General features: G+C 35.3%; 51 protein-coding genes and 2 pseudogenes (2 of these 53 running past the window's edge). 41 read left to right on the forward strand and 12 right to left on the reverse strand.

The genetic code is table 11. The annotated features are described in order from the left end of the window. Nucleotides 1-837 carry the 3' portion of an alpha,alpha-phosphotrehalase gene (gene treC / locus M1D73_RS03265; RefSeq protein WP_000656141.1) on the forward strand. It extends 825 nt beyond the left edge of the window, so the window shows 837 of its 1,662 coding nt (coding positions 826-1,662); its start codon lies off the left edge, out of view; its stop codon occupies nucleotides 835-837. A 32-nt stretch (nucleotides 838-869) separates the two neighbouring features. Here the strand turns inward: treC and gerKC are convergent, their stop codons facing one another. Genes gerKC through gerKA form a run of 3 tightly spaced genes read right to left on the reverse strand, consistent with a single transcriptional unit; the run spans nucleotide 870 to nucleotide 4,564 of the window. Further along, a complete protein-coding gene (gene gerKC / locus M1D73_RS03270) occupies nucleotides 870-1,994 on the reverse strand; it encodes a spore germination protein GerKC (RefSeq protein ID WP_000474042.1) in 1,125 nt (374 codons plus the stop codon). Further along, nucleotides 1,975-3,081 carry a GerAB/ArcD/ProY family transporter gene (locus tag M1D73_RS03275; RefSeq protein WP_000185798.1) on the reverse strand — a complete coding sequence of 369 codons (1,107 nt, stop codon included), beginning with the start codon at nucleotides 3,079-3,081 and terminating at the stop codon, nucleotides 1,975-1,977. The genes gerKC and M1D73_RS03275 overlap by 20 nt, the downstream gene beginning before the upstream one ends. After that, a complete protein-coding gene (gene gerKA / locus M1D73_RS03280) occupies nucleotides 3,062-4,564 on the reverse strand; it encodes a spore germination protein GerKA (protein ID WP_000139277.1) in 1,503 nt (500 codons plus the stop codon). Before gerKA ends, M1D73_RS03275 begins: the two co-directional genes overlap by 20 nt. Before the next feature lie 352 nt (nucleotides 4,565-4,916). On the opposite strand from gerKA, the gene M1D73_RS03285 reads away from it, so the two are divergent. The 15 genes and pseudogenes from M1D73_RS03285 to M1D73_RS03355 all read left to right on the forward strand — a co-directional run bounded on the left by M1D73_RS03285 (nucleotide 4,917) and on the right by M1D73_RS03355 (nucleotide 23,335). Next, complete coding sequence (locus tag M1D73_RS03285; RefSeq protein WP_002182443.1) at nucleotides 4,917-6,749, forward strand: GAF domain-containing sensor histidine kinase; 1,833 nt, start codon at nucleotides 4,917-4,919, stop codon at nucleotides 6,747-6,749. A 1-nt stretch (nucleotide 6,750) separates the two neighbouring features. Next, complete coding sequence (locus M1D73_RS03290) at nucleotides 6,751-7,392, forward strand: response regulator (protein WP_000590668.1); 642 nt, start codon at nucleotides 6,751-6,753, stop codon at nucleotides 7,390-7,392. 403 nt (nucleotides 7,393-7,795) lie between these two features. Then, nucleotides 7,796-12,037: a S8 family serine peptidase gene (locus tag M1D73_RS03295; RefSeq protein ID WP_000820243.1), complete on the forward strand. Its 4,242-nt coding sequence runs from the start codon at nucleotides 7,796-7,798 to the stop codon at nucleotides 12,035-12,037. Between the two features lie 254 nt (nucleotides 12,038-12,291). Then, entirely contained in the window at nucleotides 12,292-12,891 is a 600-nt protein-coding gene (locus tag M1D73_RS03300) for a TasA family protein (RefSeq protein WP_000023366.1), read from the forward strand. A gap of 164 nt (nucleotides 12,892-13,055) precedes the next feature. Further along, complete coding sequence (locus tag M1D73_RS03305; RefSeq protein WP_000401644.1) at nucleotides 13,056-14,027, forward strand: phosphotransferase enzyme family protein; 972 nt, start codon at nucleotides 13,056-13,058, stop codon at nucleotides 14,025-14,027. A gap of 158 nt (nucleotides 14,028-14,185) precedes the next feature. Beyond that, nucleotides 14,186-15,646, forward strand: coding sequence for an alanine/glycine:cation symporter family protein (locus M1D73_RS03310; RefSeq protein ID WP_000387160.1), 1,461 nt, complete (start codon nucleotides 14,186-14,188; stop codon nucleotides 15,644-15,646). Between the two features lie 131 nt (nucleotides 15,647-15,777). Then, complete coding sequence (locus tag M1D73_RS03315; RefSeq protein WP_006917993.1) at nucleotides 15,778-16,509, forward strand: amino acid ABC transporter ATP-binding protein; 732 nt, start codon at nucleotides 15,778-15,780, stop codon at nucleotides 16,507-16,509. A gap of 12 nt (nucleotides 16,510-16,521) precedes the next feature. Further along, nucleotides 16,522-17,352, forward strand: coding sequence for a glutamine ABC transporter substrate-binding protein GlnH (glnH, locus tag M1D73_RS03320; RefSeq protein WP_000916491.1), 831 nt, complete (start codon nucleotides 16,522-16,524; stop codon nucleotides 17,350-17,352). 62 nt (nucleotides 17,353-17,414) lie between these two features. Continuing rightward, nucleotides 17,415-18,071, forward strand: coding sequence for an amino acid ABC transporter permease (locus M1D73_RS03325; protein WP_001112667.1), 657 nt, complete (start codon nucleotides 17,415-17,417; stop codon nucleotides 18,069-18,071). Continuing rightward, nucleotides 18,072-18,717, forward strand: a pseudogene (locus M1D73_RS03330) (amino acid ABC transporter permease). A gap of 203 nt (nucleotides 18,718-18,920) precedes the next feature. Beyond that, nucleotides 18,921-20,348, forward strand: a complete 1,428-nt coding sequence (locus M1D73_RS03335; RefSeq protein ID WP_001187097.1) for an amino acid permease — start codon at nucleotides 18,921-18,923, stop codon at nucleotides 20,346-20,348. Further along, the gene (locus M1D73_RS03340) at nucleotides 20,323-20,700 is read left to right on the forward strand and encodes an OsmC family protein (RefSeq protein WP_000778843.1); all 378 of its coding nucleotides are present in this window, start codon (nucleotides 20,323-20,325) and stop codon (nucleotides 20,698-20,700) included. Before M1D73_RS03335 ends, M1D73_RS03340 begins: the two co-directional genes overlap by 26 nt. A gap of 60 nt (nucleotides 20,701-20,760) precedes the next feature. Next, nucleotides 20,761-21,198, forward strand: a complete 438-nt coding sequence (locus M1D73_RS03345; protein ID WP_225989760.1) for an HIT family protein — start codon at nucleotides 20,761-20,763, stop codon at nucleotides 21,196-21,198. 180 nt (nucleotides 21,199-21,378) lie between these two features. Then, nucleotides 21,379-21,936 (forward strand): RNA polymerase sigma factor, encoded by a 558-nt coding sequence (locus M1D73_RS03350; protein WP_000869258.1) that lies wholly within the window; start codon nucleotides 21,379-21,381, stop codon nucleotides 21,934-21,936. After that, nucleotides 21,902-23,335 (forward strand): ECF-type sigma factor negative effector, encoded by a 1,434-nt coding sequence (locus M1D73_RS03355; protein WP_000185128.1) that lies wholly within the window; start codon nucleotides 21,902-21,904, stop codon nucleotides 23,333-23,335. The genes M1D73_RS03350 and M1D73_RS03355 overlap by 35 nt, the downstream gene beginning before the upstream one ends. 32 nt (nucleotides 23,336-23,367) lie before the next feature. Here the strand turns inward: M1D73_RS03355 and M1D73_RS03360 are convergent, their stop codons facing one another. Then, the gene (locus M1D73_RS03360; protein ID WP_481157992.1) at nucleotides 23,368-24,321 is read right to left on the reverse strand and encodes a helix-turn-helix transcriptional regulator; all 954 of its coding nucleotides are present in this window, start codon (nucleotides 24,319-24,321) and stop codon (nucleotides 23,368-23,370) included. Between the two features lie 104 nt (nucleotides 24,322-24,425). On the opposite strand from M1D73_RS03360, the gene M1D73_RS03365 reads away from it, so the two are divergent. Further along, on the forward strand, nucleotides 24,426-24,947 hold the full coding sequence (locus M1D73_RS03365; protein WP_000085779.1) for a dihydrofolate reductase family protein: 522 nt from the start codon (nucleotides 24,426-24,428) through the stop codon (nucleotides 24,945-24,947). Nucleotides 24,948-25,113: 166 nt separating this feature from the next. Here the strand turns inward: M1D73_RS03365 and M1D73_RS03370 are convergent, their stop codons facing one another. Both M1D73_RS03370 and M1D73_RS03375 read right to left on the reverse strand, forming a co-directional pair. After that, nucleotides 25,114-26,505, reverse strand: coding sequence for a sensor histidine kinase (locus tag M1D73_RS03370; protein ID WP_000822528.1), 1,392 nt, complete (start codon nucleotides 26,503-26,505; stop codon nucleotides 25,114-25,116). 11 nt (nucleotides 26,506-26,516) lie between these two features. Then, nucleotides 26,517-27,194 (reverse strand): response regulator transcription factor, encoded by a 678-nt coding sequence (locus M1D73_RS03375; protein WP_000565476.1) that lies wholly within the window; start codon nucleotides 27,192-27,194, stop codon nucleotides 26,517-26,519. 175 nt (nucleotides 27,195-27,369) lie between these two features. Between M1D73_RS03375 and M1D73_RS03380 the strand changes: the two genes are divergently transcribed. The 6 genes from M1D73_RS03380 to M1D73_RS03405 all read left to right on the forward strand — a co-directional run bounded on the left by M1D73_RS03380 (nucleotide 27,370) and on the right by M1D73_RS03405 (nucleotide 32,286). Next, entirely contained in the window at nucleotides 27,370-28,617 is a 1,248-nt protein-coding gene (locus M1D73_RS03380) for a cell wall-binding repeat-containing protein (protein WP_000738875.1), read from the forward strand. Nucleotides 28,618-28,750: 133 nt separating this feature from the next. Next, the gene (locus M1D73_RS03385; protein ID WP_000277063.1) at nucleotides 28,751-29,281 is read left to right on the forward strand and encodes a DUF4352 domain-containing protein; all 531 of its coding nucleotides are present in this window, start codon (nucleotides 28,751-28,753) and stop codon (nucleotides 29,279-29,281) included. 12 nt (nucleotides 29,282-29,293) lie between these two features. After that, on the forward strand, nucleotides 29,294-29,638 hold the full coding sequence (locus M1D73_RS03390; protein ID WP_000831286.1) for a DUF4064 domain-containing protein: 345 nt from the start codon (nucleotides 29,294-29,296) through the stop codon (nucleotides 29,636-29,638). 388 nt (nucleotides 29,639-30,026) lie between these two features. Continuing rightward, nucleotides 30,027-31,478: a SulP family inorganic anion transporter gene (locus tag M1D73_RS03395; RefSeq protein ID WP_000487893.1), complete on the forward strand. Its 1,452-nt coding sequence runs from the start codon at nucleotides 30,027-30,029 to the stop codon at nucleotides 31,476-31,478. Between the two features lie 65 nt (nucleotides 31,479-31,543). Beyond that, the gene (locus tag M1D73_RS03400; RefSeq protein ID WP_000277999.1) at nucleotides 31,544-31,966 is read left to right on the forward strand and encodes a universal stress protein; all 423 of its coding nucleotides are present in this window, start codon (nucleotides 31,544-31,546) and stop codon (nucleotides 31,964-31,966) included. A gap of 203 nt (nucleotides 31,967-32,169) precedes the next feature. Next, nucleotides 32,170-32,286, forward strand: a complete 117-nt coding sequence (locus tag M1D73_RS03405) for a DUF4027 family protein (protein WP_000834733.1) — start codon at nucleotides 32,170-32,172, stop codon at nucleotides 32,284-32,286. Between the two features lie 118 nt (nucleotides 32,287-32,404). On the opposite strand, the gene glpT is transcribed toward M1D73_RS03405, so the two are convergent. Continuing rightward, on the reverse strand, nucleotides 32,405-33,754 hold the full coding sequence (glpT, locus tag M1D73_RS03410) for a glycerol-3-phosphate transporter (RefSeq protein ID WP_481157993.1): 1,350 nt from the start codon (nucleotides 33,752-33,754) through the stop codon (nucleotides 32,405-32,407). Nucleotides 33,755-34,023: 269 nt separating this feature from the next. Here glpT and M1D73_RS03415 point away from each other — a divergent pair, with 269 nt between their 5' ends. From M1D73_RS03415 to M1D73_RS03465, 11 genes and pseudogenes are all read left to right on the forward strand, one after another. Further along, entirely contained in the window at nucleotides 34,024-34,482 is a 459-nt protein-coding gene (locus tag M1D73_RS03415) for a MarR family winged helix-turn-helix transcriptional regulator (RefSeq protein WP_001132365.1), read from the forward strand. Nucleotides 34,483-34,501: 19 nt separating this feature from the next. Then, nucleotides 34,502-36,115, forward strand: a complete 1,614-nt coding sequence (locus M1D73_RS03420) for an MDR family MFS transporter (protein WP_000437647.1) — start codon at nucleotides 34,502-34,504, stop codon at nucleotides 36,113-36,115. 137 nt (nucleotides 36,116-36,252) lie between these two features. Beyond that, nucleotides 36,253-37,224, forward strand: coding sequence for a ribose operon transcriptional repressor RbsR (gene rbsR, locus M1D73_RS03425; protein ID WP_481157994.1), 972 nt, complete (start codon nucleotides 36,253-36,255; stop codon nucleotides 37,222-37,224). Nucleotides 37,225-37,237: 13 nt separating this feature from the next. Further along, complete coding sequence (rbsK, locus tag M1D73_RS03430) at nucleotides 37,238-38,134, forward strand: ribokinase (protein ID WP_001132865.1); 897 nt, start codon at nucleotides 37,238-37,240, stop codon at nucleotides 38,132-38,134. Further along, nucleotides 38,131-38,526: a D-ribose pyranase gene (rbsD, locus tag M1D73_RS03435; RefSeq protein ID WP_000716151.1), complete on the forward strand. Its 396-nt coding sequence runs from the start codon at nucleotides 38,131-38,133 to the stop codon at nucleotides 38,524-38,526. The genes rbsK and rbsD overlap by 4 nt, the downstream gene beginning before the upstream one ends. A gap of 18 nt (nucleotides 38,527-38,544) precedes the next feature. Then, complete coding sequence (rbsA, locus tag M1D73_RS03440) at nucleotides 38,545-40,029, forward strand: ribose ABC transporter ATP-binding protein RbsA (RefSeq protein ID WP_000546779.1); 1,485 nt, start codon at nucleotides 38,545-38,547, stop codon at nucleotides 40,027-40,029. A gap of 2 nt (nucleotides 40,030-40,031) precedes the next feature. After that, entirely contained in the window at nucleotides 40,032-40,967 is a 936-nt protein-coding gene (locus tag M1D73_RS03445; protein ID WP_001074646.1) for an ABC transporter permease subunit, read from the forward strand. A 14-nt stretch (nucleotides 40,968-40,981) separates the two neighbouring features. Beyond that, nucleotides 40,982-41,908: a ribose ABC transporter substrate-binding protein RbsB gene (gene rbsB, locus M1D73_RS03450; RefSeq protein ID WP_000758976.1), complete on the forward strand. Its 927-nt coding sequence runs from the start codon at nucleotides 40,982-40,984 to the stop codon at nucleotides 41,906-41,908. Nucleotides 41,909-41,942: 34 nt separating this feature from the next. Next, the gene (fsa, locus tag M1D73_RS03455; protein WP_000667670.1) at nucleotides 41,943-42,590 is read left to right on the forward strand and encodes a fructose-6-phosphate aldolase; all 648 of its coding nucleotides are present in this window, start codon (nucleotides 41,943-41,945) and stop codon (nucleotides 42,588-42,590) included. Nucleotides 42,591-42,971: 381 nt separating this feature from the next. Further along, complete coding sequence (gene inhA2, locus M1D73_RS03460) at nucleotides 42,972-45,371, forward strand: M6 family metalloprotease immune inhibitor InhA2 (RefSeq protein WP_121868424.1); 2,400 nt, start codon at nucleotides 42,972-42,974, stop codon at nucleotides 45,369-45,371. 429 nt (nucleotides 45,372-45,800) lie between these two features. Beyond that, nucleotides 45,801-46,109: pseudogene (locus M1D73_RS03465) on the forward strand (hypothetical protein); the annotation flags it as partial. On the opposite strand, the gene M1D73_RS03470 reads toward M1D73_RS03465, so the two are convergent. Then, nucleotides 46,030-47,184 (reverse strand): MFS transporter, encoded by a 1,155-nt coding sequence (locus M1D73_RS03470; RefSeq protein WP_000873272.1) that lies wholly within the window; start codon nucleotides 47,182-47,184, stop codon nucleotides 46,030-46,032. The pseudogene M1D73_RS03465 and the gene M1D73_RS03470 sit on opposite strands and share 80 nt — an antisense overlap. Nucleotides 47,185-47,409: 225 nt before the next feature. Here M1D73_RS03470 and bdhA point away from each other — a divergent pair, with 225 nt between their 5' ends. The 6 genes from bdhA (at nucleotide 47,410) to M1D73_RS03500 (ending at nucleotide 53,693) form a co-directional block, all read left to right on the forward strand. Beyond that, entirely contained in the window at nucleotides 47,410-48,462 is a 1,053-nt protein-coding gene (gene bdhA, locus M1D73_RS03475) for a (R,R)-butanediol dehydrogenase (RefSeq protein WP_000645827.1), read from the forward strand. A gap of 119 nt (nucleotides 48,463-48,581) precedes the next feature. Continuing rightward, entirely contained in the window at nucleotides 48,582-48,926 is a 345-nt protein-coding gene (locus M1D73_RS03480) for a potassium channel family protein (RefSeq protein WP_000948210.1), read from the forward strand. A gap of 253 nt (nucleotides 48,927-49,179) precedes the next feature. Then, nucleotides 49,180-50,031: a phospholipase CerA gene (cerA, locus tag M1D73_RS03485; RefSeq protein WP_000730997.1), complete on the forward strand. Its 852-nt coding sequence runs from the start codon at nucleotides 49,180-49,182 to the stop codon at nucleotides 50,029-50,031. A gap of 76 nt (nucleotides 50,032-50,107) precedes the next feature. Further along, nucleotides 50,108-51,109 (forward strand): sphingomyelinase C, encoded by a 1,002-nt coding sequence (gene sph, locus M1D73_RS03490; RefSeq protein ID WP_017673720.1) that lies wholly within the window; start codon nucleotides 50,108-50,110, stop codon nucleotides 51,107-51,109. A gap of 107 nt (nucleotides 51,110-51,216) precedes the next feature. Beyond that, a complete protein-coding gene (locus M1D73_RS03495) occupies nucleotides 51,217-52,389 on the forward strand; it encodes an amino acid deaminase/aldolase (protein ID WP_000373754.1) in 1,173 nt (390 codons plus the stop codon). Beyond that, the gene (locus M1D73_RS03500) at nucleotides 52,377-53,693 is read left to right on the forward strand and encodes a D-arabinono-1,4-lactone oxidase (protein ID WP_000948912.1); all 1,317 of its coding nucleotides are present in this window, start codon (nucleotides 52,377-52,379) and stop codon (nucleotides 53,691-53,693) included. The genes M1D73_RS03495 and M1D73_RS03500 overlap by 13 nt, the downstream gene beginning before the upstream one ends. Nucleotides 53,694-53,746: 53 nt before the next feature. On the opposite strand, the gene M1D73_RS03505 is transcribed toward M1D73_RS03500, so the two are convergent. Next, nucleotides 53,747-54,898: a VanZ family protein gene (locus tag M1D73_RS03505; protein WP_000128017.1), complete on the reverse strand. Its 1,152-nt coding sequence runs from the start codon at nucleotides 54,896-54,898 to the stop codon at nucleotides 53,747-53,749. A gap of 170 nt (nucleotides 54,899-55,068) precedes the next feature. Between M1D73_RS03505 and M1D73_RS03510 the strand changes: the two genes are divergently transcribed. Then, a complete protein-coding gene (locus M1D73_RS03510) occupies nucleotides 55,069-55,272 on the forward strand; it encodes a hypothetical protein (protein WP_001268332.1) in 204 nt (67 codons plus the stop codon). 130 nt (nucleotides 55,273-55,402) lie between these two features. Here M1D73_RS03510 and M1D73_RS03515 read toward each other — a convergent pair whose 3' ends face one another. The 3 genes from M1D73_RS03515 to M1D73_RS03525 form a co-directional block, all read right to left on the reverse strand. After that, nucleotides 55,403-55,690 carry a hypothetical protein gene (locus tag M1D73_RS03515; RefSeq protein ID WP_000471238.1) on the reverse strand — a complete coding sequence of 96 codons (288 nt, stop codon included), beginning with the start codon at nucleotides 55,688-55,690 and terminating at the stop codon, nucleotides 55,403-55,405. A gap of 179 nt (nucleotides 55,691-55,869) precedes the next feature. Then, nucleotides 55,870-56,682, reverse strand: coding sequence for an undecaprenyl-diphosphate phosphatase (locus M1D73_RS03520; RefSeq protein WP_000434794.1), 813 nt, complete (start codon nucleotides 56,680-56,682; stop codon nucleotides 55,870-55,872). Nucleotides 56,683-56,818: 136 nt separating this feature from the next. After that, on the reverse strand, nucleotides 56,819-57,671 hold the 3' portion of the coding sequence (locus M1D73_RS03525) for a methyl-accepting chemotaxis protein (RefSeq protein WP_000495039.1). It continues 89 nt past the right edge of the window; 853 of the gene's 942 nt are visible here — the last part of the coding sequence; the start codon falls outside the window, past its right edge — the gene reads right to left on this strand; the stop codon is at nucleotides 56,819-56,821.

Genomic DNA, 57,671 nt, shown 5'->3' on the forward strand with positions numbered 1-57,671 from the left:
TTAAAAGTAGATTATCCGAATGGTGATAAGTGGACGAAGGCTGATTTTGATTTTATTAAATTAAAAGAGATTATGTCTAGCTGGCAAATTGAAATGCAAAAGGGCGGAGGATGGAATGCGTTATTTTGGTGTAATCATGACCAGCCTCGCATCGTGTCACGCTTTGGTGATGATGGAAAGTACCGAAACGAATCTGCAAAAATGTTAGCGACAGCCATGCACATGCTGCAAGGAACGCCTTATATTTATCAAGGGGAAGAAATCGGTATGACGAATCCTAAATTTGAGTCCATCGAGCAATATCGTGATGTGGAATCGTTAAATATATACGATATAAAGCTAAAAGAAGGGCTATCAAAAGAAGAGATTATCGGGATTTTAAAGCAAAAATCTCGTGACAACTCTCGCACTCCGATGCAGTGGAATGAAGAGATGAACAGTGGTTTTACAACAAGTACACCTTGGATTTCAGCGGCTGAAAACTTTAAAGAAATAAACGTAGAGAAGGCATTAGAAGATAAAGAGTCCGTATTTTATCATTATAAAAAGTTAATAGAACTTAGGAAAACGTATGATGTAATTACAGAAGGAGAATATGCTATTTTGGATAAAAATGATCCTAAGATTTGGGCATATACTCGTACTACAGAAAGTGAAGTGCTGCTTGTTATAAATAACTTCTATGGAGAAGAAATAACGTACTCTGTACCAGCGCACGTTCAATTAGATGGAATGAAACAAGAAATACTACTGTCGAATTATAAAGATGCTAGCAAGGATATTACAAAACTTAGCTTAAGACCATATGAATCAATTGTGTATCGATATACGAAATAAAAAGGTTGTATGCCCATGCGGCATACAACCTTTTATTTTAGGACACCACTGTACAAAATGTTTACCTCTACCTCAGGTTTGAATTTTACTTTTGCATAATCTTTATTCCAATTTTTCTTCTTCCATAAGTCAGGGTGGTAGGCGATAAGGTGTCTGCCGATACCGAAAGCATCACAGTTTGCTTTTTGTAACTTTTTCGTTATCTTTTTAGCTTCTTTCGTAAGTTGTTTAGACAATTCTTTATTTAGTTTTTTTCTTTCATCCATTTTGTAAAGATTATCTCTCGGAGCTTCAAGCGCTATAACTTTTAGTTGGAGCTTAATGTGAGCATAAACATTTCCTTTTTTATCTGTTGTTATTTTTAAGTCTCGTTTTAACTTTCGGTTGCTAATTTCCATTGTTAAATAATCAGATGTTTTCTCTGATTCATCGCTAGTAAGCTTCTGGGTTATACGGGCACTTGTTCCCATTTTTCCGGTTAATAATACGAATAAAACAGATTGTTTCAAAGGTAAATGCCCAGTTAATTTATCATTGTTAAATAAAGCTAGACCGTTTGTAATTACTTCTTTTCCTTTTATTTTTATAGAAGGGAGGGTAAAGTCTTTACCGGGATCTAACATTTTTGTAGCAGCTGTCTCTAAAGTTTCTTTTGGAAATACACTCATATCTTCTAAGCTTTTCACTTTTTTCTTTAGAAAATCTCCAATTAGTAAATTTCCTACTTTCTTTTTTTCTAGTATCTCGGATGTTTCACCATCTACTGCAATAAGTTTTACTAAAGCAGTTGGGTTTGTTGGGTCCCGAAAGCTGACATCTAAAAAAGGTAATATACCTTTTTTTAGGATTTTGGTTCCTAGTAATTGAACACCATATTTAAAATAACGAATATTCCCAGTAACATTTTTTTTTAGGGCATCGCTTGTATCCCTTATGTTATGCCCCGTTGCTGAATGTATTTCATTTTCGAATGAAGATTGCTCTCCGCTTGAACTTTTTACGAGCTCGATTGTTTGCTGGAGTTGATTCTCTTCCGTAATATCAGATCCAATACTATAAGCTAACCTTGCCTCCCTTAATGGTTCTTGATCCCAGCATCCAGAAAGGAGGGAACTAGTACATAATACAAAAAGTAATTTAACTCTTTTTTTGAACATACTGTTCTCCTTTCTTATTTCGTATCACAGAATAAAGTAGAAATAAAAGAGGAAGGACAACTATGAAAATATAGGTGAACTTATCAGTGAAAGTTGAGATTACTTTTAATTCTTCAGGTGTATCTATAAATAAGGCTACACTAAAAGCAATAATACCAATGATTGGAACAGCTTTTTTATGATTAGCAAGATTGAATATATGTCCTATTCCGATTGAAGCAGCGCAATAATAACTAGCGATAGAAGCTGCAACAGTTATCATCCAAATTGGTATAAATAGTAAATCAGTTCGGTCTATAATTCCGATATGTAAGGAGCGTAATAAGTAAGCAACTGGTTCTGGAATAAGCTCAATTTGTTTTGGACTAAATACGATAAAGCAAATCCAAACAGTAAAAGTATAAAAAAGTGTTACAAATCCATTAGCGATAGAAATGGCCTTCAGTTTTGCGACAGAACTGCCATTTACTTTTGGAAAAGCGATAAGAATGATTTCAAAACCATACATGGCTGTAATTGTTTCCTTGGATGCTTGAATTATATTCCACCAGCCGGCTTCTGTAATGGGAAAAATATAAGAGAAATCAGCTCGGGAAAGCCCTAGGGCAATTAAAAGGGCCATTGGAATAATGAGGATAGAGGCCATGACATAAAATCGTACGATGACTTTAAATGTATTATAGGCTATATAGCAGCAAGCTATCGTAAATAGCATGAGAATGGCAGACCAAGGAGTAGCTTGTAATATCCATACTTTAATGACATTACAAGCATTCAACATAACCGTCATACCAATAAGCGTAAAATAAAAAACATAAGCAAAACCTAATAGTTTTCCAAACTTATTACCAAATAGCATACAAACGCTTTCATACATATCTGCATCAGGAAATCGCTTTAAGAAAAGCCACATAAGTAAAATAATAAGTTGAATTGCAAGCCCAGCGACGAGAGCGGAAATCCATCCACCTCCTTTTGCTATTGGGTGAAGACGGTTAGGTAGAGAAAGGATACCAACTCCGATTTGGCATTGAATAACGAAAAAGGTAAATTGAACGAGCGAAATTTTACTTTGCGTGTTTGTCACCGTCCTCATCCTCTCTCGTTACATGTTGTCGTTGCATTTTTTTCGGTTTTGGATCATGTGGTCGTTCCCAAAACGACCAAATTGGAAGTCTTACGAAAGAATCTTTCATATCTTTTATCCGCATCGGGGCAACAGGAGAAAGATATGGCGTATGAAATGAATGTAATTGACATAAATGAACGAAAGTTATAATTAGACCGAATGATATTCCGACGTATCCGAATATAGCAGCAAGAATCATTAATGGAAAACGAAGAATTCGAACTGCTGAACTCATATCGTTTGATGGAACGAGAAAAGATGAGATGGCAGTTAAAGCTACAACAATAATCATCGTATAAGAAACAAGTCCAGCTTTTACAATTGCATCACCAATTACTAAACCACCTACAATACCGATTGTTTGTCCAACTCGGCTTGGTAAGCGAATACCAGCTTCCCGTAATAATTCAAAGATTAATTCCATTAAGAGAGCTTCAAAAATAGGAGGAAGTGGTACTTTCTCTAATGAAGCTTTAATTGTATACACAAGTTCGAGCGGCAATACATCAGGATGAAAGGCTACGGTTGCGATATATATAGCTGGTAAGAGAAAAGCAATCAAGAAACTCACTAAGCGAATCATTCGGACGAAAGAACCGACAATCCAGCGGTTATTATAATCGTCTGGTGATTGATAGAAAGCAAATAACGTAACAGGAACGATAAGCGCTGTGGGATCTCCATCAGATAAAATAGCAACTCGTCCTTCCATTAAATTTGCAGCGGTCCTATCTGGACGCTCTGTATTTAATTGCTGCGGAAATGGTGAGAAAGACGTATCCTCTATAAATTCTTGTATATATCCTGGAGGCATAAGTGCATCTGTCTTAATCGTTTCTAACCTTCTTTTTACTTCTGTAACTAAATCGTCATTCGCTATGTTTTGCATATAAGCAATTGCCACTTTCGTATGCATTTCTTCACCAAGTGTGAAATATTTAACGACGATATTTGGACTTTTTATGAGCTTACGAATCGAAGCTAAATTAGTTGCTAGATCCTCTACAAAACCAGTATGTGGACCGCGCACAATCCCTTCATTATCAGGCTCTGCTATATCTCGCTTTAAAGATAAAGCTGTTTCGAAAATAAAAAAACTGTCGACGTGTTCATGAAAATATAAGGATTTACCTTGTAATAAAAGCTGCACACCATAATTTAAATTCGTTTCTTTTTTCATATTTAATGTGGCAAAAGCTTTATCTAAAGCCAAATCCGACCGAGTTAATAAAGGCTCAAGAGCTAATTGGTGAATCAAATTTGGGTCTGCTAAAGATTCGATATATAAGATTGTTCCTTTTCCGTTTTGAAATGGGACATCTAATTTTTTTATATCATCTGAGTGACATAGCTTATTTTCAATGTAATTAATATTTTCCGGAAGTGATGGAAACATATGCTTTTTGTTATTATCTTGTTGTGAGTGCTTCTGTTCGGTCATACTTTCCATCTCCTTTACATTGAAATTACTTCTGTTAATTTTTGTTTTTTGTGAGAAAATTATGCTTGGATTTTTTAGAAAAGTAGGGAAATGGAAAGAACGTATATATTTGCGATATTAATATATATCTTTTGTACTATAGGAGAGTAAATCTAGCGGGATGCATAATTACATCATTTGATGAATAGGAAATTTAAGAAAAGCGATTTATAATACTAGTATTGTGTCTTGCCTTTTTAGGTACAGTACACAGCCGGTGATTGGCTAGTGGATGTTCTTCCATTTTGCCAGTGCCGGTTTTTTATTGGATAATAGGGAAAATGAAGTTTTTATAAAGAAAGAAGGGGTTGTTTTGAAGGATGTAAATTCTATCTTTATGAGAGAAAAGATTGCTAGTTCTTATCTTTATTTTATTTCTTTTCTTGGTTTGGTTACTATAACTATATCTTTACTTGAAATTAAAATCCCTTCTCATTCAACAATACTAATAATGTTGTTACTATTTATGGGGATTGCAGAGTATTTTCCTGTAAGATTTTGGAGAGGAACTAGCTCGCTTACTTTTCCGATAATCTATGCTATGAGTTGGCAGTTTGGAATCCATATAACTATTACTGCTATTGTACTCGTAACGCTAATTATTCACCTGCATCGTCGTTCACCGATACAAAGAATGTTATTTAATAGTACTCAGCATGCACTTAGTTTGATTTTGGCCGAATGGTTTTCAAACAAATGTATGTCCTTATTACTTAATAAGATAGTTATGTCAGTTCTATATGAAAATTTAATATCTTTGTTATTATTTTGCGTGTTTTTTTGTTTTTTCAACAATCGTTTTTACGATTTGTTGATGATACTTCTTCCACAGCCATATTCAATATATCAGTGGTATAAAAAAACTGTAACGGTATTTCTTTGCGAAACTTTTGGTTTCTCTTATGCGGCCCTGATGCATGTATTAATTAGTATATATAGTGTGGAAATAAACGAGATTACAGTACTGTTTTTCTTTTTTCCACTTGTAGCAGCTTCAGTTATTAGTTCTTTTTCTGTACGGATAAGGATGGAGAAGGAACGATTATATGAGTTATTTCTTATTACGACCGAAATTAGTCGAGGATTAACTGGAGGAAATTTGAAACATATTAAACAAGCACTTAAAGGTTTTTTTGGCATACAAGCATATGTAATATGGACAAAAGATGATGGGAACTGGAGTATTCTATTAAAAGATGGGAAAGTGCGCTCTCATATTTCTGATGATTCAGAAATATTAAGGGCGTTTGAGAAACTTTCTAAAAATCTTGTATTTAATGATTGGAAAATTGGTACGGCTCCTGGAGATGAAATATTTGATAGTGTTATACGCTCACTTGTATATTTTCCTCTTATAGTAAATGATGAATTAGTCGGAATGTTTGTTGCAGGGAAAAGTAGAAATGCGGGTTTCTTTCCAGAAGATGTACAGTCGTTAGCTACATTTTCTAACCAATTAGCTAACGTTGTTAAAACAAGGATATTGATTTCTGAACAGAAAAAAAGAATGATTTTAGAAGAAAGAAATAGAATTGCCCGTGAAATTCACGATGGTATTGCGCAAACATTAGCGGGGGTAATATTCCAACTAGAATCCGCACGGAAAAAATACCATGATAAACCAAAAGATATGCAGCAAGTAGTTGAGAAAAGCATAAAAGATTTAAGAGGAAGTCTAGGAGAAGTTCGCTATTCTATTTATGCTTTAAAACCATATCCGACACAACAATTAGGCCTTAAGCAGGCAATAGCAAGTAAAATAAAATCTTTAAAACGAGAATATGAACTAGACATTACCTATCATGAAAGAGGTCATGCACGTGCGCTTAGTTTTTCAAAAGAAAGAGTTATATTTGATACATTACAAGAGAGTTTGCAAAACATTGTAAAACATGCACAAGCAAAAAAGGCTGATGTTTTACTCAGTTATCAAAGTGAACACGTTCTTTTAAGGGTTAAGGATAATGGAGTTGGATTTTCACTATTTGAGTCTATGGTTAAAACAAAGAATGAGCCACATTATGGTATATTACATATGAATGAACAAGCTGACCAATTAGGGGCTACTTTACAGATTGATAGTTCTATAGGAAAGGGGACAGAAATTACACTGTTAATTCCAGATTCACAAACAAGGGGTGCGTAAAATGATTAAAATATTAGTAGTAGATGATCATGCTTTTTTACGGGATGCAATTCGGAGCATACTAGAAGATGAATCTGATATGAAAGTGGTTGGAGAAGCTAGCTCTGGGGATGAAGTATTGGGAAAAGTAGAAGAATGCGGACCAGATTGTATTTTGATGGATATTAACCTGCCAGGGAAAAATGGGATTGAAGCTACAGAGTTAGTGAAAAAAATTTATCCGAGTTGCCGAGTACTTGTGTTTACAATGTATGAACATGATGAGTATTTAATGGATGCACTTCAGGCCGGTGCTGATGGTTATTTATTGAAGGATTCCTCATCAGAGCAGGTAGTAGCAGCAATTCGAATGTTATATCGAGGTGATTCAGTTATTCATCCGCGTATGACTAAAAAATTAATTACATATCATCAGCAAAAAATGAAAGTAGAATCAAATGAAAATGAACTGACGGAACGTGAAAAGGAAATTCTCTTTGAACTAGTAAAAGGACTTAGTAATAAAGAAATTGCTGAAGTTTTATATATTAGTGATAAAACAGTTAAAATACACATCAATAAAATTTTTAAAAAACTAAATGTGAAAAGTCGATCGCAAGCAGTGATTTATGCAGTTCGAAATCAATTGGTTCCGCTAGATTAAATAAGAAATCTATCAAAGAACTATCGTGTCGATTTATTCTGTATCACAAAGAATAAAGGACAAGATAGTTCTTTTGTACTATGTAGGCATAGAATCCTTAGAGAAAAGATACTCCTTTTGTTTAATTTTCAGAATAATCAAAATGTGAAATAATAAAAATAGAATTACATTTTAATATTGTTAATAATTCATTTTATGAAAATCTTTTGTTGGAAATAAATGATGGGGGGCTCTTATAAAAAGAGTAAAGTGAGTGGTTAGCTATATGAGGTATGGGGATGGTAGTGGCGTTGGAAATCTTTCATGATACAAAAGATTGAGATTGATAGAGTTTCCGATGCTACATGGGAATTTAAGAATCAATTTGTTTCAAAAAATAATATTAATAATGGGGAGATGCAATATGAAACGAGGGAAATTTGGAAAGGTTCTTATTGGAACGTTAACAGTTGGAATGTTATTGTCTCAAGGGATTCCATATAACGTATTAGCGGAAGAGGTAAATACATCTACTTTAACTGGAATTGATGATGCAGATGCTATCTTAAAAGGCCTTACAAAGGAACAACGTAATGCCTTAAAAACGTTAGATACAAAACCAGGTTTTGTTATTTCGCCAGGTATCAATACAGCAAGTCCTAATAATGTAAATGTGATTATAGAATTTAAGCAAGCGCCTAGCAAAATTGAGGTATTAAAACAAGCGGCTAAAGGGAAAAAGATAGCTCTTTCAAATGCGGAACAAAAGGTAGAGGCATCACATAAAGGGTTTAAAGCAGAGCTTGAACAGCTTCAAAAGAATAAAGAGAAAGGGACAAATGTAAAATCTGCAAAGATAACAAGAGAATATAAGAATGCTTTTAATGGTGTAGCGATTTCTTTACCAGCAAATATAATCGAAGACTTAGTTCGTACCGGTATCGTTAAGCGCGTATGGGAAGATCATGAGGTTAAAATTGATTTGCCGAAAGAAACAGCTAAGACTGCTGTTGAACCAAAAATGGCAGATAGTGTACCACAAATTGGTGTAGACAAGCTACATGATGAAAAAATAACAGGAAAAGGAATTAAGGTAGGTGTACTAGACACAGGTATTGATTACAACCACCCGGATTTGAAAGATGCATATAAAGGGTATCGTGCAAAACAAGGTGAAGATCCAACTAAAATAGATCCGAACTCAATAAAAGGATGGGACTTTGTTAATAATGATGCTGATCCAATGGAGACAACGTATAAGGATTGGCAAAATTCTGGAGGATATCCTGAGATTTATGAGGGAAGTGCATATTATACATCCCACGGTACGCATGTAGCTGGGACAATTGCTGCAGACAAACAGAATAGTGTGGATTATGCAGTGAAGGGCGTTGCTCCAGATGTAGACTTATATTCATATCGCGTATTAGGTCCATATGGAAGTGGACAAACAAGCGGTATTCTTGCTGCGATTGATAAAGCAGTGAAAGACGATATGGATGTTATCAATTTATCACTAGGAGCGTCTATTAATGATCCTTTATATCCTACTTCTGTTGCAGTGAACAATGCGATGTTAGCAGGTGTTGTTACAGTAGTAGCAGCTGGTAATAGTGGTCCGGAAGAAGGTACTATAGGATCACCTAGTGCAGCAGCACTTCCAATTACAGTTGGAGCCAGTGACGCTGCAGTGAATATTCCAACGTTTTCCGCCGATGCAGGTGATGTACATGTAGATAAGATGATGCTACTTGGAAAAAGCTTTACTGATAAGATTGAAGATTTGAAAGGACAATCCTTATCGGTTGTATATGCAGGGCTTGGGAAATCAGGTGATTTTACAGGGAAAGATGTAAAAGGGAAGTTAGCTCTTATCCAACGTGGTGAGATTACATTTGATGAAAAAATTAAAAATGCTAAGGAAGCAGGCGCAAAGGCGGTAATTGTATACAACAATGTAGATGGGGAAATTACAAGTTATCTTGGGGAAAGTACTTCATCTATTCCATCGTTCCGCTTAACAAAAGTAGATGGTGAGAAATTGCAAGCAAAAGCTGTACAAGGAGATGTGTCGTTAGCATTTGGAGAACTTAGTAATATAAAAACAGAGGGAGATCACTTGGCTGATTTCAGCTCCCGTGGTCCTGCAACTAAAACAGATGATATTAAGCCAGATATTGTAGCACCAGGTGTGTCTATTTTCTCAACTGTTCCTGAATATATTAATGATCCAAAAGATGGAGAAAATTATCCGGTAGCGTATGGACGTATGTCAGGTACATCTATGGCAACTCCTCATACTGCAGGGGTAGCGGCACTTATTTTACAAGAACATCCAAACTATAGTCCATTTGAAGTAAAAGAAGCACTTATGAATACCGCAGTTGACCTAAAAGAAGAGCGTTCTGTATTTGAGGTGGGCTCTGGACGAATTGATGCATATCGTGCAGTTCATGCAGATACATCTATCGAGGTTATCGATAAAACATCAAACGTTGTAGATGATGAAGAAGTAGAAATTGAAGAAAAAACAGGTTCTATTGCGTTTGGGTATAAAAATCAAATTGAAAATGGGCCTATTAAAGATAGTCGAAAAGTCTTAATTAAGAACAGCAGTAAAACTGATGGAAAAGAGTTTAAATTAGAAGTAGAGTTTTCATCTACAAGTGTAGGTGTGCAAGATGCAGCGAAGAATGGTGTGAAGCTAAATGTACCAGATTCTATTAAAGTAGCTCCTAGTACATCAGAGGAAATTAGCCCTGAAATTATCATTCCAGAAAACGCTGAATTTGGTAGATATGAGGGCTATATTCATATTTCAAATAAAAACAATGAAAAAGAAGTATATCAAGTACCATTTGCAGTTAAATTCACAGAAAAAGGGATTGCGTCTGTAGATTTACTGAGAGATGCAATGGCAACAGATGCATCTAAATTCCATCCGTTTATGGAGAGACCAAGTTCGCCTTTGACATTTAAACTAAATAGTCCTCTTGAAACTATTGATGCAGTTGTGAAGGACCGAAAGACAGGAAAGGCATTAGGAGTCGTTGGTACACTTAATGCAAGTAGTCTAACACCGAATATTGAATATATGATGTTTTCTGGTATGGGAGGGTATGTACTTCCATTCACAGGAGATCCAGCTCATCCAATTGGGGATAAACCTGTTATGTTGCCTGATGGAGATTACGAATTGAACTTCGTTGGATATGATAAAGAAGGAAAATCGTATACAAAAGGCGATAGCATTATCATTGATAATGTTATACCGGAAATGAAATTTAAGGATGTACAACCTGGTATACATGAAGTCAATGATTCTATGTTTAAAGAAGAAGACGGCCAACGTGCATTATGGGTGCATGGTAATATTTATGATTCTACAGTAGATGCATTGAAGGCAAAAGGCTTGCAGTATGATCAAAAAGCGAACCAAATTGTATATTATCAAAACTCAGCCTTTCCATCAGGTTGGCTGAATACAATTCAAGCAAATGGTGATTTTAAATTTGGAGTACTTCCAGAGGAAATAAACGAGCCGTTAAATTTAAAATTATTTGGATATGATCTTGCAACTGCAGGGAATATGGCAACTGGATATAAAGATTACGTCTTTGTAAAGGAAGGGACAGAATACGCTGTTCCAAGTTATGACAAAGATAAAATCAAATTAGGAGAGAAAATTACATTAACTTTGAATCTTAATAATGTAAAACAGCTTATGTCAGGTACATTTGAAATTCCTTATTACAAGCAGCTCTTTAAATTTACAGATGTGAAACCAAATCCAGCACTTACGGAATATGTAAAACAACATGGACTGAACCTTAAATTAGAAGATCCGAAGATAAGTGAAGAAGGAGCTTGGGAAAACAAGGTGAAAGTTGGGGCATCATTAGAAGGAAAAGAATTTAAAGGATTAGATGGAGATACACCATTTTTAGATGTTACATTCGAGATGACGAACGATGAATACTTTAATGATTTAACTGCATTTGGAGTAGAGAAGTTCTCTTATACAAAAGCTGTTGCATCAGAAGGCATTGAGATTCCTGCGTTTAAAGATAAATCTTTTGCTATTGTTTCGAAACATTCAACGATTACAGGGTATATTGGCCCGGAAGCTTTCTTGAATGAAGAGGGGTATTTAGGTAAGAAAGACTATACAAAACTAGGAGCAAAAGTGTACGCAGTTGGCAAGGATGGAAAGAAATATACAGGAACGATTGGTGATAACGGGCAATTTGAAATTCATAGTGTCCCAGTAAGCGATAAAGAATATGATATTTTCGTAGAAATGCCAGGTCATTTAAATAGTAAATTAACAACAAAAATAGGGAAGGTGCAAGACGGTGAATTAGTGGGACAAAACTTTAGAGTTGACATGGATGATAACCTTGCAGGTGATGTAAATGGAGATAAAATGGTAGACATTCAAGATGCTAGAATAGCAGCTTTATCGTATGGAAAAGGAAAAGTATCTGTAAAAGATGGAGATATAAATCAAGATGGTGTTGTAGATGAAACAGATATTCGTTTTATTGAGAAAAACTTCTTGAAAAAGAGTCCAGATGCTAAAGAAAATCAGAAACCGAAAGAAAATGTAGGTCCAGTGACATTAGATAAAATCTTACGCTCTATTGGCTTAGAACCAAAAAAATAAGTGGGCAAACTTCTAGAGTAAATAATGCAATCAGACAATGAATAGTAAATGAAATGAGATTGGCTAACAAATAACCGGTAATGATTTACGGTAACATTACCGGTTATTTTAAAAGTAATAGTCGTTTTGATATATGAAGTAACTAGTTTAAATTTGGTTCACTTTCGCTGTGGGACAAGGTAGTTGCTTAAATTATTTTGTGGGATGGAAATAAGGTTTGTAGTTTGAACTTTAAAAATAGGGGGACTTGTGAAATGAGTATTAAGAAAAAACTTGGTATGGGTGTTGTAACTGCAGCACTTGGCTTATCTTTAATTGGCGGGGGAACATATGCGTATTTTAGTGATAAGGAAGTGTCACAAAACACTTTTGCAGCGGGTACTTTAGATTTGAGTGTGAACCCTGAAGTTGTTATTAATGTCGATAATATTAAACCAGGTGATGAAATGGAGCGTGGTTTTCAATTAGTAAACAAAGGAACTTTAGCAATAGGAGATGTGAAACTCCTGACAGATTACAGTGTAATCGATGCTAAAGGAGATAATGGAAATGCTGATTTTGGTGATCATATCCGTGTTGATTTCTTGTGGAATTTGGATAAAAATGAGGTTCCAATTTGGTCTACTACATTATCTGAATTAAAGGTATCTACGCAAAATGGAAGTATTCCTGATCTTGTACAAAAAGGTGTTGTAGACCGAGAAGGAAATGGACTTGCTCCTGGTGATGATGATACTTTCTATGTAATGTTCACATTTGTAGATAATAATGCAGAGCAAAATGTATTTCAAGGAGATTCATTAAAATTAAATTGGACTTTCAATTCAATGCAGACAAAAGGTGAAGAGAAATAAAAATAAATGTTATATACGAGAATCAATTGATGAAGAATTGATAAATAAAACTTTTAATAATGTAAAGGTTGATTTAGTGACTCAACCTTTTTTGTTTTTAGATTATTCATAGCAGTACTTCTAACATTTGTGTCGAATTAAGAAGATATATAGGAGGGATATATATGGAAATAGCTGTAGAACGTGTTTTTACGAAAGAGATTTTAAAAAGAGCAGCGAATTTGTTTCATGTAACAGTAGAAGAAAAGCCACTTGGAGATTTTGAGAATTATATTTTTAAGGCGAAGGGTGATAATGATGAAGATTATGTATTACGTTTAACACATTCTTCTCATCGTTCTAAACAAGAGGTAGAGGCTGAACTAGATTTTTTACGATATGTTGCGGAGAATGGGGCAAAGGTAGCAGGACCTCTTTATTCAACGTCTCGAAATCTCGTAGAAGAAATCGTAGCAGAGGATGGGACTTTCTTTTTCGCTTCTTTATTTATATATGCAAAAGGTGAGCAAGTAAAAGGAGCAGAATCGCCTTATTGGGGAGATGCTTATTTTGAAGCGTGGGGAAAAGCGATTGGGCAACTGCATCGCCTTACAATGGATTATCCTAAAACAGACTACCGTGATACGTGGGAAGAAGACGAAAGTGGAATTGTTAATGAATTAGAAGATGGTCAAGTGAAAGAGATTGCAGCGGTATTAATGGATGAAATTAAGGCTCTTCCAGTTGAAAGAGAAACGTTCGGTCTTATGCACGGTGATATTCATCAAGGCAATTTTCATTATGATGGTAAAGAGCTAACAATCTTTGATTTTGATGATGCTGCTTATAATTACTTTATACATGATTTAGCGATGGTTTTATACTACTCTGTTCTATTTACACCGTGGACAGCAGAAGAGAAGACAGATTTTGCTCGTAAACAGTTACAAGTGTTACGAAAAGGATATGAGTATGAGCACAGGCTGGCGGATAGTTGGTATGAATCGTTACCATTATTTTTACGTTTACGTGATATAGGTTTATATGGAACGCTTCAAAAGAAGTTTAAAGGGAAAGATATGCCTGATAACTTCTTGAAATTATCAGAAGAGCTATACGAAAGAATTATTAAAAGAGAAGCAATTGTGAATATATAATACATTTAGTTCAAAACAAAGTATATAAAACAAATATATACTTTGTTTTTTTATACAAAAATATGTTTACTTTATTAAAATAATATTGTCCTAGATTCGGTATACACTTATAATTATATATATATTCTGAATATTCTTTATAAAAAGGAGGGGGAATGTTGGAAGCTTTCGTAAATTGGTTAAATAATATTGTTTGGAGTCCAGCACTTGTTTATTTATGTTTAGGAGTAGGTTTATATTTTTCTATTCGAACGAAGTTTTTACAAGTAAGACATGTAGGAGAAATGGTGAAGCTGACATTTCAAGGGGAAAAATCAGAAGCTGGTGTTTCTTCATTCCAAGCGTTAGCACTTTCGTTATCAGGACGTGTTGGAACAGGGAATATCGCTGGGGTAGCAACAGCGGTTGCATTCGGTGGACCAGGAGCTGTATTTTGGATGTGGGCAGTAGCCTTTTTAGGAGCAGGATCAGCTTATGTAGAATCAACACTCGCGCAAATATATAAGACGAAACATCAAGGGCAGTTTCGTGGTGGACCTGCTTATTACATTGAAAAAGGTTTAGGTGTGAAATGGTATGCTTTAGTATTCGTTGCAGCGACAATTCTTGCAACGGGGCTTTTACTACCAGGTGTACAAGCAAATAGTATTGCTGTAAGTTTAGAAACTGCTTTTGGTATTAATACTACCGTATCAGGGGCTATATTAGTTGTCGTATTAGCTCTTATCATTTTCGGTGGAGTAAAGCGAATTGTTAACGTAGCGCAAGTTGTCGTACCGTTTATGGCAATAGGCTATATTTTAGTAGCTTGCGTCATTGTTGCTATGAATATTGAAAAATTGCCAGAAGCATTTATGTTAATTATAAGAAGTGCATTTGCATTAGAAGCTGCTTTCGGTGGTATTATCGGTTTAGCAATCTCTTGGGGGGTAAAACGTGGTATTTATTCCAATGAAGCAGGACAAGGGACTGGACCACACGCAGCAGCTGCAGCCGAAGTATCACATCCAGCTAAGCAAGGTTTAGTACAAGCATTTTCCGTTTACATTGATACATTATTTGTTTGTTCAGCAACAGCATTTATGATGATTATTACAGGCATGTATAACGTATTTGATGCAAGCGGAAAAAACTTTATCGTTAATAAACTAAACGGCGCTCAGCCAGGACCAGGATATACACAGGCGGCGGTAGAATCTGTTTTCCCTGGATTTGGAAATGGTTTCGTTGCAATCTCGTTATTATTCTTCGCGTTTACAACAATTATGGCGTATTACTACATTGCAGAAACGAATATCGCGTACTTAAATCGTGATAAAGATCGCCCTTGGATGTCCATGGTACTAAAGTTTGTATTTTTAGGAGCTGTATTCTACGGCTGTATAAAAACAGCAGCAACGGCTTGGGCTTTAGGCGACATTGGGGTAGGAATTATGGCATGGGTAAATATCATTGCGATTTTATTGTTACAAAAACCTGCATTAGTCGCATTAAAGGATTATGAAAAACAGAAAAAAGAAGGAAAAGATCCAGTATTCGATCCAGGGCCATTAGGAATTAAAAATGCTGATTTTTGGGAGCATGAATACGGGAAAGATAAGAAAGAAGAAGTATCTTAATCGAATAAAAATGAAGAAGCAAAGGGGAAACCCTTTGCTTTTTTTATGGACAAATTGAAGCTAAAAGTTATTTTTGGGACTATTTTTGAATATAAAAAGAATGTACATGCATTGTTAGGGGAAGGGGGAGTATGTTGATAGAATTTCGTAATGTAAATAAATATTATGGTAACTTTCAAGTTTTGAAAAATATTAATGTGCAAGTGAAAAAAGGCGAAGTGGTAGTAGTTGTCGGGCCTTCAGGATCAGGAAAAAGTACATTGCTTCGATGTATAAATCAATTAGAGGCAATTACAGATGGAGAATTAATTGTACAAAATACAGAGGTACACAATAAAAAAACGGACATGAATGAATTGCGGCGAAATATTGGGATGGTCTTTCAACATTTTTATTTATATCCACATAAAACGGTTCTTCAAAATATTACATTAGCACCGATTAAAGTAAATAAAGTTTCCAAAGAAGAAGCAGAGAAAACAGCAATGTTTTATTTAGAGAAAGTAGGAATCCCTGAGAAGGCTAACGTATATCCACATCAATTATCCGGAGGACAACAGCAACGGGTGGCAATTGCTAGAGGACTTGCAATGCAGCCGGAAATTATGCTATTCGATGAGCCTACGTCTGCTCTTGATCCAGAGATGATTGGAGAGGTACTTGATGTTATGAAAGCACTGGCTAAAGAAGGGATGACAATGGTCGTTGTCACGCATGAAATGGGATTTGCTAGAGAGGTAGCAGATAGGATCTTATTTATGGATGATGGCCAAATTATTGAAGATACAACACCGGCGAACTTTTTTGCAAACCCTGAACAAGAAAGAGCCCGTTTATTTTTAAGTCGGGTGCTAAATCATTAGAGGAGGAATTTCATGCTTAAAATGAAAAAGTTATTTACTTTAATCGTATTTTCATGTTTATTCGTGCTTGTTGTTGCTGGATGCGGAAGTAAGAAAGATGAGGCAAAGGAAACAAATACGAAGCAAGGCGGGGCTGTTGAGCAAATTAAGAAACGAGGGAAATTAGTAGTTGGGGTGAAGAATGATACGAATTTATTTGGATTAAAAAATCCTTCAACAGGGCAGGTAGAAGGATTCGATGTTGATGTCGCCAAGGCACTGGCGAAAAAGATTCTTGGAGATGAAAAGAAGCTAGAGCTGAAAGAAGTAACGTCTAAAACACGCATTCCAATGCTGAAAAATGGTGATATTGATGCAATTATTGCAACAATGACAATTACGGAAGAACGCAAAAAAGAAGTGGATTTTTCAGATGTATATTTTAAAGCAGGACAATCGTTACTTGTGAAAAAAGGAAGCAATATTAAGAGCGTCGATGATATAAAACAAGGCGTTAAAGTATTAGCTGTAAAAGGATCAACATCTACAAATAACATTCGTCAAAAGTCACCAGAAGCGACTGTATTAGAGTTTGAAAATTATAGTGAGGCATTTACAGCGTTAAAGGCAGGTAAAGGTGATGTGTTAACGACAGATAATGCGATCCTTTACGGAATGGCAAAACAAGATTCTAATTATGAAGTAGTAGGAAAAATTTTCACAGATGAACCGTATGGAATTGCAGTGCAAAAAGGGGCAGATGATTTAACGAAAGAGATTAATACTTTAATTAAAGACATGAAAGCAAGCGGGGAGTATGACAAATTATATGAGAAGTGGATTGGACAAAAACCAGAAAAGTAGATAGTAAAAGTGAGAGGATGAGAGTACTCATCCTCTTCTTGTAAAGAAAGAGGGGAGAATATGTGCCTGATTTTTCTATATTAACGAATAACATTGATATGTATTTAGAAGGGTTTAAATATACAGTTATGTCTAGTGTAATTGCATTGATAGGTAGTTTTATTTTAGGAGTAATTTTGGCAGTAATGCGTATTGCACCTATTCGCATTTTAAATTGGATAGGATCAGCTTTTGTGGAGTTTGTAAGAAATATTCCACTTGTATTAATTGCATTTATATTCTATTTTGCTTTACCTGTAATAGGAATTACTTTAAATGGTTTTGTAGCAGGAACAGTTACGCTTACGGTATATACGGCAGCTTTTATTGCAGAAGTAATTCGCGCTGGTATTTTATCAGTTGCGAAAGGGCAGATGGAAGCTGCTCGCTCTTCAGGGCTAACGTATGTGCAGGCGATGTATTATGTTGTCTTACCCCAAGCAGTGAAAATTGTAATTCCCCCTTTAGGAAACCAGTTTCTCAATTTAGTTAAAAACTCTTCAATACTTGGAATTATTGCTGGTGCTGATTTAATGTATCAAGGAGATTTAATTTCAACGAAGACGTTTGTTACGTTTGATGTTTATATATTTGTCGGGATGTTTTATTTAATATTAACAATTCCGCTCAGTATGCTAGTGCGTTATTTAGAAAAACGCTTAGCAAAGGAGGCGGTGTAAATGGATTTCAAGGGAGCAATTACAGGAGATCATATTCTATTTTTTATTAAAAGGATTACTTATAACATTAGAGGTAGCGCTCATAGCAATTGTACTTAGTTTTATTATTGGAAGTGTAATCGGTATATTGCGCTACAAGAAAATACCTGTCGTCTCACAAGTATTAGGAGTTATAGTTGAAGTGATTCGAAACTTACCACTACTGTTAATTATATTTTTCACGTATTTTGCACTTCCAGAAGCAGGCTTGAAATTAGAAATTATAACAGCTGCAATTGTTGCTTTAACAATATTTGAGGCAGCAATGATATCTGAAATTGTTAGAAGTGGTCTATTGTCTATTGAAAAAGGGCAGGTTGAAGCTGCAAGATCTTCGGGATTAACGTATGTTCAAGCGCTTTGGCATATTATTTTGCCACAAGCATTAAGGAGAATGGTTCCGCCGCTTGTCAGTCAATTTATTTCATTGCTGAAGGATACGTCGCTAGCGGTTGTTATATCACTCCCTGAGCTTATGCATAATGCTCAAATTATTAGCGGGCAAAATGTGAATTACATGATTCCGACGTTTATAGTAGTAGCTTGTATGTACTTTATCGTAAATTATAGTTTATCAATTTTATCGAGAAGATTAGAACTCCGTTGACTCTTACAATATATGTAAGGGTTTTTTCCTTGTTTATCCTTATTTTCCTCTAAATAGAATCTAAATCTTGCAATAATTCGATTTTTATATTGTTTTATCAGAAAAGTTTTAATTTTATATAGAAAATGTAATCGCTTTCGTGTATATTTTTATTATCAGAAAATTTTAACAGGATATAGGGGTATGGTAGGGGGAGGATTTAGATGCAGCAACCAACGAATGAGAAATTACATCGTACGATGAAGAGTAGACATTTATTTATGATCGCACTTGGTGGTGTAATCGGAACTGGTTTCTTCTTAGGTTCAGGTTACACCATTAATCAGGCTGGACCAGGGGGAGCCATCCTTTCATATTTAGTAGGCGGATTTATTATGTATTTAACAATGCTTTGTCTTGGAGAGTTAACGGTAGCGATGCCGGTTTCAGGATCTTTCCAAAAGTATGCGACGAAGTTTATTGGACCAGGAACGGGCTTTATGATTGGCTGGTTATACTGGCTCGGCTGGGCAGTAACAGTGGGTCTAGAATTAACGTCAATCGGTTTAATGATGAAAAGATGGTTTCCAAATGTTGATGTTTGGGTATGGTGCCTTGTATTCGGTGTTATTTTATATGCTTCAAACGCAATTTCGGCGAAAAGTTATGCCGAATTAGAATTTTGGTTCTCTAGTATTAAAGTAATTACAATTCTTGCATTTGTTGTGCTTGGTGGTAGTGCATTATTAGGATTTATATCATATGACGGAAAAGAAGCAGCACCTCTTTTCTCTAACTTTGTAAGCGATGGTGGACTTTTCCCGAATGGACTAGCTGCCGTATTACTTACAATGATTACAGTTAACTTCTCGTTCCAAGGAACAGAGTTAATCGGAATTGCAGCGGGAGAAAGTGAAAATCCAGAAAAAACAATTCCACGTGCAATCCGTAATACAGTATGGCGCATTATGTTATTCTTCATTTTAACAATGACGATTTTAGTAGGATTAATTTCTTGGAAAGAAGCAGGCGTAATTGAAAGTCCATTCGTAGTCGTATTTGATAAAATTGGTATTCCATACGCAGCTGATATTATGAACTTCGTTATTATTACTGCGTTATTATCTGTAGCGAACTCTGGATTATATGCAGCGACGCGTATACTATGGTCACTTGCAAATGAGGGAATGGCACCAACTTCCTTCCAGAAAGTAAATAAGCGTGGTATTCCAATTACAGCGCTAGTCGTAACGATTGCGGTAGCTGGATTATCTCTATTCACAAGTTTCCTTGCAGAAGATACAGTATACATGTATTTATTATCGATAGCTGGTTTATCGGCTGTTTCAAGTTGGATCATTATTGCTCTATCGCAACTTCGCTTTAGAAGTCAGTATATAAAAGGCGGAGGAAAGTTAGAGGACTTAAAGTATAGAACACCACTATACCCAATTGTCCCAATTTTAGCCTTAATTACAAATAGCATCGTTGTTATTAGTTTAGCGTTTATTCCTGAACAAAGAATGGCGTTATACTGTGGTATTCCATTTATCATTTTCTGCTATATATATTATTATATTAGTAAGAAACGGCAGAAACCGATGAAAGTGGAGATGGAAAAAACAAATGAAACTAACAATCAAACACGATGATATAGAAGCAGATTTATCGTATGGTCAATTAGTGATTGGAAAAGAAAACGGGTATTCACCGTTACAATTACTCATTTCTTCTATCGCAGGATGTAGTGCAATTGTCTTTCGAACAATTTTAGAAAAGAAACGTATTACATATGATACGTTTACAATCGAAACTGAAATTGGTAGAAGTGAAGCTTTATCGAAGCCAGTTGAAAGTGTTCATTTGCACTATAAAATTAAAGCAGAAAACATTACAGAAGAGCAGCTGGACAAGGCGCTGCAACTTGCAGTGAAAAATTGTACGATTGTTCAATCTGTAAAAGATAGTATAAAGGTTACGGAAACAATTGAACTAATAAAATGAAACATAAAAACGTGAGAATACGGCTCTCACGTTTTTATGTTTTTAATAAAGGGAGAAAGTATGATGGAATGTTTAGGTTGTAAATTAGCAAATGAAGAGGAAAAAATATATAGAGTATACGAAGATGAGTATGTAACATGTTTTTTAGATCATGAACCTTTCTATCCAGGTCATACTTTAATTGTGCCGAAGCAGCATGTTGTAGAAGTAGATGAATTAAATGATGTTGTAGCAAAATCTGTTATGGATGCTTCTAAGCTTATTGCAAAAGCGATTAAGGCATTATACAAACCAGATGGAGTTACAGTTTGTCAAAATGGTGGAGTATTTAACGAGTTAACACATTACCATATGCATGTCGTACCAAGATATAAAGAGCGCCCGTTTGCTGAGTTTTATATGGTACAATCGGGAGAAAAACAGAATCATAACTTTGAAGAGACAAAGCATTTGTTAAAAGAAGCGATAGAGCAAATAATACATATTGAAAAGGTGTAAAAGAATTTTTCTTAGAGATACAGTCAGGAAAATTCTAATATTAAAAAGCTCAATTTCTCAGTTAAAATAGAGAAATTGGGCTTTTGTTTATTCTATTATTAAATTTTATCTATAAAAAGATTTTGCAGTGTCACAAAGTTACAGTGCTCATTCGTTATATAGAGTGAGAGGAGGAATTATATGAAAGTTACAAACAAAGATTATGAAAAGATGGAAGAGCTATATGAGTTGTATGAACAAAAAATTTATTATGTAGCTTATTCTATTTTAAATAATATTCAACAGGCTGAAGATACGGTTCAAGAGACGTTTATTACTCTTTATAAGAACTTGGAAAAGCTCCATAGCTTGAGCACTGAAGAGCTTAAACGCTATATTTTGAGGATCGCGAAAAACAAGGCGATTGATAGTTACCGGAAAAATAAACGACATGAAACATTTTTAGAAGAATATGAAAGAGAATCAATAGAAGCAGTAGATGAAAATATTGAAGAGTGGGAAAAACGTAAAATGTCTGAGGTTCAAATTGATACATTGCTAAAAGAGTTAAATGAATCTAACAGACAGGTGTTTAAGTATAAAGTCTTCTATAACTTAACGTATCAAGAAATTTCAAGTGTAATGGGGATTACGGAGGCTAATGTCCGCAAGCAGTTTGAACGCGCTCGAAAACGAGTCCAAAATATGATAGGAGGTATACAACATGACGAATTCAAAGAACTCCAAAGAAATATATGAACTTGCTGAAAAAATTGCTTTAGATGATTTTGATAAATCCGAAGAACAACATGAATTTTCACATACATATACGCGCAAAAAGAAACTGTTTATGGAGGAAATGAAGCTGAAGGGCGAGCGACCACAGAAAAAGAGTAAAAGACATCGTATGTTAATCGCTGCTGCCTGCTTATTGATTGGTATGCCGACAACCGTTTTTGGTGCAGTAAAAGTCTATAATATGATTGTTCAAAAACAAAATTATGAAGTAAATGTTTCCTTAACAAATAAGGATTCGAAAAAGAGTGATCAGTGGTATAAGTTGAAGGTTGGTAAATTGCCAGAAAATATGGAAGCAATTGATGACTCTGCTATGAAATATTCATTTAAAGATAACTATGCAAATGGAGGCTTTTCATTCGTTCTTTGGAGAGTAGGGGGAAATTCAGATTTTCCAACTCTGTACTCGAAAAGTTATGAAGAAAAAGAGATAAATGGTAAGAAGGCAGTAATTGTCCATAGAGAAACTGGTAACAAAGATTTAATGATGGACAGGGTAGTTTTTCTATTCTTTGAGGAAGAAGGGATCATGTTACAAAGTTATATTGGAAACGATATAAATGAAGAACAAATGGTGGATGTGTTAGGGAGTATTTCACTTGAGCCTACGTCAAAAGAAAAGGCATCACATATAACAGATTATGATAAAAAGTATTTTAGCGACGAAAGTAAGCCTAAAAAAACTAAGGTGATTCCTTTGAAAAAAGATAGTAAACGACTATTTCATATAGGACAAAAAGTTCCAGTAACGATTATCATGGATAACAGCAAAATTGAATATGTGATAGAAAAGGTTGAAGTTTTTGATTCAATCAAAGATTTTAAACAAGAAAACTTTAATGAACTGGGCTTAGGAATACTAAGTAGGAATCAGGCTTTGGATCAAGCTGGACAATTGATACCATATAGACGGGATGAATATAAAGTTGGAAATGGTAAAGATTCAATTGATCAATTAGTAGAATCAAAATTAATTCATCCTAAATTTGTCTACCTGACAACAACAGTGAAAAATATAGGTAAACAGGCGACAGAAGAAATCTATATGCATCCATCCATACAAGTGCTTAAAAGTAAGGGGAATGTATGGAATTACGCTGAAAGAGATGGAATTACAGAAAAAAATATTATGACGGGCGAAGTTGATTATTTAGAACCTCACGGAGAAGGGAAAAGCTTTTACAATATTGGCAGTATCACACCAGGACAAACGGTGAAGGTTAACTTAGGTTATTTTGTAGATGAGGATAAGCTAGATTCAATCTTCCTTGATGCTTTCCGTTACAGTGGGTTTAGTGGCAATGAGAATATGAATGAGAAAAATCGTTGGTGGTTCGATATTCGTCAACAATCAAAATAATAGAAACAAATCGACGAAAAAGCTGCTTATATTTAGCAGCTTTTTTCGTCTCCATACATATGTAAAATTTCTTTCGCACGTATACGTAAACCATCTATCAATTCTGTCGGTTCTAAAACTTTTGCATTTTTTCCGAGTCTATAAAATAAAGGGGTAATAAAATTGATTTCTCCTTTATCAATTGTTGAATTTATATATCCTGTCCCATCCTCGTTTATTATAACGAATTCCTCAAGATAAGGGACGCTTTTACATTGGCGTACGCCTTCTGTTGTCAGTAAAACATGTAACTGAGTAGGGATGTGTACTACGTTAGAGTTAGAGGCAAACCACTCTTCTAAATTCATGAATGTATCCTCATTTTCTTCCGTTGATAATATGGAAAGAATACGATCGATGCGATATAGTGATACTTTTTTCCTGCCATAGTCATAGGACGGTAAGTACCATAGCCCGTCATGAGCATATACACCGATAGGATGAACATGTTTTGTTTTTAACCCCGATTTAGATTCGTATTGAAAGTGTAAATTTTTATTTTCAATAGCCGCGGTTAACACTTCGTTTAAAAGAGGTGTATCAATTGTGCGCTTCGGATTCCAAAAAGCGATGTAAGAACGTATTTTATCAACTTTCACTTTCGCATCATGTTGTAGGGAGCTATACAGTTTATGTGTAACGGAATTGATTTCTGTGTTAAAAGGTAAGTCGCGATAGTAACTTAAAGATTGAAAAGCAAAAAAGATAGAGACTGCTTCTTCTTCCGTAAATAAAATAGGCGGAATTACTCTATTCGTTAATACTTTATAGCCGCCGTTACGACCTTGTTCTGCGTAAATGGGCAACCCCATATCACTTAAATCTAAAATGTATCTATGAACCGTACGAACGGAAATATTAAATTCATCAGCTATTTCTTGAGCTGTAAATGTTTTTTTCGCAGAAGCAAATATAAGAATATCTAATAAGCGTTTAGCTTTTGACAAATGTATCACCTTTTCTTTTTAACGTGACATAAATTGTCATGTTTTATTGTTAGTATATTGTTTACATCATATGTTATCAAGATGAGATACAAGGAGGAAAAGATATGTCACGTGAAATAGTTTTATTTATAGCGGCGAGTTTAGATGGATATATTGCGAAAGAAAATGATGATTTAGAGTGGTTAATGGAAACGGAAGGAGAGGGAGATAATGGTTATACAGAAATGTACGAAACGATTGATACAATAATTATGGGAAAGAAAACGTACGATTATGTAGTAGAGCATACGGAAACATTCCCGTACTTAGATAAAGCATGTTATGTTTTTTCTCGTTCAGAAAAAGGTTCAGACGGAAACGTGGAATTTGTAAATGAAGATGTAGTGGAGTTTACAAAAAGGTTAAAAGCACAAGAAGGGTCTAAAATATGGATGGTTGGTGGAGGAGAGCTACTGAGAGAATTCTTTAAAAATAATCTAATTGATGAATATATTGTTACGATTACACCGCATATATTAGGCTCAGGTGTCCCATTATTTAAAGAAAAGAATCCAGAAATTAATTTAACTTTAACGGATACGAAACGTTTTGGGCAATTTGTAAATTTATATTATAAAGTAAAATGATAAAGTGAAACTTTAATCAGTGGGGGTTTTGTTCATCTCCCACTGATTATTAGTTGAACCAATCGGGCTTTTACGGGCAGTTGATCCCCCACCTAACTTCTTTGCTTCCGCTGAATTTTGATGTAGGGGGTCTTACTGCCCGTTAATGCGGGATAAAGAAACACGACTACTGATGGTAGTCGTGTTTCTTTACAGATGGTAATGAAATGATAAAACAAGATCCATGATCAACTTCACTCGTGACAGTAATCGTCCCGCCGTGTAGCTCTACAATTTCTTTCACGATAGATAGTCCTAAACCAGTTCCACCTGTAGCTCGTGATCTTGCTTTATCAACTCGATAAAAGCGTTCGAAAATGTGAGGGAGGTCTTCAAGCGGAATACCTTCGCCTTCATCTTCAATTGCAATGGAAATATGTTTATGTTCTTCTGTAACAGAAATGTTTATATGAGAATGCTCTTTTGAATGTCTATAAGCGTTATTTAAAATATTCACAACAACTTGTTCGAATCGTTGTTCATCTAAGTTTACTAGCAGTGTAGGAGGACAAGAGAAAGAAACTTTAATGTACCTTTCTTTATACATGGCGTTTACTTTTTCACATATACGCGTAAGGAAGGTGTGTAAATGCACTTCCTTTACTTGAATAGAAAAGTTATGTTGTTCCATTTGTGCAAGTGAAAATAAATCTTGAACTAAGTTTGTAATGTAATCAGACTCATCTTTTATAATTGATAAATATCGCAAACGTTGTTCAGAAGGGGTGCTTTCTTTTAAAGCAATGTCAGCATAACCTCTTACGTATGTTAACGGTGTTCGTAATTCGTGAGCAACACTTGCTAGAAATTCACTTCGCTCTGTTTTCATATAATGTAGATCATTTGCGAGCGTCTGAATAGATGATGCTAGTTCACCAATTTCATCATTTCGAGTAGTTGTTAATGAAACAGATAAATCACCTTTACTCATTTTTTCAGTGGCATGTTTCATGTGTAACAATGGTTTTGTTAATAATCGAGATAATAGGAAAATTGTGATGACTGTGAGTAGAAACGTGATGGCACCAGCAATAATGAATTGTTTCGTTAATCCATTAACTAACTTTTCAATTGATTCTGTTCCAAGAAACATGTACACATAGCCTTCATGTTTTCCATCTACTACAATGGGGCTAACTGTACATATATAATTAGATGTTTTCCAATGATTTTCTATAATCGCTCCATTATGGTCTGTTCGAGTTTGCATTTTACTAATATGATCGTTTATAGTCGTGTTTATTTCGTTAGATTTAGCTAGTATTTCTTTATTTGCATTTGTAATAACGACAGTTGTTTCAGCTTCAGATTCCATTAATGCTACGTGAGAGATGGTTTGCTCATCGTAATATTTTTCAAGTACATCTCGATGACTATTTCCTCGCTTTAATAAAGCTGTCATTTCTTCATTTACTCTAGTGTTTACAAGACTATAATAGAGCAAAATAAAGAGAACACTTTCAATTAAAAGTGTAACAATTAAAAAATAAAATCCGAATTGAATTGAAATTCGTTTCATCGTTTTGCCCCTTACTGTTCAGTATTAATCCATCGATAACCTACTCCATACACGGTTTTTAAATGATGATCAATAGGGAAATTTGCTTTTCGCAATTTATCACGTAAATTACGAATATGTGAATCGACTGTGCGATCTTCTGTATTTGTGTTTAACCCCCAAATTCGTTCGATGAGCTGATCACGGTTTAATACGTAGTTCACATGGCGTAAAAATAATCCGAGTAAAGAAAATTCAATTGGTGTGAGAAGGAGTTCTTCATTATGGACAGAAACGAAGTGTTTTGTTTCATCCCATACAATACCGTGATATTGGATTTGTTTATGTTCATTTGTACGTCTTAAAACGGCTTCAATTCTTGCGAAAAGTTCTTCTTCATGGAAAGGTTTCGTTACGTAATCATCGGCTCCAATTTTTAATCCTTGAACGACATCTACTGTTTGATCACGAGCTGTAACCATAATAATAGGAATGTTACTAAAAGATCGGATTTTTTTGCACGTTTCCCATCCGTCCATCTTTGGCATCATAATATCGAGTAAAACAAATTTAAAGTTTCGATTTTCTATATGTAAAATAGCTTCTTCTCCTGAAGTCGCACATACGCAGTTATATCCAATTGGTGTAAGATAAAGCGTTAATAATTCAAGCATTCTCGGTTCATCGTCTACGAGCAGTATATCAATCATAGAGAGCCCTCCATATTTATAATCGTTACTTAAAGTGTAATGCAAAATCATGAAGAAATGGTGCAGATTATGATGTGTCTGCATAATTTCTTCAGAATTGCTTGTTATTGTGGAGTTGAAATTACATTTTAGGTAATCATATTGGCTCAAAAATGATTAATACGGAGGCGGTATAGTGAAAAAAATGACCCGAATTTTTGGGATAACAATAATTACAGCAGTTGGTCTTGCTGCATGCGGACAAACGAATACAGACCATAAAAACCATGAATCTACAAAAGAGAAGAAAACAGAGCAAAAGGAAATGAAAATGAATCAGGAGGTAACGGCGCCAAAAGAAATGAACCAAGGTGCATCTAATGATTTATTAACGACAAGTTTAAAAAATGTAACGAGATTAAACACAAACGACCCTTTGCAAATGGCAGTATTAACTTCACAAACGATATGGCCAGCAACTCATAAGGAGAACCAGCCAGGTGCTGTTATTTTAGTACCAGCAAGCGAGTGGCAATTAGGTATTGCGAGTGCAGACCTTATTCATCATCCGAATAACGGGCCGATTTTATTTATAGAAAAAGAAAAGATACCGGAAATGACGTTAAAAGAAATAAAACGATTAAATCCAATCGGAACGAAAGATGGAACACAAATTATGGTGATGGGGGATGTAGGTACTAGCGCGCTTGAGCAATTAAAAGGTTATAAAGTAAAACAAATAAAAGAAACAGATCCAGCTATATTTGCGAAGGATGTTGATAAGGAGTATGCCGATATAACAGGAAGCTACCCAAATAGTGTTATTATTGGTTCGTCTGAAGAAGAAGGACGTTTATATACAACACCAGCTGTAAACTGGATTTCTCATATGCCAGAACCGCTTTTATATACAGAAAAAGATAAGGTGCCAGAAGCGACAATAGAGGCATTAAAAATGAGAAAAGATAAAGCAAATATATATGTATTAGGGCCAGAAAAAATTGTTTCAAAAGAAGTAGAAAAAGAGCTAAGCAAATACGGGAAAGTAACGCGTATTAGTGGAGAGACCCCTACAGAAAACTCGATTGCGTTCGCTAAGTTTAAAGATGAAAAAACAAAATTTGGCTGGGGATTCACAAAACCTGGTCACGGTTTATCATTTGTTTCAAGCAAAACACCAGATTTAGCAGTTGCTGGGGCACCTTTTTCACATATGGGTAAACACGCACCTGTTGTATTATTAGAAGAAGGTAAAGCTTCACAACCAGTGTATGACTTCCTTGCAAGCATTCAGCCGAAGTTTAAAGATGATCCAACACTTGGACCATATAATCACGGTTTCTTATTAGGAAGTACGAGTGATATTTCATTTGAAACACAAGGAATACTAGATGAGAGGTTAGAAATTGTTCAGGAAAGTGGTCAAGGACACGGTGGACATTAATGAAATGAGAAAAGATGCTACTGATATAGCGTCTTTTTTTATTTTCCTCGACAAAATATGACAAAAAAGTTGTAACTGTTTCTGTTATGATAGTTTCGAAAATCTTACATTTTACATAATCGGAGGAAAAAGAATGTATAAAAAATTGGGTACTATTGCTTTAACAGGTGCACTTGCTTTTAGTTTATCTGCTTGTGGTGAAACTGAAGTTAAAGAAGTGAGTAAAAACGATGCTCCTAAACAGGCTGAAAAGAAAGATAAAAAGGAAAAAGCTGAAAGCAAGATTTATAAAATTGGAGATACTGTAGAAGTTAATGGTCTACAACTTACTTTCAGTTCAGCTAAATTCGTTGAGCCTAACGAATACGTAAAAGCTGAAAAAGGGAAAGTACTAGAAATCGGTTTTAACGCTAAAAATAATGGCAAAAAAGATATATATTTTGGAACTTCTGAATTAAAAATTGCTGATACTAACGGCAACCAATTCAAAGAGTACTTTGGTGGGGAAAATACGTTTATAAATGAAAATATTGCGCCAGGTAACCAAATTACAAACAAAATGTTATTTGATGTACCAGAAGGCGATAAGTTTGTTGGTACATTTAAACCTACATTTACATTTGACGAGAAATCAGTGAAATTTGAATTTGAAGTTGCTAAATAAGGAGAGATTGAAATGAAAAGAACAGCTGAATTTGTATTAGGTCTTATTGGAGGTATTTTTGGTATTATTTGTGCATTTGTTGCTTTATTGATCGGCGGTATGGGAGCTGCTTTTGAAGCTGATGGAGCAAATACTGTTATTGGTTTAGGTTGGGGAGCTGTGGCTCTATCAATCTTAGGAATTGTTGGATCTGTTATGGTAAGAAGTAAAGCGAAGGTTGGCGGTATTATGATGACTGTGGCTGCTATCGGTGGATTTATTTGTATTTCTATAATTTACTTATTACCAGGCGTATTACTATTAATCGGTGGGTTAATGGGTATATTCCGTAAGGATAAAGCAACTGTATCTGCATAAAATGAGCACTCGAAAGAGTGCTCTTACTATTTTCATTAAATTAGTATAAACTCCTCTAACCCTAAACTATCCAAACTAAACCTCATATATGAAGTGGAAATATCTATAGAACTTTAAATGAACTAAATTACATGTGCATTTTTCATCCATCCAAACAAAGTTTTCTTCATTTGACATACTGTAGAATCCGAAATCATTGTACGTTAAATCAACAATAGGTGATAGTATATTTAAAGTTTCCTAAAAAAGAAGCTACGAAGGTAATATCATTTTTAGGAAACTTTTACATAGCAAAAAATCTTCTACTCGTTATATAATAGCTTTCGTGCAGTCGGCTAGATTTTCTTATGGAGAAAATCAAATTATAAAGGAGTAGAGGAGTGATATTTTGTTTCAAACGATAAAAAATGACTGGTTTTCTAATGTGAAAGGGGACGTGTTATCAGGAATTGTCGTTGCTTTAGCGTTAATCCCTGAAGCGATAGCCTTCTCTGTTATTGCAGGCGTGGATCCGACAGTTGGACTATACGCAGCCTTTTGTATTGCAGTTACCATTTCATTTGTTGGCGGAAGAACTGGAATGATTTCAGCTGCAACAGGTGCAATGGCATTATTAATGGTAACGCTTGTTAAAGATCATGGTTTGCAATATTTATTTGCTACAACAATATTAACAGGTATTGTCCAGATTATTTTTGGCGTGTTCAAACTGAGCTCATTTATGAAGTTTGTTCCGAAATCCGTTATGAGTGGTTTTTTAAATTCACTTGGAATTTTAGTTTTTACAGCGCAATTGCCACATTTTAAAAATGCAACTTGGCAAATGTATGCACTCGTTGTATTAGGACTTGCAATTATATATTTATTTCCACGTATTACAACGGCTGTACCTTCTACGCTTATTTCAATTATTATTGTGACGAGTATTGCACTTATGAGCGGATTACAGTTGAAAACAGTAGGAGATATGGGAAGCCTGCCGAAAGAATTACCGTTCTTTAGTATTCCTGACGTGCCTTTTACACTTGAGACATTAGGGATTATTTTACCTTATGCAGTTATGCTTGCAATTATCGGTTTACTAGAATCATTATTAACAGCTTCAGTTTTAGATGATATGACGCATACGGAAAGTAATAAGCATAAAGAGGCACGTGGACAAGGGATCGCAAACATTGTTGCTGGTTTCTTCGGAGGAATGGCAGGTTGTGCAATGATCGGTCAATCTGTTATTAATATTAAATCAGGTGGACGAGGTCGCCTATCAACATTTGTAGCGGGCGGATTTTTAATCGTATTACTATTCGTTTTAGGAGATTATGTCGTTCATATTCCGATGGCAGCTTTAGTTGCAGTTATGATTATGGTTTCAATCGGAACGTTTGATTGGAACTCTGTAGCAACGATTCATAAAGTGCCAAAAGGGAACGCATTCGTCATGATCGTAACAGTCGTGGTCGTTCTTATCACTCATAATTTGGGATTAGGTGTAATTATCGGAACAGTAATTAGTGCGGTTTTATTTGCATTCAATATGGCAAAGATTCACGTGAAACATTTATATATTGAAAATAAGAAAATATACGAAATTCACGGTCAACTCTTCTTTGCATCTACAGCAGATTTTATAAATGCTTTTTCATTGGATGAAGATATAAAAGAAATCGAAATGAACTTTACTCATGCGCACGTATGGGATGATTCGGCAGTGGCATCAATTGATAAAGTTATTATGAAATATGAACAAAGTGGCGTGAAAGTAAGTATAACAGGATTAAATGAACGTAGCTCAAAACTTGTTGCAAATTTAGCTACTTATAATAAAAGAATTGCTAGTTAAAAGCCTCCTTTTTAGGGGGCTTTATTATATAATACGAGTAGGATAACGAAAAGGGGATTCAGCATATGTACAAACAAATTATATTAGCATGTGATGGTTCTGAACATGCACTTCGAGCAGCGGAACATGCAACATATATTGCAAAATGTAGCGAAGAAACAAATGTTGAAGTTGTGTACGTAGTAGATAATAGAACGGCAAAATCAGATATTATACAAGGTCAAACAGATTTAGAAACAATATCAGCTAGTCGAAAAGATAAATTAAAAGAGATTGAAGGTTTATTAAAGAAAGAGAACATTTCTTATACAATTACGATATTACATGGTGATCCTGGAGATACAATTGTTCAATATGTGAATACAGGAGATATAGATCTTGTCATTGCTGGAAGTAGAGGGCTCAATACACTGCAAGAAATGGTGCTGGGAAGTGTAAGTCATAAAATAGCAAAGCGTGTGAAATGTCCAGTGATGATTGTAAAATGAAATAGAATGTAACGAAGACCTTAGTATAACTGAGGTCTTTTTTTATGTATAAATGACTCTTATTTGTGGGAATACTAGATATATAAGTTGAAAAGATGTTAACTTACAAATTTGTAAGTTAGTTGTTAGAGAAATCGATGTTATGAAATTTTTCCCATTGGTAAAATAAAAGTATCAAAGGGGAGATAGGGAGGATGGAAGTAATGAAATCATTTCAAAATTTGTCATATAGCCAAGGTGTCAGTCTTATTTGTTTAGGGGGATTTGCTGCATCTGTTACGTTAGCCGTTTTAATAAAGGTGTTTCATCAAATCTTTTAATCTTATAGTAGGGAAGGAATGGGTTGTTATCATTAGTAGGAACAGCAATGAAAATAAAAAATAGCTCTTAGCATGTATGTAAATGCTAAGAGCTATTTTTATGCTTGTTATATATTATTTAAGCTTGTTTTGATTTTACTGACCCTGTATTTAAAGTAAGAGCAAGGAAGAACATTGTAAGTACGCAAGATGCAAGTAATAAGATGAATCCGCCATCCCATCCGAATGCATCTACGATAAAGCCCATAGCTGCACTAGCGAAAGCTGCTCCGCCTAAGTAACCGAAGAATCCAGTTAAGCCTGCTGCAGTTCCAGCAGCTTTCTTTGGTGCTAAATCTAGAGCGTGTAGACCAATTAACATAACCGGTCCGTAAATTAAAAATCCAATTGCGACAAGTGCGATACTATCAACCATTGGATTACCAGGAGGGTTTAACCAGTAAACAAGAACTGCGATAAATACACCAACCATAAATAGAATACCAGCAGGTGCACGACGTCCTTTAAATAGTTTATCACTCATCCATCCGCAAAGAAGTGTACCTGGAATACCAGCCCATTCATATAGAGCGTAAGCAGTACGTGAGCTACTATGAGTAAAGCTTTTTTCTTCTACTAAATAAGTAGGAGCCCAGTCTACAACGCCGTAACGTACGAAATATACGAAAACGTTCGCAATAGCGATGTACCATAAAAACTTATTGTTTAATACGTATTTAAATAAAATTTCCTTTACTGAAAGTTCGCGTTCGCGATCTTTTACTTTTTCATCTGGTGGATATTCCCCAGTATATTCTTCAATAGAAGGTAGTCCACAAGATTGAGGTGTATCTTTCATCGTAATTAATACATAAATACCAACTAAAATTGAAAGAATACCTGGGAAGTAAAAAATACTTTTCCAGTCATCTGCGAAGAAGTATAAGCCTAATGTTACAAGGGAAGGCATAAGCGCTCCGCCAACATTATGAGCGACGTTCCAAATAGACATTTTTGTACCACGTTCGCTAATAGAGAACCAGTGCACCATCGTACGACCACAAGGAGGCCATCCCATACCTTGTACCCATCCATTTAAAAACTGAAGTACAAACATAAGTATAATGCTCGTTGTAATGAAAGAAAATGAGCCGAAAATAATATTAATGATACCTGATAAAAATAGCCCAGCTGCTAAAAAGTAGCGAGGATTACAACGATCGGATACGATACCCATAAGAAATTTACTTAATCCGTAAGCAATAGAAACTGCTGAAAGGATAACCCCAAGTTCCCCTTTACTAAAGCCTTGCTCGATTAAGTATGGCATTGCTAGTGAAAAGTTTTTTCGAACAAAGTAGTAGCCTGCATAACCGATGAAGATACCTAAGAATACTTGTAAACGTAATTTACGGTATTCGCTATCAACGCGATCAGCTGGTAAGCGTTCCGCGTGGGGCGCAGGTTTAAATAATTGTGTGAAAAACATAAAATGAAAATCCTCCCCTAATTAATTCGAAGCGTTTTAAGACAGAGAATATAAAAAGGCCATGAAATATAAAAAAGTTTCCTTTTTTATGATTCATAGCCGTGTACTCCGTTTCTCCGTGACTGTCAATATTAACTTCGTCGAAAATTATACAACTTTGTGACAAAAATGTAAACGTTTTTATGAATAAAAGTATTGACGGATTTTGTTCGCGGGATTAATATTTAAATACGTTAAATATTTTATTGTTTAAATAAGAGGTGGATAACATGCCAAATGATATGACGCATATCGATAAAATTCAAGCTCTTGCCTTTTCGATTGGAAAGAAAATGCAGACGGAGTTATTAGAACAAATGCAAGCAACAGGACTTACACCACCGCAGTTTTATATTTTAAAGATTTTAGATCATTATGGGGCTTCAAGAGCGACAACATTAGCAAAAAAGATGTATGTGAAGCCTAGCGCGATTACAGTGATGATTGATCGTCTAATCGATCAAGAACTTGTAGAACGCTATCACGACAAAGATGACCGTCGTGTTGTCATCATCGAGTTAACGAAAAAGGGGAAAGCTAGAGTAGAAGAGGCAATGACAGCTCGCAACGAGCATATTGCAAAATACTTTTCACATTTAGAGTTGCAAGAAAGAGAAGATTTATTACGTCTCTTTGAGAAGTTAGAAACCATTATTTGCGGGACACAAGAGAAAAAAGAGAATAACTAAGAGGAATTGAGGAGATTACATGGAGCAACAAGAAAATCAAAATAGAAAGTTGTTGTTAATCGGTTTAGTAATCGCGATGCTATTTGCTGCATTAGATGGAACAATTGTTGGTACAGCAATGCCACGTATCGTCGGTGACCTAGGCGGATTAAGTTTAATGACATGGTTAACGACAGCTTATATGTTAACATCAACGACAGTTGTACCAATTGCAGGTAAATTAGCGGATTTACTTGGTCGTCGTAACGTATATATAACAGGGCTAGTTATTTTCATGATTGGTTCGGCGTTATGTGGTATGGCGAATGGTATGACAGAATTAATTATTTTCCGTGGTATTCAAGGTCTTGGTGGCGGTATTATGATGCCAATGGCTATGATTATTATTGGAGATATGTTCACGGGAAAAGAACGTGCGAAATGGCAAGGTATTTTTGGTGCGTTATACGGTCTTGCTTCTGTAATTGGACCGCAAGTTGGTGGTTGGATTGTAGATGCAGTGAACTGGAGATGGGTATTCTACATTAACTTACCGGTTGGTATTTTAGCAACAATCTTTATTGCAATGGGATTAAAATCACATAAACAAACAGGACCAATTAAAATTGATATCGCTGGAATCTTTACGATGATTCTAGGTGTTGTAAGTTTATTACTTGCGCTAACGTTTGGCGGAAAAGATTATGCATGGGATTCTTGGCAAATTATCGGTTTATTCGCACTAGCTGTAATTGGTATCGTTAGCTTTGTTATTGTTGAAACGAAAGCTGAAGAGCCGATTTTACCAATGCATTTCTTTAAAAATCGCACATTTACAATACTGAATGCGATTGGATTCTTTATGAGTATTGGAATGTTCGGCGCGATTATGTTCGTACCATTCTTCATGCAAGGTATTGTAGGAGTAAGTGCTGCTGAATCAGGAACAATTATGACTCCAATGATGATTACAATGATTGTAATGAGTATTATCGGTGGGCAACTTGTATTAAAAGTTGGTGTAAAACCACAAATTATCGCAGGTATGCTTATTATGGCCGGTGGTTTTTGGTTATTAACAACGATGGATATGCACACAACGAAGCTTACAGCTACTTCTTATATGATGGTTATCGGTTTAGGAATGGGTCTTGTAATGCCGACATTAACATTAGCGTTACAAGAAAGCTTCCCGAAAAAAGACCTTGGTGTCGTAACGTCATCAAGTCAGTTCTTCCGTCAAATTGGTGGAACATTTGGTATTACAATTTTAGGATCAATTATGAATAACACTTCAGGTACAACGTTAACAAATAAATTAGTACCTGTATTAGATACATTCCCGAAAGAAGCGGGACAAATGGTAACGAAATTTAAAGATATGATTCACACAGATCCACAAGGTTTATATTCGATGCTATTTAGCCCAGAGGCATTAAAACAAATGCCAGAAGCGTTTGCTAACAGCATTGTACCTATTTTGAAAAACTCTTTAGTAGACTCGCTTCATACTGTATTCTTAACAGGATTAGTATTTATCGTAGTAGGTGCCATCTTTACGATTTTCTTACAAAAAATTAAACTATCAGATCGTAAAAAAGATGCTGAAGAGCCTGCTGTTGAAGAAAAAGAAAAAACTGTATCATACTCGTAATGAAGAAGCATCGCCTTATGGCGGTGCTTTTTTGAGTATAACCTTAAAAGCTTTTTAGTGAGAAATGATTGACGTATTTTTAGAAATACGTTATATTATTTTCTGTAAACGGTTACATGAAATGAGGAGAAAAGAGAATGAGTACGATTAAAGACGTTGCGAAATTAGCGGGAGTATCTGTTGCGACCGTTTCCAGAGTTCTAAATAAAAATGGATATGTTCATGAAGATACATTAAAAAAGGTAGAGCGTGCAATAGAGATGTTAGATTATAAGCCTAGTACAGTAGCGCGTTCACTGTATAATAAAAAGTCTCGTTTAATTGGCTTAGTTGTTCCGAATATCGTGAATCCGTTCTTTCCAGAAGTTGCACGTGCCGTAGAAGATGTAGCACATAAACAAGGTTACACAGTTGTTCTTTGTAACTCTGATGAAAGTTTAGAAAAAGAGAAACAATACATTGATGTACTTAGACAAAATAATGTAGATGGATTTATTGTAGCAACGAATCCACAAAATAGTGTTAATTACATGAATTTATCTGTTCCGGTTGTTGCGATTGACCGTATGTTTAATGAGCGTATTCCTACTGTATATGCAGATAACTATGCAGGAAGTCAGGCTGCGACAAAGTTGTTACTAGATAAAGGATGTAAACATATTGCACATATTCGCGGACCACGTGATGTGAGTACTGCAAATGAACGTTTTGAAGGTTTTGTAGACGTTATTATGCAAAATAATCTTTCGTATATGATTGCGGAGAGTACGTTTGAGCCAGCAAATAGTGAGCGTGTAGCGATGGAATTATTAGAAGAATACCCGCATATTGATGGTATTGTTGCTGGGAATGATTTAATTGCGATTGGTATTGTAAAGGCTGCACTTCAAAAGGGGATTGCCATTCCAGATGATTTACAAATTATCGGATTTGATGGCATTTCTTTAACGGAAATGATGTATCCATCTATTACAACAGTTGCACAACCGATATATGAAATGGGGAAAATTGCAACAGAGTTGTTGTTAGAGCAAATGGAAGGAAATACATTAGAAGAGAAACACTATCGTTTGCCAATTGAAATTATAGAACGAAATACAACGAAGTAAGGAGATGAAACAGATGCCAAATATTGCAGTAGTAGGAAGCATTTCAATGGACTTAGTGGCTGTTTCAAAAAAACGGCCGAAAGCAGGAGAAACAGTAATTGGTGAAGCGTTTCATACAATCCCAGGAGGGAAAGGGGCAAACCAAGCAGTTGCTGCAGCTAGGTTAGGAGCAAATGTAGCAATGGTTGGAGCGGTAGGAAATGATGATTATGGAACAGTAGTTAGAAAAAATTTAGAGAACGAACGCATTTTTATCGATTATGTGGTACCGGTTACAGATAGAACGACAGGAATTGCTCATATCGTTTTAGCAGAAGAAGATAACAGTATTGTTGTCGTACAAGGGGCAAATGCTCTTGTAAATAAGTCAGTTGTAGATCGCTCCAAAGACCTTCTTGTAAAAGCGGATATGGTTGTTCTTCAACTAGAAATTCCACTTGAAACAGTAAAATATGTATTGGCTATTTGTGAGGAACATAATATTCCTGTTATGTTGAATCCAGCGCCAGCACAAGTTTTATCAGAAGAAATTTTAGAAAAAGCAACTTATATTACGCCAAATGAACATGAGTGCCGCATCGTATTAGATGATTTTACATCACCAATTGAAGATTTATTGGCGAAGTATCCAAATAAATTATTGATGACAGAAGGTTCTAACGGTGTTCGTTTCCATAATGGAACAGAGATTGTACATGTTCCTAGCATTGCTGTTGATGTAGTGGATACAACTGGAGCTGGTGATACATTTAATGGTGCGTTAGCAGTTGCACTTTCTGAAGGAGAGACACTTCAAAAAGCAATTCGTTTCGCGAATATTGCCGGTGGTCTTTCTGTAACGAAACTTGGGGCACAGGGCGGTATGCCAACGAGAGATCGAGTACGTGAAGTGCAGGTGATTGTTGGATGAAAAAGCATGGTGTATTAAACAGTGAAATCGCGGCAGTCCTTGCTTCACTTGGGCATACAGATACGGTTGTAATTGCTGATTGCGGTTTACCAATTCCTGACGGAGTAAAACGAATTGATTTAGCTGTTGAGATTGGAAAACCGAGTTTTTTAGAGGTGTTACAAGTTGTAGCTGATGATATGGCAATCGAAAAAGTGACGTTAGCAGAAGAAGTCATTATAAATAATGCGGAAGTAAATAAAGAGATCGAACAGAAATTAATAGAGCCAGCATTTGAGTATGTATCTCATGAACAATTTAAAGAGCATACAAAGAAAGCGAAGGCAATTATTCGTACAGGCGAGGCTACGCCTTATGCAAATGTAATTTTACATGCAGGCGTGATTTTTTAATAAAGGGAAGTGATGGGAATGCATATTGAAATGAAAAACATTTCAAAGGCGTTCAATGGCAATCCTGTTTTGAAGAATGCACAGTTTATGATTGAAACAGGAGAAGTCCATGCATTGATGGGGGAAAATGGAGCGGGTAAATCAACGCTCATGAAGATTTTAACAGGTGTATACAAAAAAGATGGTGGGACAATCAAGATTGATGGGCAAGAGCGCACCTTTAAAAATGCGAAAGAAGCTGAAGAGTACGGCATCGCATTTATACATCAAGAACTAAACATATTGCCGAATTTAACAGTAGCTGAAAATATGTTTCTCGGTAAAGAGTTAATGTATGGGAAAACAGGTATTTTACGCACTCGACAAATGAACGCGATTGCGCAGCAGCAACTAGCAGAGCTAGGGCTGCATGTAAGAGGCGCTATGTTAGCAGAGGAATTATCGGTTGGACAACAGCAAATTATCGAAATTGCGAAAGCATTAATGACAAACGCGAGCGTTATTATTATGGATGAACCTACTGCGGCACTGACGGATCGTGAAATCGAAACGCTCTTTACAGTAATCAATAAGTTACGTAAAAAAGGTGTTTCATTCGTGTACATTTCGCATCGTATGGAAGAGATTTTCTCAATATGTGATGCTATTACGATTTTGCGTGATGGAGAATACGTGGGAAAGAGATTAATTCCAGAAACATCATTTGATGAAGTAGTGAGTATGATGGTGGGGCGCAGCATTGGTGAACGTTACCCAGAGCGAAATAGTCAAATTGGTGATGTCATTTTTGAAATGCGTAATGGAACGAAGAAAGGGAAATTTGAAAATATTTCGTTTCAAGTGAGGAAAGGTGAAATCCTTGGTGTAGCTGGTTTGATGGGGGCTGGTCGCACTGATATTATGAAAGCGATATTTGGTTATGAACCTTTAGACTCTGGACAAATTTTTATAAATGGACAAGAAGTAAAGATTGATAGTCCAATAGATGCAATTAGACAAAGAATTGCTTTCATTACAGAAGATAGAAAGTCTGAAGGATTAGTGTTAGATTTTTCAATTCGAGAAAATTTAGCTTTACCGAATTTAGAAAATCTTTCAAAGGGAAGTGTTCTAAGCAATGAGCTAGAACAACAGTTTACAGAGGATATGATGAAGCTTCTTAATGTGAAAGCATCTAGCGGAGAGCAGGCAGTGAAATCTCTTTCTGGTGGAAATCAGCAAAAGATTGTAATCGCAAAATGGCTAGGCATTCATCCGCAATTACTCATTTTAGATGAGCCAACAAGAGGTGTCGATGTTGGAGCGAAAAAAGAAATTTACTCTATTATGAATAAGCTTACAGAGCAAGGCGATGCCGTTATTATGGTATCATCTGAGCTTCCGGAAGTTTTAGGGATGAGTGATCGAGTTCTTGTTATTCATGAAGGAAAAGTCGGCGGAATTTTAGGGAAAGATGAGGCATCACAAGAGTCTATTATGGCACTAGCTACAGGGGGAGAGTAAGGATGGCTAAGAAGGGGAATGTATTACAACAACTCGGTTCTTTAATCGGTTTAGTATTAATTATCGTCGTAATTACAGCTTTAAATCCAGCGTTCATTGAAATTCCAAATTTATTTAATATACTGCGTCAAGTATCGATTAATGCGCTTATTGCATTTGGAATGACCTTCGTAATTTTAACAGGGGGTATTGACTTATCGGTAGGTTCTATTTTAGCATTATCAAGTGCACTTGTTGCTGGAATGATGGCAAGTGGCATGGATCCGTTCCTTGCAATGGTAGTTGGACTATTAGCAGGTCTTGTAATGGGAATTGTAAACGGTATCATCATTGCGAAAGGAAAAGTAGCTCCATTTATTGCAACTTTAGCAACAATGACTATTTTTCGTGGGTTGACGCTTGTTTATATGGACGGACGTCCGATCACTGGTCTTGGTGATCATTTAATGTTCCAAATGTTTGGCCGCGGTTATTTTCTTGGTATTCCGGTACCCGCTGTTACAATGATGATCGCTTTCGCAGTACTGTACTTCATTTTGAAGAAAACGACATTTGGTCGCCGTACATTTGCAATTGGTGGAAATGAAGAAGCAGCAGCACTATCAGGTATTAATGTTACGAGAATTAAAGTAATGATTTACGGTCTTTCCGGAATTTTGGCAGCGCTTGCAGGTATTGTCTTAACATCACGATTAGATTCTGCACAGCCGACTGCAGGTACTTCTTATGAATTAGATGCAATTGCAGCAGTTGTATTAGGTGGAACAAGTCTTTCTGGGGGAAGAGGATGGATTGTTGGTACATTCATCGGTGTACTTATTATCGGTGTACTAAATAACGGTTTAAATTTATTAGGTGTATCTTCTTTCTTCCAACAAGTTGTAAAAGGACTTGTAATCTTATTAGCTGTATTAATTGATCGTAGAAAAGAAGCGTAATGGAGGGACAGTTCATGAAGAAATGGTTACTTATACTCGTTGCATGTATTATGGTCATTACTGCTGGTTGTTCAATGGAACCGCCAGAATGGGCAAAGGATTCTAGCGATAAAGGTCGAAATAAAACTATTAAAGTTGGATTCTCTGTTTCAACTTTAAATAATCCCTTCTTTGTAACTTTGAAAAAGGGGGCAGAAAAGAAAGCGAAAGATAGTGGCATCGAATTGATTGCTGTTGATGCGCAAAATGATGCAGCAAAGCAAACGAACGATGTTGAAGATTTAATTCAAAAGGGTGTCGATGTAGTTGTTATTAATCCGACCGATTCAGATGCTGTTGCTTCAGCAGTAAGTGCAGCAAACGCAGCAAATGTTCCTGTTATTACAGTAGACCGCGTTGCGAATTCAGGTAAGGTTGTTTCTCACATTGCATCTAATAATATCGAAGGTGGTCAAATGGCTAGTGATTACATTCGTGAATTAGTCGGCGAAGGAGCAAACGTTGCTGAGTTAGAAGGAATCCCTGGATCGTCTGCTGCTCGTGAACGTGGGAAAGGATTCCATAACGTAGCCGATAAGTCTTTAAAAGTAGTTGCCAAACAAGCGGCTGATTTTGATAGAGCGAAAGGATTATCTGTTATGGAAAACATTTTGCAAGCAAATAGCGATATTAAAGCCGTGTTTGCTCATAACGACGAGATGGCATTAGGTGCACTTGAAGCATTGAAGTCTGCTGGAAAAACAGATGTAGTAGTTGTTGGATTTGATGCAACAGAAGATGCTGTGAAAGCGGTTAACGATGGGCGTATGGCTGCAACAGTCGCTCAAAAACCAGAATTAATCGGAGAGAAGGCGATGCAAACAGCAAAAGAGATAACACAAGGTAAAAAAGTGGACAAATCTATTCCGATTGAATTAGAGCTTATTAAGAAAAATAAATAAATATAAAATGAAAATTAGGAAGGAAGAACAACAAATGAAATTCTTTATTGATACAGCAAACATTAACGAAATTAAAGAGGCAAATGAATTAGGCGTATTAGCTGGAGTAACGACAAATCCATCACTTGTAGCAAAAGAAGGCGTAGATTTCCACGAGCGCATTCGTGAAATTTGCAACGTTGTAGAAGGACCTGTAAGTGCAGAAGTAATTAGCTTAGAAGCTGATAAAATGATTGAAGAAGGAAAAGAATTAGCGAAGATTGCTCCAAACGTTGTTGTAAAAGTTCCAATGACAACAGAAGGTTTAAAAGCAGTAAAAGCGTTCTCTGATTTAGGAATTCGTACAAACGTTACATTAGTATTCTCAGCAGTTCAAGCATTACTTGCTGCTCGTGCTGGTGCAACGTACGTTTCACCATTCTTAGGTCGTTTAGATGATATCGGTCATAACGGTATGGATTTAATTCGTCAAATCGCAGAAATCTTTGCAATTCATGGTATCGAAACAGAAATCATCGCAGCATCTGTACGTCACAGCGTTCACGTAACTGACGCAGCATTAAACGGTGCACATATTGCAACAATCCCAGCAAACGTAATTGCTTCATTAGTGAAGCACCCATTAACAGATCAAGGAATTGAGAAATTCTTAGCTGATTGGGAAAAAACACAAGAGAAATAATAGAAAAGCAAGAATCCTAGTTTAATTGACTAGGATTCTTTTTTATTTAAAAGAATTTTCATGCAATTTTGCATATTGTCTTTTAAATTTGTTATATAAGATATTTAATATATATCACATAACTCTTTATTTTTAATATTTCGACATAAAGTGAAACTTTAATCAGTGGGGGCTTTGTTCATCCCCCCACTGATTATTAATTGAACCAAGGGATAAAAAGATAGAGGGTCTGACCAGAAAACTGGAGGGCATGATTCTATAACAAAAAGCTTAATGTTTATAGAATTATGTCTTTTTATATAGGGAGGGTAGTAAACAGAGATTTGGACAAAAATGCACCGATTTATCTGAATTTTAAGTTTTATAAAGGGGAGAAATGGAATGAGAAGAAAAGCACCATTTAAAGTGTTGTCATCATTAGCAATTGCGGCAATTATCGGATGTACATCTGTAATGAGTGCTCCGTTAGCATATGCAGAAACGGTAGCAAAAGAGAAAGATAGTGTATCTACAACACCAATTGATTACAATTTAATTCAAGAAGATCGTTTAGCGGAAGCTCTGAAAGAAAGAGGAACAATTAATCCAGCATCTTCTAAAGAAGAGACGAAAAAAGCTGTTGAGCAATATATTGAAAAGAAACAAGGAGATCAGGCGAATAAAGAAATTCTTCCAGATGCTCACTCACAAGAAACATCTGATTTCACAAAAAAAGTAAAAGAGAAAAAGATGGAAGAAAAGGAAAATGTAAAAAAGGCTGAAAAAAATGTTAGCCTTGAGCAAAAGCCAGAACCAAATAAAAAGCAATTGAATGGGCAAGTTCCAACTTCAAAAGCAAAGCAAGCTCCATATAAGGGATCTGTTCGATCGGATAAAGTATTAGTGTTACTCGTTGAATTTAGTGATTATAAACATAATAATATTGATCAAACACCAGGTTATATGTATTCGAAAGACTTTAGTAGAGAACATTATCAAAAGATGTTGTTCGGTAATGAGCCGTATACTTTATTTGATGGTTCAAAAGTAAAAACGTTTAAACAATACTATGAAGAGCAGTCTGGTGGTAGTTATACGACAGATGGATATGTAACGGAGTGGCTAACTGTTCCAGGAAAAGCATCTGATTATGGAGCTGATGGTAGCAGTGGTCACGATAATAAAGGTCCAAAGGGTGCACGTGATTTAGTGAAAGAAGCTTTGCATGCAGCTGCTGAGAAAGGACTAGATTTATCCCAGTTTGATCAATTTGATAGATATGATACAAACGGGGACGGGAATCAAAATGAACCTGACGGTGTAATTGATCATTTAATGGTAATCCATGCTGGTGTTGGTCAAGAAGCTGGTGGCGGTAAATTAGGTGATGATGCGATCTGGTCACATCGTTCAAAATTAGCAGTAGATCCAGTAGCGATTGAAGGTACGAAATCAAAGGTAGATTACTTTGGTGGTAAAGTAGCAGCACATGATTACACAATTGAACCAGAAGATGGAGCTGTAGGTGTGTTTGCACATGAATTTGGACATGATCTTGGATTACCAGATGAATATGACACGAAATATACTGGAAATGGTTCACCAGTCGAAGCTTGGTCATTAATGAGTGGAGGTAGTTGGACAGGGAAAATCGCAGGAACAGAGCCGACTAGTTTTTCACCACAAAATAAAGACTTCTTACAAAAGAATATGGGTGGCAACTGGGCAAAAATATTAGAAGTAGATTACGATAAAATTAAGAGTGGTGTGGGAGTTCCTACCTATATTGATCAAAGTGTTACGAAATCAAATCGTCCAGGCGTTGTACGTGTTAACTTACCAGGTAAAAGTGTTGAAACGATTAAACCGGAGTTTGGAAAGCATGCATATTATAGTACAAGAGGCGATGATATGCATACAACGTTAGAGACACCATTCTTTGATTTAACAAAGGGAACAAATGCAAAATTCGATTATAAAGCAAATTATGAGTTAGAAGCAGAGTGCGATTTCGTCGAAGTACATGCAGTAACAGAAGATGGAACGAAAACATTAATTGATAGACTTGGGGAAAAAGTAGTCCAAGGAGATAAAGATACAACAGATGGGAAATGGATTGATAAATCATATGATTTAAGTCAATTTAAAGGCAAAAAAGTGAAACTACAATTCGACTATATTACAGATCCGGCTGTAACATATAAAGGTTTTGCGATGGACAATGTAAATGTAACTGTTGATGGACAAGTTGTATTTTCTGATGATGCAGAAGGACAGTCTAAAATGAATTTAAATGGTTTTATTGTTTCTGATGGGACAGAGAAGAAAGCTCATTATTACTACTTAGAGTGGAGAAATTATGCGGGATCAGATAATGGTTTAAAAGCAGGAAAAGGTCCAGTGTATAATACAGGTCTTGTCGTTTGGTATGCAGATGATAGCTTTAAAGATAACTGGGTTGGGATGCATCCAGGCGAAGGATTCCTTGGTGTTGTTGACTCTCATCCAGAAGCGCTAGTTGGTAATTTAAACGGGAAACCAGCATACGGTAATACGGGCATGCAAATTGCAGATGCTGCATTTTCATTTGATAAAACACCAGCATGGAGTGTAAATTCATTAACACGTGGTCAGTTTAACTATTCTGGATTACAAGGTGTTACAACTTTTGATGATTCAAAAGTATATAGTAACAAGCAAATTGCAGACGCAGGAAGAAAAGTTCCAAACCTTGGACTTAAATTCCAAGTTGTTGGACAGGCAGAAGATAAATCGGCAGGCGCTGTTTGGATTAAACGTTAATAACATAAAAGCACATTCTTCATATGAAGAGTGTGCTTTTTAATTTGTACAGTAAGTTATTATTTTAGTTTATCCCGCATTAACGGTCAGTAAGATCCCCACCTCAAAATTCAGTGGAAGTAAAGAAGTTAGTTGTGAGATCAACTGCCCGTAAAAGCCCGATTGGTTCAACTAATAATCAGTGGGGAGGAACAAAACCCCCACTGATTAAAGTTTCACTTTATGTAATACAAGTGTTTATTCATGTGTACTGTATCAAATTATGTGGGGAAAGGAAATATTTCCGAGGAAATTGTCGAAGTATCGTCAGTATTTATAAACTTTCTGTTTAAAAGAAGAGATGTATTATTGCCTTTACGGCTCAATTTATTTACATTGTTATTTGGTTATACACAAAAGTAATATATTGGGCAAAAAGAGTTCTATTCGATAGGGCTCTTTGGCTTTGTATTTGATATACAAATATTAACCTCAATTGTTTGGAATTGTATCTTCTTGTTTAGCGTCATTTGGACTTTAACTACAGTTTTTGTTTTTCGTTTATATGAAGAGGGAGATGAGCCGTTACCTTTTATATTTAAATTAATTGGCATTATTCCAACGCTTCCATTATATTACGGGTTATATCAATATGCATTAAAAAAAAGACAACGATGGATTATCCCATCATTGTCTTTTTTACTTTGCTTCTTACATAAATCATCCCAGCAAATGTTAATAAAAATGCTGTCCCGATAATGAAGCTGACGCTAGGTGATGCTCCGATTGCGCCGACTGTAAAGGAGCCAGCAACAACTCCTAATGAGAAGAAGGCATAAAATAATCCGAATGCCTTTCCGCGATTATCGTCTGTAGTATTTTCAACGAGTAAAGCGTTAATAGACGGAAAGAGGATTGCGAATCCAATTCCATAAATCATCATTACGATAAAGAGCATACCTTTTGTAGCAAATAATCCGAGTAAAGATAATGCGAATGCCATAACTGCAATTCCGATTAGCATTAGTTTCGAACGATTAAATCGATCATAAATACGATTTGTTGGAAGCAAGAAGAAGAGGATAGCAGTTATACCAAATACACTTAACATCATGCCTGTTGTAGATGCTTTAAGCGCTAATGCCTCAACTTTTACTGGTAACATATAAGTGACAATTCCTTGTGAAAACATTAATGTGAAAGCACCAATATATGCTTGTAATAACGGTTCTGATTTTAAAAGTTCAACCATATCTTCTTTGTTCATCATTTGCGTTCTTGATGTATCTTTTCTTGATACGTTATTTGGTAAGAAGAATAGAGATACGATCGTACCAAGAGCCATTAAAATAGAAATAGTAATGAAGACCCACTCTACGCCAGCTGTTGCTTTCATAATACCGCTGAAAGCAGGTCCTACGATTGCGGCTGTTCCAACAGCAGCACCAGATAGAGCCATTGCTTTTCCTTGTCTTTTTGCATTTGTTTGTTTTGATAAAAATGTAAAGGCAGCAGGAATTAAAAAGCCATCACTAAATCCATGCATAAAGCGCACAACTAATAGTTGTTCACCACTTTGAACAACGGTGTATAACAAGACTATGAAACTCGTAATTCCCATGCTTATATAAAGGATTTTTTTTGCACCAAATTTATCGACAGCGGCTCCAGCAATAATATTACCGATCATATTAGCGAATGAGTACATACCGACAACTAGCCCGATAATAAGAGGAGTTCCTCCAAGGCTTTGAGCGAAAGTACTCATAATAGGTAATTGTGAAAATGTATCTAAAAATGCCACGATAACGATAAAGTAAATAAAATATTTCAAGCGATATTCACCTCTCCTATGCTATTATGGCACAATGCTAATTTCACCTGCAATGAAATTGAATTAACAGATGTGGAAAAAAGTACAAAGTGACAAAATATTGAACGTTATTTGTAAAAAATTAGTGGGGATGTGATTGTTTTTTTGAAATATATGGATAGAAGTATTATAATAGAATTGTAAACTTCACCAGGTTAAGTATATACATAGAGAGGGATGTATAAAATGAAAGCACTACTTTGGCATAATCAACGTGATGTACGAGTAGAAGAAGTACCAGAACCAACAGTAAAACCAGGAACAGTGAAAATCAAAGTTAAATGGTGTGGTATTTGTGGGACAGACTTGCATGAATATTTAGCAGGGCCTATTTTTATTCCAACAGAAGAACATCCATTAACACATGTGAAAGCACCTGTTATTTTAGGTCATGAGTTTAGTGGTGAGGTAATAGAGATTGGTGAAGGAGTTACATCTCATAAAGTGGGAGACCGCGTTGTTGTAGAGCCAATTTATTCTTGTGGTAAATGTGAAGCTTGTAAACATGGACATTACAATGTTTGTGAACAACTTGTTTTCCACGGTCTTGGCGGAGAAGGCGGCGGTTTCTCTGAATATACAGTAGTACCAGAAGATATGGTTCATCACATTCCAGATGAAATGACGTATGAACAAGGTGCGCTTGTAGAACCAGCAGCAGTAGCAGTTCATGCAGTACGTCAAAGTAAATTAAAAGAAGGGGAAGCTGTAGCGGTATTTGGTTGCGGTCCAATTGGACTTCTTGTTATCCAAGCAGCTAAAGCAGCAGGAGCAACTCCTGTTATTGCAGTTGAACTTTCTAAAGAACGTCAAGAGTTAGCGAAATTAGCAGGTGCGGATTATGTATTAAATCCAGCAACTCAAGATGTGTTAGCTGAAATTCGTAACTTAACAAATGGTTTAGGTGTAAATGTTAGCTTTGAAGTAACAGGTGTTGAAGTTGTACTACGTCAAGCGATTGAAAGTACAAGCTTTGAAGGACAAACTGTAATTGTTAGTGTATGGGAAAAAGACGCAACAATTACTCCAAATAACTTAGTATTAAAAGAAAAAGAAGTTATTGGTATTTTAGGATACCGTCACATCTTCCCAGCTGTTATTAAATTGATTAGCTCCGGTCAAATTCAAGCAGAGAAATTAATTACGAAAAAAATTACAGTGGATCAAGTTGTTGAAGAAGGATTTGAAGCACTTGTAAAAGATAAAACACAAGTGAAAATTCTTGTTTCACCTAAATAAGATAGAATCGAATAGAGTAGCCCTTTTCTAGAAATAGAAGAGGGCTACTTTTTTTCTATACTGAAAGGTGATAGACTTTCCTTTGACTCAATGTATTTTTGTTTGGAAGGGAGAATCTAATGCTTTCATTTTTGTTAACTTTAAAGCGAATGTTAAGAGCCTGTTTACGAGCGTGGAAAGATAAAGAATTTCAAGTATTATTTGTATTAACAATTTTGACTTTAATATCGGGTACGATTTTTTATAGTACAGTTGAAGGATTACGTCCTATTGACGCTTTATATTTTAGTGTGGTCACGTTGACGACTGTCGGTGATGGGAATTTTAGTCCGCAAACTGATTTCGGAAAGATATTTACAATCTTATACATATTTATTGGGATTGGACTAGTGTTTGGATTTATTCATAAGTTAGCAGTTAATGTACAATTGCCAAGTATATTATCGAATAGAAAAAAAGAGTAAAGCATTCAGATGCTTTACTTTTTTTTTACATTAGTTTAGACAAGCCTTAATAATAGTTTATTAAAATGAAAGTGTATTCATTCATTATATTCACTGTGTATAAAGTTATAATGATATGAACATTTGCATATTTTAATTTATTGATAGAAATTTCATGAAAGGTGGGATATTCTAGTCATAGGTTAACCGGACGACATCATAGGATCCTAACAAAATGTTTACAATAATTCAATTATAAAATGGAGGATTTTATATGAAAAAGAAAGTACTTGCTTTAGCGGCAGCTATTACATTAGTTGCTCCATTACAAAGTGTTGCATTTGCTCATGAAAATGATGGGGGACAGAGATTTGGAGTTATTCCGCGCTGGTCTGCTGAAGATAAACATAAAGAAGGCGTGAATTCTCATTTATGGATTGTAAACCGTGCAATTGATATTATGTCTCGTAATACAACACTTGTAAAACAAGATCGAGTTGCACTATTAAATGAATGGCGTACTGAGTTAGAGAACGGTATTTATGCTGCTGACTATGAAAATCCTTATTATGATAATAGCACATTTGCTTCACATTTCTATGACCCTGACAATGGGAAAACTTATATTCCGTATGCAAAGCAAGCAAAGGAAACAGGAGCTAAATATTTTAAATTAGCTGGTGAGTCTTATAAAAATAAAGATATGAAACAAGCGTTCTTCTATTTAGGATTATCTCTTCATTATTTAGGGGATGTAAACCAACCGATGCATGCGGCAAACTTTACGAATCTATCGTATCCACAAGGATTCCATTCTAAATATGAAAACTTTGTAGATACGATAAAAGATAATTATAAAGTAACGGATGGAAATGGATATTGGAACTGGAAAGGTACGAATCCAGAAGATTGGATTCATGGAGCGGCAGTAGTTGCGAAACAAGATTACGCTGGCATTGTAAATGATAATACGAAAGATTGGTTCGTGAGAGCTGCTGTATCACAAGAATATGCAGATAAATGGCGCGCTGAAGTTACACCAATGACAGGTAAGCGTTTAATGGATGCACAACGTGTTACTGCTGGATATATTCAGCTTTGGTTTGATACGTACGGAAATCGTTAAGTATTTAAAAAAGGTCAAATCTCAGAATAGAGTATTTGGCCTTTTTATCACTATACAATACATGGAGGTATGAAACGTGAAAGGTAAATTGCTAAAAGGTGTACTTAGCTTAGGTGTTGGTTTAGGAGCTTTATATAGCGGAACGTCAGCTCAAGCAGAAGTGTCTACAAATCAAAATGATACATTAAAAGTGATGACGCATAATGTATATATGCTATCAACAAACTTATATCCGAACTGGGGACAAACTGAGCGTGCTGATTTAATCGGGGCGGCAGATTATATAAAGAATCAAGATGTAGTTATATTAAATGAAGTGTTTGATAATAGCGCTTCAGATCGTTTATTAGGGAATTTGAAGAAAGAATATCCAAATCAAACAGCAGTATTAGGTCGTAGTAGTGGAAGTGAATGGGATAAAACGTTAGGAAACTATTCATCTTCAACTCCTGAAGATGGTGGCGTTGCGATTGTGAGCAAATGGCCAATCGCTGAAAAGATTCAATATGTATTTGCAAAAGGATGCGGGCCAGATAATTTATCGAATAAAGGATTTGTATACACGAAAATTAAGAAAAATGATCGTTTCGTTCACGTGATTGGGACGCATTTGCAGGCTGAAGATAGTATGTGCGGAAAAACTTCACCAGCATCTGTACGTACGAACCAATTAAAAGAAATTCAAGATTTTATTAAAAATAAAAATATACCAAATAATGAGTATGTGTTAATTGGTGGTGATATGAACGTAAATAAGATAAATGCAGAGAACAATAATGATTCAGAGTATGCATCTATGTTTAAAACATTGAACGCTTCTGTACCATCTTATACTGGACATACAGCGACTTGGGATGCAACGACAAACAGTATTGCAAAATATAATTTCCCTGATAGTCCTGCCGAATATTTAGATTATATTATTGCAAGCAAAGACCATGCGAACCCATCGTATATAGAGAATAAGGTGTTACAGCCGAAATCTCCACAATGGACTGTTACATCATGGTTCCAAAAATATATGTATAATGATTACTCTGATCATTATCCAGTAGAGGCGACTATTTCTATGAAGTAGTTTCAAAAAGTTTCTTCGTAAAGAAGAAACTTTTTTTATTTGCAAACAGGAAAATCATACTTTCTTTCCAATATGTATAAGACATATTGAAAAGAGGAGAGAAAAATGTGGATCGAGGAATTTTTAAAGAAGTTCCATTACCGTGTGCATTTTTGGATGAAGTGGCTTTAGATAGAAATATTCAATCGATTATAGAGTTAAGTGGAAATAAGAAGATTCGTATAGCGAGTAAATCGTTACGTTCTGTTCCGATTATGCAAAAGATTTTAGCTGCAAATGATCGATTTCAAGGTATTATGTGCTTTTCACCTAGAGAGGTTTTATTTTTAATAGAACAAGGATTTAATGATTTATTGCTCGGATATCCTGCTTATGATGAAAGAGCTTTGTGTGAAATTAGTTTGCTAACAAAGAAAGGTTTCATTATAACTTGTATGGTGGATTGTGAAGAGCATATTGTGTATTTAGAAAAAATTGCTGAGAAATCTAAAGGATGTTTTCGTGTTTGTTTGGATATTGATATGAGTAGTCGTTTCTTTCAATTTCATTTTGGTGTACAAAGATCCCCAGTAAAAAATGTGCAGGATGCGTTGAAAGTAGTAGAAAAGGTGAGAAGGTCATCATATTTAATGTTAGATGGTGTGATGGGTTATGAAGCTCAAATTGCTGGGGTGGGAGACCATATACCGAATCAATGGCTGAAAAGTAAAGTGATTTCGTATTTAAAGCAGAAATCAGTGCTAGAAGTGAAAGAAAGAAGAGAACATATTGTAAAAGCAATACAAAAACTTGGTATTGAGCTAAGGTTTGTAAATGGAGGCGGAACAGGAAGCATAAAAACAACTGAGAAAGATAATTCAGTTTCAGAGATTACAATAGGTTCTGCTTTTTATTCTCCGAAGCTGTTTGATTATTATAAAGAGGTGAAATTTCATCCAGCGGTCGGATTTGCTTTACCAGTTGTGCGTAAACCAGTCCCGTTTATTTACACTTGCCTAGGTGGTGGATATATTGCTTCAGGAGCAGTTGGAAAAGATAAAGAGCCTGAAGTTTGGAGACCGAAGGGTGCAAAACTATTAGCTTTAGAAGGTGCTGGCGAGGTACAAACGCCAATTTTTTATAGCGGCGAGGAACGAGTGGATATAGGAGAGTCCATTTTGTTTCGTCATAGTAAGGCTGGTGAATTATGTGAGCGCTTTCCTTTTTTGTATCGTGTTAAAAAAGGAGAGATTGTTGGGGAGTATTCAACATATCGGGGGGATGGCCAATGCTTTCTATAAAGGGGAAAAAGTGGAGAAATTGGACAGGGAATGTAGAAGGAACGCCGCATTATACGATGTATCCAGAAAGTATACAAGATGTAGTAGAAGTTGTGGGGCTTGCGCGAAAAAAGGGAAAGAAAATTCGTGTTGTCGGTTCAGGACACTCGTTTACCCCCCTTGTGCAAACGGAAGAAGTTTTAGTTTCTTTAGATGAATTGAAGGGTATTGTGAATATTGATGCAGAGAAGATGGTTGCTGAAGTATGGGCAGGAACAAAGTTATATGATTTAGGGAAGTTACTTGAGGAAAAAGGCTATGCGCAAGAAAATTTAGGGGATATTGATTCACAATCTATTGCAGGAGCGATTAGTACGGGGACTCATGGAACGGGTATTACCTTTGGGAGTTTATCAACACAAGTTATAGAGATTACGGCAGTTTTATCTAATGGTGAGAGTATAGTTTGTTCGGAAACTGAGAACGTAGAATATTGGAGAGCGTTTCAGTTGTCACTTGGAATGTTAGGTATCATTGTAAAGATAAAATTAAAGGTTATTCCAGCGTATTCACTCGTTTATGAAAGTGAAAAACAGTCATTATCCACTGTAATGAACAAACTAGAAGAATATAAGAAGCATCGTCATTTTGAATTTTTCGTTTTTCCTTATTCTGATGAAGTACAAGTAAAACTTACGAACGAAACAACGAATACAGGCAGTGATTTGAAATGGCATAAATTAAAGGTGGAGTTACTTGAAAATAGGATGTTCTCTTTACTATCTAAAGGGTGTAAATGGTTTCCTTCTATAAGTAAAGGCGTGAGTCGATTATCAGCTAAAGCTGTACCAAACACAAAAATAATTGGCCCGAGCTATGAAGTATTTGCTACATCACGTACGGTACCATTTTATGAAATGGAGTATAGCATTCCTTCAAAGTATATGAGAACGGTTGTAGAAGAAATCTCAAATCTTATTGAAAAGAAAAAGTATAAGGTGCACTTCCCGATCGAATGCCGCTATGTGAAAGGTGATGATATATGGCTTAGTCCAGCCTATGGAAGAGATTCAGCGTATATCGCTGTTCATATGTATAAAGGTATGAAATATGCTGCTTACTTTGGCGAAGTGGAAAAAATTTTTCTGAAGTATGAAGGGCGTCCGCATTGGGGGAAAATGCATACATTATCGTATGAGCAATTACAAGATATATATCCAGAGTTTCATTCGTTTTTACAGGCGAGGAAGTCTCTAGATGAACTTGGAATGTTTTTTAATCCTTATGCAGAAAAGTTATTTATCCCGCTATTTGCCGGGCAGTAAGACCCCCACTGATTAAATTTTCACATTATGTATATAAAAAAGCTGACAAATAATTATTTGTCAGCTTTTTTTAGTGTAATTGCATTTCTTGTATGACTAATATGTTCATAAAATAGTAGTTTATCACGGCTAAATACATGCAGTAAAACATGAATAATGAATAGGCCGTTAATGATAAATAGGAATAACAATGTAACGAGTAATACTAAAGGTTCTGTATGATTTAACATAGAGCTACTAGAAAGAATATAATTGATTCCGCCTAACGCAAAATAAAATATACCGTAGCGAATAAATAGTTCTTTTAATGTAATACGATCTGATTTTCCTTTCAGGTGAATGCGAAGCAATGCTTTCCCAATTGTTTTTCCATTCGTAAAGTATGGAATAATAATAAAGTAAATAAGGATTGAACACGTAATGAAAATGAGTTCATACATATTCGTGTAAGATTGCATATTAGAAACGAAGAAAGAATTTCCTTTGTTTTTAACGACAGGTACAACGATAGATAAGAAAATCCAATCAATTTGCATCGCGATAAGGCGACGAATGAATCCGACTGGTTTCGTTTCCAAATCAATATGACTATCTAACTCATTTGTCTTCGGAAGGAAGTACGTAAATATTGGTGCAATGATAAAACCAATTACGCCACCTAATGTATTTAAAAATAAATCATCGATATCAAATAATCGGTATGCACAATTGTATATACCGTATAATCCAGTCACTTGTGTTAGCTCGAAAAATAGTGAAAGGAAAAAGGAAATGCAAATTGTTTGTAAGAAACTACGTCGGAAATAATAACGTAAGTAAATACCGAATGGAACAGTTAATAGAACATTAAATGCAACTTGTAAAAACGCAGACTCTTTTAATAAGTAGAAATAAGTAGCTGGTTTCGTTAAAACTGCCGATGTATGACTACTAATCTCTTGTATGAAATAAAATGGTGAGAGTTGCATGTGTTGTGTATTAGCCGGTTGTAGGCTACAAGTATCAAACGTTTGTGGTAACGGCAAAATAACAAGAAAATAGGCATTTAATAAGTAAAGTAATAATGAGTATAAAATAAATGAGCGCCATTTATTTAAATAACCGTATTTTCGATAATTAAATATTAAAAAAGGGATTAAAAGAAACATTGCTAAAAAGGGGAATAAAATAAATGCTGTTTTTACTGGAAATAAATATGCAGTCAAAGTAAAACTCCTTTCAATGAAAATTCGTTTATCATTATAGCGCTAATAATATTTAAATACAAAGTTAAAATCTTTCGAAATAGAAATAATTACTAATTTTATAGGGATTAAGTTATAATAAATTTAATATAAGGATATTATGATTATAAAGTTGAGAGAGGGTACAAGAGATGCGATATGAACTTTTTTCTGTAAGTGGGGATCATATTACGACTTTTGAAAGTGCATGGCGTTTTCAGGAGGGAGAACAGATTTTTGTTCATGATGATCAAACAAAAAGAAACTTTATTATTATTCGTCTGACGCATGATGTATTTCAACAAAATAAACATGTTATTCGTTTGTATTGTCAAGAGAAGAAAGTGTATGCATAAGAGAAGCCCTCTTACAGTATGAAAAGTAAGAGGGTCCTTATCTTGTTATTTGTGAACAGCCCGATTGATGAGGGCTGATTAAAGTTTCACTTTATCATTTTGCCCCTCGTAAGGAATAAAAAGAGAAGGGTTAATGCACATAGGTAGCATTTGATTTGGAAGAAAGTATATAGCCTTGTATTTTGTGCTTCAAAGTTACATGGCCTTCTCTTTGAGAAAGCCATGTATGGTAATCTTGTTGTGTTTTCCATAACAGACGAATCATATATTCTGCCTTATCATTTGTACGATGAACATGTGAAAACTCTATGTTAATACAACCGTTCGTTCCAGGGGAAGGATAATATTGTTTAAGCCCATAAAGCAGCTCATTTTCATATTCGTACTTAATGTGAATGAGTTTAGTAACTATAAACATATAAACACCTCTTTTACGATAATAGTAGGAAAGATAGAATTACTGTAATAGTAAACTTAAATAATATTATACTATTCAGAAAATTCTAAGTAAATAATAGATTTTAACTTAATAGAGGTATAAAAAAGCGAGTCATTCTATTACACTAGATGACTCGCTTTCAATTTGTAAGTTTTACTTTATAAGAAAATAAGAGTAAGTACACCTACGATAATACAATAGAAAGAGAAATATTTTAAATTTCCTTTTGCCATAATGTTCATAAACCATTTTAGTGAAATATACGTCATGATAAATGTTGCGATGAATGCAACGACATATGGTACGAATAATGTGTCTAGATTTGGATCATTTGCAATGTCTGTAATGCTTAACAATAAGCCACCTAAGCTAACAGGAATGTATAGTAAGAATGAGAAGCGAAGTGCTGTTTCTTGCTTCATACCAAGTAACATTGCTGCTACGATTGTGGCACCAGATCGGCTTATTCCGGGAATCAGTGCGCAAGCTTGTGCTAATCCGACGATGATTGCATCTTTCATAGAAAGGTCGCCATCATTTTTACGACCGCGTAAATTTCTAATAATCCAAAGGCCGACAGCAGTAATAAGAAGGGAAATCCCAACCATCTTCACACCTTTTAAGTACTGATCGATGTAATCTTTAAATAAAACACCAATAACACCTGCTGGAATGGTTGCAATAACAAGATAAATAATAAAGAAGAAATCTGATTTTGCGTCTTCTGCTCTTGTAAATATATAAGAGAGACCATTCTTCGTTAGACGAATTAAATCATTTCTATAAATAAGTAATACAGCTAATAATGAAGCTGAATTAACAAGTAGTTCGAAGCTAAACCCTTCTATTTTTAGTCCTAGCAAATGTTGTGCTAAAACGAGATGACCACTTGAAGAAATCGGAATTGGTTCTGTTAGTCCTTGGAACAGACCGAGAATTAAATATTTTAAAACGTAGTAAAATTGTTCCATAATAACCTCCTTGTTTATTAGTTGAAAGAAACAACTTTTCCATTATAACAAAGATATGGATGAATATTGAAAAGAAATAAATATTCAAAATAAAATAAAAATCCCTTATAGCAGTATAAGGGATTTTTATTTTTAATTAAGAAGTTACTGTTTCTTGAAGACTTTTAGACAATTGAACATCGACTTTTTCAGCATCATGAATATGATTCATAATAGTAGTATTTAATTTTTGGAACATTTGTTGTGTGTTAGCGAATTCCCGTAGTATGTCATCATTACAAGACTTTTGGTTTTCGATAGCCTTAATAACATTTGTAGCACCATTTTGTAACGTTTGAATCATAACTAAAATATTTTCAATTCTAGCATTTGTATCGGCGCTCATTTCTACACCTTCATCAACTAAATGTAAATTATCTTTTGTGTTATCATATGCTTTTTCAATTTCTTCTTGAATTTTTTTCGTTAAGTTGCCGATGTTTTTTGTACTTTCTGCTGTACTTTCCGCTAGTTTTCTTACTTCATTGGCAACGACAGCGAATCCTTTACCATGCTCTCCAGCACGCGCGGCTTCAATACTCGCATTTAAAGCAAGTAAATTTGTTTGTGCTGCAATGTTTTGAATGACTTCTACAATTTGCTCGATTTCCTTTGAGCGTTCGCTTAGATGATTCATACTATTAGACGTGCGTTGAGATTGTTCACCTAATTTATTAATTACAATAAGTAAGCGGTGAACGGATTCTTTTCCTTCATTAGAGCAGTCAATAATTTCTGCAATAGACTGAATTAAGCTTTGTTCCTTTTGTAACATTTCATTATTTAACTCATTGGAATGTGTCGTACGTGTTGAAACATTTTCGAAACATGAACTTAATTGTTGAACTAAGCTTTGAAGTGTATTGTGTTGGTTATTTACAAGTTGATGCTCTTGGACAACGCTTTGTACACGATCGTGGATAGTAGAAATAGTCTCTTGTTTTTCAATA

This window comes from Bacillus sp. PK3-067, from assembly GCF_056738645.1.

Coding starts and splice junctions, on each gene's coding strand:
- M1D73_RS03335 (WP_001187097.1), top strand. CDS start 18,921: ATGCAGCAACCAACGAATGAGAAATTACATCGTACGATGAAGAGTAGA.
- gerKC (WP_000474042.1), bottom strand. CDS start 1,994: ATGTTCAAAAAAAGAGTTAAATTACTTTTTGTATTATGTACTAGTTCC.
- rbsB (WP_000758976.1), top strand. CDS start 40,982: ATGAAGAAATGGTTACTTATACTCGTTGCATGTATTATGGTCATTACT.
- M1D73_RS03290 (WP_000590668.1), top strand. CDS start 6,751: ATGATTAAAATATTAGTAGTAGATGATCATGCTTTTTTACGGGATGCA.
- M1D73_RS03350 (WP_000869258.1), top strand. CDS start 21,379: ATGAAAGTTACAAACAAAGATTATGAAAAGATGGAAGAGCTATATGAG.
- rbsR (WP_481157994.1), top strand. CDS start 36,253: ATGAGTACGATTAAAGACGTTGCGAAATTAGCGGGAGTATCTGTTGCG.
- glnH (WP_000916491.1), top strand. CDS start 16,522: ATGCTTAAAATGAAAAAGTTATTTACTTTAATCGTATTTTCATGTTTA.
- bdhA (WP_000645827.1), top strand. CDS start 47,410: ATGAAAGCACTACTTTGGCATAATCAACGTGATGTACGAGTAGAAGAA.
- fsa (WP_000667670.1), top strand. CDS start 41,943: ATGAAATTCTTTATTGATACAGCAAACATTAACGAAATTAAAGAGGCA.
- M1D73_RS03295 (WP_000820243.1), top strand. CDS start 7,796: ATGAAACGAGGGAAATTTGGAAAGGTTCTTATTGGAACGTTAACAGTT.
- M1D73_RS03355 (WP_000185128.1), top strand. CDS start 21,902: ATGACGAATTCAAAGAACTCCAAAGAAATATATGAACTTGCTGAAAAA.
- M1D73_RS03515 (WP_000471238.1), bottom strand. CDS start 55,690: ATGTTTATAGTTACTAAACTCATTCACATTAAGTACGAATATGAAAAT.
- M1D73_RS03520 (WP_000434794.1), bottom strand. CDS start 56,682: ATGGAACAATTTTACTACGTTTTAAAATATTTAATTCTCGGTCTGTTC.
- M1D73_RS03375 (WP_000565476.1), bottom strand. CDS start 27,194: ATGATTGATATACTGCTCGTAGACGATGAACCGAGAATGCTTGAATTA.
- M1D73_RS03315 (WP_006917993.1), top strand. CDS start 15,778: ATGTTGATAGAATTTCGTAATGTAAATAAATATTATGGTAACTTTCAA.
- cerA (WP_000730997.1), top strand. CDS start 49,180: ATGAAAAAGAAAGTACTTGCTTTAGCGGCAGCTATTACATTAGTTGCT.
- M1D73_RS03445 (WP_001074646.1), top strand. CDS start 40,032: ATGGCTAAGAAGGGGAATGTATTACAACAACTCGGTTCTTTAATCGGT.
- M1D73_RS03480 (WP_000948210.1), top strand. CDS start 48,582: ATGCTTTCATTTTTGTTAACTTTAAAGCGAATGTTAAGAGCCTGTTTA.
- rbsA (WP_000546779.1), top strand. CDS start 38,545: ATGCATATTGAAATGAAAAACATTTCAAAGGCGTTCAATGGCAATCCT.
- M1D73_RS03390 (WP_000831286.1), top strand. CDS start 29,294: ATGAAAAGAACAGCTGAATTTGTATTAGGTCTTATTGGAGGTATTTTT.
- M1D73_RS03500 (WP_000948912.1), top strand. CDS start 52,377: ATGCTTTCTATAAAGGGGAAAAAGTGGAGAAATTGGACAGGGAATGTA.
- M1D73_RS03300 (WP_000023366.1), top strand. CDS start 12,292: ATGAGTATTAAGAAAAAACTTGGTATGGGTGTTGTAACTGCAGCACTT.
- M1D73_RS03400 (WP_000277999.1), top strand. CDS start 31,544: ATGTACAAACAAATTATATTAGCATGTGATGGTTCTGAACATGCACTT.
- M1D73_RS03420 (WP_000437647.1), top strand. CDS start 34,502: ATGGAGCAACAAGAAAATCAAAATAGAAAGTTGTTGTTAATCGGTTTA.
- M1D73_RS03345 (WP_225989760.1), top strand. CDS start 20,761: ATGATGGAATGTTTAGGTTGTAAATTAGCAAATGAAGAGGAAAAAATA.
- M1D73_RS03370 (WP_000822528.1), bottom strand. CDS start 26,505: ATGAAACGAATTTCAATTCAATTCGGATTTTATTTTTTAATTGTTACA.
- gerKA (WP_000139277.1), bottom strand. CDS start 4,564: ATGACCGAACAGAAGCACTCACAACAAGATAATAACAAAAAGCATATG.
- rbsD (WP_000716151.1), top strand. CDS start 38,131: ATGAAAAAGCATGGTGTATTAAACAGTGAAATCGCGGCAGTCCTTGCT.
- M1D73_RS03405 (WP_000834733.1), top strand. CDS start 32,170: ATGAAATCATTTCAAAATTTGTCATATAGCCAAGGTGTCAGTCTTATT.
- M1D73_RS03365 (WP_000085779.1), top strand. CDS start 24,426: ATGTCACGTGAAATAGTTTTATTTATAGCGGCGAGTTTAGATGGATAT.
- M1D73_RS03415 (WP_001132365.1), top strand. CDS start 34,024: ATGCCAAATGATATGACGCATATCGATAAAATTCAAGCTCTTGCCTTT.
- rbsK (WP_001132865.1), top strand. CDS start 37,238: ATGCCAAATATTGCAGTAGTAGGAAGCATTTCAATGGACTTAGTGGCT.
- M1D73_RS03385 (WP_000277063.1), top strand. CDS start 28,751: ATGTATAAAAAATTGGGTACTATTGCTTTAACAGGTGCACTTGCTTTT.
- M1D73_RS03340 (WP_000778843.1), top strand. CDS start 20,323: ATGAAACTAACAATCAAACACGATGATATAGAAGCAGATTTATCGTAT.
- M1D73_RS03305 (WP_000401644.1), top strand. CDS start 13,056: ATGGAAATAGCTGTAGAACGTGTTTTTACGAAAGAGATTTTAAAAAGA.
- M1D73_RS03510 (WP_001268332.1), top strand. CDS start 55,069: ATGCGATATGAACTTTTTTCTGTAAGTGGGGATCATATTACGACTTTT.
- inhA2 (WP_121868424.1), top strand. CDS start 42,972: ATGAGAAGAAAAGCACCATTTAAAGTGTTGTCATCATTAGCAATTGCG.
- glpT (WP_481157993.1), bottom strand. CDS start 33,754: ATGTTTTTCACACAATTATTTAAACCTGCGCCCCACGCGGAACGCTTA.